This is a genomic window from Streptomyces sp. NPDC003247, from assembly GCF_042888135.1.
GTDB lineage: Bacteria > Actinomycetota > Actinomycetes > Streptomycetales > Streptomycetaceae > Streptomyces.
The window spans coordinates 681,238-736,648 of sequence record NZ_JBIAPF010000005.1 but is presented as its reverse complement, the minus strand read 5'-3'; the positions used below and the strand labels follow the sequence as shown (position 1 = coordinate 736,648).

53 protein-coding genes (1 of these 53 cut by a window edge) are annotated in these 55,411 nt (G+C 74.2%); 30 read left to right on the top strand and 23 right to left on the bottom strand.

Annotated elements, in window-relative coordinates; genetic code table 11:
• Positions 1-151: the final stretch of an NAD(P)/FAD-dependent oxidoreductase gene (locus ACFYWQ_RS20855; RefSeq protein WP_389518293.1), read on the top strand. It extends 1,229 nt beyond the left edge of the window; only the last 151 of its 1,380 coding nucleotides appear in the window; the start codon falls outside the window, past its left edge; its stop codon occupies positions 149-151.
• Positions 152-622: 471 nt separating this feature from the next.
• Entirely contained in the window at positions 623-2,833 is a 2,211-nt protein-coding gene (locus tag ACFYWQ_RS20850; protein WP_389518292.1) for an FUSC family protein, read from the top strand.
• Positions 2,834-3,060: 227 nt separating this feature from the next.
• Here ACFYWQ_RS20850 and ACFYWQ_RS20845 read toward each other — a convergent pair whose 3' ends face one another.
• The 5 genes from ACFYWQ_RS20845 to ACFYWQ_RS20825 form a co-directional block, all read right to left on the bottom strand.
• The gene (locus ACFYWQ_RS20845; RefSeq protein WP_389518291.1) at positions 3,061-3,492 is read right to left on the bottom strand and encodes a hypothetical protein; all 432 of its coding nucleotides are present in this window, start codon (positions 3,490-3,492) and stop codon (positions 3,061-3,063) included.
• Positions 3,493-3,520: 28 nt separating this feature from the next.
• A complete protein-coding gene (locus ACFYWQ_RS20840) occupies positions 3,521-4,360 on the bottom strand; it encodes a DUF1206 domain-containing protein (RefSeq protein ID WP_389518290.1) in 840 nt (279 codons plus the stop codon).
• A 109-nt stretch (positions 4,361-4,469) separates the two neighbouring features.
• Positions 4,470-4,712: a DUF5133 domain-containing protein gene (locus tag ACFYWQ_RS20835; RefSeq protein ID WP_389518289.1), complete on the bottom strand. Its 243-nt coding sequence runs from the start codon at positions 4,710-4,712 to the stop codon at positions 4,470-4,472.
• A gap of 56 nt (positions 4,713-4,768) precedes the next feature.
• Positions 4,769-5,605, bottom strand: a complete 837-nt coding sequence (locus ACFYWQ_RS20830; RefSeq protein ID WP_389518288.1) for a SigB/SigF/SigG family RNA polymerase sigma factor — start codon at positions 5,603-5,605, stop codon at positions 4,769-4,771.
• A gap of 823 nt (positions 5,606-6,428) precedes the next feature.
• Complete coding sequence (locus ACFYWQ_RS20825) at positions 6,429-6,872, bottom strand: ATP-binding protein (RefSeq protein ID WP_389518287.1); 444 nt, start codon at positions 6,870-6,872, stop codon at positions 6,429-6,431.
• A 303-nt stretch (positions 6,873-7,175) separates the two neighbouring features.
• On the opposite strand from ACFYWQ_RS20825, the gene ACFYWQ_RS20820 reads away from it, so the two are divergent.
• From ACFYWQ_RS20820 to ACFYWQ_RS20810, 3 genes are all read left to right on the top strand, one after another.
• A complete protein-coding gene (locus ACFYWQ_RS20820; RefSeq protein ID WP_389518286.1) occupies positions 7,176-7,397 on the top strand; it encodes a hypothetical protein in 222 nt (73 codons plus the stop codon).
• A 79-nt stretch (positions 7,398-7,476) separates the two neighbouring features.
• Positions 7,477-8,955: an aminotransferase class I/II-fold pyridoxal phosphate-dependent enzyme gene (locus tag ACFYWQ_RS20815; RefSeq protein WP_389518285.1), complete on the top strand. Its 1,479-nt coding sequence runs from the start codon at positions 7,477-7,479 to the stop codon at positions 8,953-8,955.
• Positions 8,956-9,288: 333 nt separating this feature from the next.
• Complete coding sequence (locus ACFYWQ_RS20810; protein WP_389518284.1) at positions 9,289-9,747, top strand: cyclic nucleotide-binding domain-containing protein; 459 nt, start codon at positions 9,289-9,291, stop codon at positions 9,745-9,747.
• A gap of 60 nt (positions 9,748-9,807) precedes the next feature.
• Here the strand turns inward: ACFYWQ_RS20810 and ACFYWQ_RS20805 are convergent, their stop codons facing one another.
• Together ACFYWQ_RS20805 and ACFYWQ_RS20800 are read right to left on the bottom strand one after the other, a co-directional pair.
• Positions 9,808-11,130 carry an MFS transporter gene (locus ACFYWQ_RS20805; protein WP_389518350.1) on the bottom strand — a complete coding sequence of 441 codons (1,323 nt, stop codon included), beginning with the start codon at positions 11,128-11,130 and terminating at the stop codon, positions 9,808-9,810.
• 243 nt (positions 11,131-11,373) lie between these two features.
• Positions 11,374-11,988, bottom strand: coding sequence for a LysE/ArgO family amino acid transporter (locus ACFYWQ_RS20800; RefSeq protein WP_389518283.1), 615 nt, complete (start codon positions 11,986-11,988; stop codon positions 11,374-11,376).
• Positions 11,989-12,057: 69 nt separating this feature from the next.
• Here ACFYWQ_RS20800 and ACFYWQ_RS20795 point away from each other — a divergent pair, with 69 nt between their 5' ends.
• A complete protein-coding gene (locus tag ACFYWQ_RS20795; RefSeq protein WP_389518282.1) occupies positions 12,058-12,957 on the top strand; it encodes a LysR family transcriptional regulator ArgP in 900 nt (299 codons plus the stop codon).
• Positions 12,958-13,151: 194 nt separating this feature from the next.
• Entirely contained in the window at positions 13,152-13,400 is a 249-nt protein-coding gene (locus tag ACFYWQ_RS20790) for a WhiB family transcriptional regulator (RefSeq protein WP_385075835.1), read from the top strand.
• A gap of 189 nt (positions 13,401-13,589) precedes the next feature.
• Here ACFYWQ_RS20790 and ACFYWQ_RS20785 read toward each other — a convergent pair whose 3' ends face one another.
• Together ACFYWQ_RS20785 and ACFYWQ_RS20780 are read right to left on the bottom strand one after the other, a co-directional pair.
• Positions 13,590-14,039 (bottom strand): DUF6098 family protein, encoded by a 450-nt coding sequence (locus tag ACFYWQ_RS20785; RefSeq protein ID WP_389518281.1) that lies wholly within the window; start codon positions 14,037-14,039, stop codon positions 13,590-13,592.
• An 81-nt stretch (positions 14,040-14,120) separates the two neighbouring features.
• Complete coding sequence (locus tag ACFYWQ_RS20780) at positions 14,121-15,518, bottom strand: M1 family metallopeptidase (protein WP_389518280.1); 1,398 nt, start codon at positions 15,516-15,518, stop codon at positions 14,121-14,123.
• A gap of 166 nt (positions 15,519-15,684) precedes the next feature.
• Here ACFYWQ_RS20780 and ACFYWQ_RS20775 point away from each other — a divergent pair, with 166 nt between their 5' ends.
• Positions 15,685-16,032 carry a DUF488 domain-containing protein gene (locus ACFYWQ_RS20775; protein WP_389518279.1) on the top strand — a complete coding sequence of 116 codons (348 nt, stop codon included), beginning with the start codon at positions 15,685-15,687 and terminating at the stop codon, positions 16,030-16,032.
• Positions 16,033-16,206: 174 nt separating this feature from the next.
• Here the strand turns inward: ACFYWQ_RS20775 and ACFYWQ_RS20770 are convergent, their stop codons facing one another.
• Together ACFYWQ_RS20770 and ACFYWQ_RS20765 are read right to left on the bottom strand one after the other, a co-directional pair.
• On the bottom strand, positions 16,207-17,880 hold the full coding sequence (locus ACFYWQ_RS20770; protein WP_389518278.1) for an FAD-binding dehydrogenase: 1,674 nt from the start codon (positions 17,878-17,880) through the stop codon (positions 16,207-16,209).
• A gap of 27 nt (positions 17,881-17,907) precedes the next feature.
• Positions 17,908-18,537, bottom strand: coding sequence for a TetR/AcrR family transcriptional regulator (locus ACFYWQ_RS20765; RefSeq protein ID WP_389518277.1), 630 nt, complete (start codon positions 18,535-18,537; stop codon positions 17,908-17,910).
• 146 nt (positions 18,538-18,683) lie between these two features.
• Here ACFYWQ_RS20765 and ACFYWQ_RS20760 point away from each other — a divergent pair, with 146 nt between their 5' ends.
• The 3 genes from ACFYWQ_RS20760 (at position 18,684) to ACFYWQ_RS20750 (ending at position 21,409) form a co-directional block, all read left to right on the top strand.
• Complete coding sequence (locus ACFYWQ_RS20760; protein ID WP_389518276.1) at positions 18,684-19,313, top strand: alpha-ketoglutarate-dependent dioxygenase AlkB; 630 nt, start codon at positions 18,684-18,686, stop codon at positions 19,311-19,313.
• Between the two features lie 101 nt (positions 19,314-19,414).
• A complete protein-coding gene (locus ACFYWQ_RS20755) occupies positions 19,415-20,164 on the top strand; it encodes an MBL fold metallo-hydrolase (RefSeq protein WP_389518275.1) in 750 nt (249 codons plus the stop codon).
• A 9-nt stretch (positions 20,165-20,173) separates the two neighbouring features.
• Positions 20,174-21,409, top strand: coding sequence for a DUF4032 domain-containing protein (locus ACFYWQ_RS20750; RefSeq protein ID WP_389518274.1), 1,236 nt, complete (start codon positions 20,174-20,176; stop codon positions 21,407-21,409).
• 49 nt (positions 21,410-21,458) lie between these two features.
• Here the strand turns inward: ACFYWQ_RS20750 and ACFYWQ_RS20745 are convergent, their stop codons facing one another.
• Complete coding sequence (locus tag ACFYWQ_RS20745; protein ID WP_389518273.1) at positions 21,459-22,331, bottom strand: universal stress protein; 873 nt, start codon at positions 22,329-22,331, stop codon at positions 21,459-21,461.
• A 71-nt stretch (positions 22,332-22,402) separates the two neighbouring features.
• Between ACFYWQ_RS20745 and ACFYWQ_RS20740 the strand changes: the two genes are divergently transcribed.
• The 10 genes from ACFYWQ_RS20740 (at position 22,403) to ACFYWQ_RS20695 (ending at position 34,564) form a co-directional block, all read left to right on the top strand.
• Positions 22,403-22,756, top strand: coding sequence for a VOC family protein (locus tag ACFYWQ_RS20740; protein ID WP_389518272.1), 354 nt, complete (start codon positions 22,403-22,405; stop codon positions 22,754-22,756).
• 156 nt (positions 22,757-22,912) lie between these two features.
• The gene (locus ACFYWQ_RS20735) at positions 22,913-24,589 is read left to right on the top strand and encodes an FAD-dependent oxidoreductase (protein ID WP_389518271.1); all 1,677 of its coding nucleotides are present in this window, start codon (positions 22,913-22,915) and stop codon (positions 24,587-24,589) included.
• An 11-nt stretch (positions 24,590-24,600) separates the two neighbouring features.
• Complete coding sequence (locus tag ACFYWQ_RS20730) at positions 24,601-26,097, top strand: ATP-binding protein (RefSeq protein WP_389518349.1); 1,497 nt, start codon at positions 24,601-24,603, stop codon at positions 26,095-26,097.
• The gene (locus tag ACFYWQ_RS20725; RefSeq protein ID WP_389518270.1) at positions 26,094-26,447 is read left to right on the top strand and encodes a UBP-type zinc finger domain-containing protein; all 354 of its coding nucleotides are present in this window, start codon (positions 26,094-26,096) and stop codon (positions 26,445-26,447) included. The genes ACFYWQ_RS20730 and ACFYWQ_RS20725 overlap by 4 nt, the downstream gene beginning before the upstream one ends.
• Before the next feature lie 297 nt (positions 26,448-26,744).
• The gene (locus ACFYWQ_RS20720; RefSeq protein WP_389518269.1) at positions 26,745-28,070 is read left to right on the top strand and encodes a serine hydrolase domain-containing protein; all 1,326 of its coding nucleotides are present in this window, start codon (positions 26,745-26,747) and stop codon (positions 28,068-28,070) included.
• A 149-nt stretch (positions 28,071-28,219) separates the two neighbouring features.
• Positions 28,220-29,650 carry a CAP domain-containing protein gene (locus tag ACFYWQ_RS20715; protein WP_389518268.1) on the top strand — a complete coding sequence of 477 codons (1,431 nt, stop codon included), beginning with the start codon at positions 28,220-28,222 and terminating at the stop codon, positions 29,648-29,650.
• 91 nt (positions 29,651-29,741) lie between these two features.
• On the top strand, positions 29,742-30,701 hold the full coding sequence (locus ACFYWQ_RS20710; RefSeq protein ID WP_389518267.1) for a pyridoxal-phosphate dependent enzyme: 960 nt from the start codon (positions 29,742-29,744) through the stop codon (positions 30,699-30,701).
• Positions 30,702-31,028: 327 nt separating this feature from the next.
• On the top strand, positions 31,029-32,675 hold the full coding sequence (locus ACFYWQ_RS20705; protein WP_389518266.1) for a serine/threonine protein kinase: 1,647 nt from the start codon (positions 31,029-31,031) through the stop codon (positions 32,673-32,675).
• Positions 32,676-32,749: 74 nt separating this feature from the next.
• A complete protein-coding gene (locus ACFYWQ_RS20700) occupies positions 32,750-33,721 on the top strand; it encodes an LLM class F420-dependent oxidoreductase (protein WP_389518265.1) in 972 nt (323 codons plus the stop codon).
• Positions 33,722-33,907: 186 nt separating this feature from the next.
• Positions 33,908-34,564: a DUF2238 domain-containing protein gene (locus ACFYWQ_RS20695; protein ID WP_389518348.1), complete on the top strand. Its 657-nt coding sequence runs from the start codon at positions 33,908-33,910 to the stop codon at positions 34,562-34,564.
• On the opposite strand, the gene ACFYWQ_RS20690 is transcribed toward ACFYWQ_RS20695, so the two are convergent.
• Both ACFYWQ_RS20690 and ACFYWQ_RS20685 read right to left on the bottom strand, forming a co-directional pair.
• On the bottom strand, positions 34,485-34,910 hold the full coding sequence (locus tag ACFYWQ_RS20690; RefSeq protein ID WP_389518347.1) for a DUF6328 family protein: 426 nt from the start codon (positions 34,908-34,910) through the stop codon (positions 34,485-34,487). The genes ACFYWQ_RS20695 and ACFYWQ_RS20690 overlap by 80 nt on opposite strands.
• A 161-nt stretch (positions 34,911-35,071) precedes the next feature.
• Positions 35,072-36,055 carry an aldo/keto reductase gene (locus tag ACFYWQ_RS20685; RefSeq protein ID WP_389518264.1) on the bottom strand — a complete coding sequence of 328 codons (984 nt, stop codon included), beginning with the start codon at positions 36,053-36,055 and terminating at the stop codon, positions 35,072-35,074.
• A gap of 136 nt (positions 36,056-36,191) precedes the next feature.
• On the opposite strand from ACFYWQ_RS20685, the gene ACFYWQ_RS20680 reads away from it, so the two are divergent.
• Positions 36,192-37,913: a cholesterol oxidase substrate-binding domain-containing protein gene (locus ACFYWQ_RS20680; protein ID WP_389518263.1), complete on the top strand. Its 1,722-nt coding sequence runs from the start codon at positions 36,192-36,194 to the stop codon at positions 37,911-37,913.
• Positions 37,914-37,931: 18 nt separating this feature from the next.
• On the opposite strand, the gene ACFYWQ_RS20675 is transcribed toward ACFYWQ_RS20680, so the two are convergent.
• From ACFYWQ_RS20675 to ACFYWQ_RS20665, 3 genes are all read right to left on the bottom strand, one after another.
• The gene (locus ACFYWQ_RS20675; RefSeq protein ID WP_389518346.1) at positions 37,932-38,546 is read right to left on the bottom strand and encodes a TetR family transcriptional regulator; all 615 of its coding nucleotides are present in this window, start codon (positions 38,544-38,546) and stop codon (positions 37,932-37,934) included.
• Between the two features lie 158 nt (positions 38,547-38,704).
• A complete protein-coding gene (locus ACFYWQ_RS20670; RefSeq protein ID WP_389518262.1) occupies positions 38,705-40,207 on the bottom strand; it encodes an MFS transporter in 1,503 nt (500 codons plus the stop codon).
• Positions 40,208-40,267: 60 nt separating this feature from the next.
• Complete coding sequence (locus ACFYWQ_RS20665) at positions 40,268-41,530, bottom strand: FAD-dependent monooxygenase (RefSeq protein WP_389518261.1); 1,263 nt, start codon at positions 41,528-41,530, stop codon at positions 40,268-40,270.
• A gap of 314 nt (positions 41,531-41,844) precedes the next feature.
• Between ACFYWQ_RS20665 and ACFYWQ_RS20660 the strand changes: the two genes are divergently transcribed.
• Positions 41,845-42,297: an SRPBCC family protein gene (locus ACFYWQ_RS20660; RefSeq protein ID WP_389518260.1), complete on the top strand. Its 453-nt coding sequence runs from the start codon at positions 41,845-41,847 to the stop codon at positions 42,295-42,297.
• A 15-nt stretch (positions 42,298-42,312) separates the two neighbouring features.
• On the opposite strand, the gene ACFYWQ_RS20655 is transcribed toward ACFYWQ_RS20660, so the two are convergent.
• Together ACFYWQ_RS20655 and ACFYWQ_RS20650 are read right to left on the bottom strand one after the other, a co-directional pair.
• Positions 42,313-43,023, bottom strand: a complete 711-nt coding sequence (locus ACFYWQ_RS20655) for a ribonuclease H (protein WP_389518345.1) — start codon at positions 43,021-43,023, stop codon at positions 42,313-42,315.
• A 77-nt stretch (positions 43,024-43,100) separates the two neighbouring features.
• On the bottom strand, positions 43,101-43,910 hold the full coding sequence (locus ACFYWQ_RS20650) for a VOC family protein (RefSeq protein ID WP_389518259.1): 810 nt from the start codon (positions 43,908-43,910) through the stop codon (positions 43,101-43,103).
• A 701-nt stretch (positions 43,911-44,611) separates the two neighbouring features.
• Between ACFYWQ_RS20650 and ACFYWQ_RS20645 the strand changes: the two genes are divergently transcribed.
• The 3 genes from ACFYWQ_RS20645 to ACFYWQ_RS20635 all read left to right on the top strand — a co-directional run bounded on the left by ACFYWQ_RS20645 (position 44,612) and on the right by ACFYWQ_RS20635 (position 48,069).
• Positions 44,612-46,051 (top strand): family 2B encapsulin nanocompartment shell protein, encoded by a 1,440-nt coding sequence (locus tag ACFYWQ_RS20645; protein ID WP_389518258.1) that lies wholly within the window; start codon positions 44,612-44,614, stop codon positions 46,049-46,051.
• Between the two features lie 16 nt (positions 46,052-46,067).
• Positions 46,068-47,120 carry a family 2 encapsulin nanocompartment cargo protein terpene cyclase gene (locus ACFYWQ_RS20640; RefSeq protein WP_389518257.1) on the top strand — a complete coding sequence of 351 codons (1,053 nt, stop codon included), beginning with the start codon at positions 46,068-46,070 and terminating at the stop codon, positions 47,118-47,120.
• A 70-nt stretch (positions 47,121-47,190) separates the two neighbouring features.
• A complete protein-coding gene (locus ACFYWQ_RS20635) occupies positions 47,191-48,069 on the top strand; it encodes a geranyl diphosphate 2-C-methyltransferase (RefSeq protein WP_389518256.1) in 879 nt (292 codons plus the stop codon).
• Positions 48,070-48,139: 70 nt separating this feature from the next.
• Here the strand turns inward: ACFYWQ_RS20635 and ACFYWQ_RS20630 are convergent, their stop codons facing one another.
• Positions 48,140-48,622 (bottom strand): VOC family protein, encoded by a 483-nt coding sequence (locus ACFYWQ_RS20630; RefSeq protein ID WP_389518255.1) that lies wholly within the window; start codon positions 48,620-48,622, stop codon positions 48,140-48,142.
• A gap of 263 nt (positions 48,623-48,885) precedes the next feature.
• On the opposite strand from ACFYWQ_RS20630, the gene ACFYWQ_RS20625 reads away from it, so the two are divergent.
• Positions 48,886-49,539 (top strand): ATP-dependent Clp protease proteolytic subunit, encoded by a 654-nt coding sequence (locus ACFYWQ_RS20625; protein WP_389518254.1) that lies wholly within the window; start codon positions 48,886-48,888, stop codon positions 49,537-49,539.
• Between the two features lie 2 nt (positions 49,540-49,541).
• On the top strand, positions 49,542-50,144 hold the full coding sequence (locus ACFYWQ_RS20620; protein WP_389518253.1) for a ClpP family protease: 603 nt from the start codon (positions 49,542-49,544) through the stop codon (positions 50,142-50,144).
• 21 nt (positions 50,145-50,165) lie between these two features.
• Here ACFYWQ_RS20620 and ACFYWQ_RS20615 read toward each other — a convergent pair whose 3' ends face one another.
• Positions 50,166-50,579 carry a helix-turn-helix domain-containing protein gene (locus tag ACFYWQ_RS20615; RefSeq protein WP_389518252.1) on the bottom strand — a complete coding sequence of 138 codons (414 nt, stop codon included), beginning with the start codon at positions 50,577-50,579 and terminating at the stop codon, positions 50,166-50,168.
• A 446-nt stretch (positions 50,580-51,025) separates the two neighbouring features.
• Here ACFYWQ_RS20615 and ACFYWQ_RS20610 point away from each other — a divergent pair, with 446 nt between their 5' ends.
• The gene (locus ACFYWQ_RS20610) at positions 51,026-51,913 is read left to right on the top strand and encodes an RNA polymerase sigma factor SigF (RefSeq protein ID WP_389518344.1); all 888 of its coding nucleotides are present in this window, start codon (positions 51,026-51,028) and stop codon (positions 51,911-51,913) included.
• 66 nt (positions 51,914-51,979) lie between these two features.
• On the opposite strand, the gene ACFYWQ_RS20605 is transcribed toward ACFYWQ_RS20610, so the two are convergent.
• Positions 51,980-52,435, bottom strand: a complete 456-nt coding sequence (locus ACFYWQ_RS20605; RefSeq protein WP_389518251.1) for an ATP-binding protein — start codon at positions 52,433-52,435, stop codon at positions 51,980-51,982.
• Between the two features lie 108 nt (positions 52,436-52,543).
• The gene (locus ACFYWQ_RS20600; RefSeq protein WP_389518250.1) at positions 52,544-53,788 is read right to left on the bottom strand and encodes a DUF6777 domain-containing protein; all 1,245 of its coding nucleotides are present in this window, start codon (positions 53,786-53,788) and stop codon (positions 52,544-52,546) included.
• Between the two features lie 155 nt (positions 53,789-53,943).
• Between ACFYWQ_RS20600 and ACFYWQ_RS20595 the strand changes: the two genes are divergently transcribed.
• Positions 53,944-55,281, top strand: coding sequence for a streptophobe family protein (locus ACFYWQ_RS20595; RefSeq protein ID WP_389518249.1), 1,338 nt, complete (start codon positions 53,944-53,946; stop codon positions 55,279-55,281).
• Positions 55,282-55,411 lie beyond the last annotated feature (130 nt).

The window sequence follows — 55,411 nt, the reverse complement described above, 5'->3', positions numbered from 1 at the left end:
CAACGCGATCGCGGGCGACGATTTCGTGCGCACCGGCTTCCAGGCGCGCCGGCCCGCCAAGCTGAAGGACTTCGAGTACACGGACAGCTATCTGACGCCGGAGCAGGTGCGGGCACACGTGGAGGGCACGCGGCCGCCCGGGGACGGGTGAGCCCGGGCGGGTGCGGGGGCGCCGGAGGACTCCGATAGGTTCGGTGGGGTCGTGAGGTCGCAGGTCTGCGGGTCTGCGGGTCTGCGGTCCTCGGGTCTGCGGGTCCTCGGGTCTGCGGGTCCTCGGGTCTGCGAGCCTGCGGGTCTGCGAGCCCGCGGGTCCTCGGGTCCTCGGGTCCTCGGGTCCTCGGGTCCTCGGGTCCGCGGGTCCGCGGGTCCTCGGGTCCGCGGGTCCGCGGGTCCTCGGGTCCGCGGGTCCTCGGGTCCGCGGGTCCGCGGGTCCGCGGGTCCGCGGGTCCGCGAGCCTGCGGGTCCGCGAGCCTGCGGGTCCGCGAGCCTGCGGGTCCACGGGTCCGCGGGTTCGAAAGATCCGGTGTTTCCGGGTGTGTGAGAGCCACCGGCCGGCAGGCGGGTGGGACGAGGCGGGAGAGAGTACGGCGGCGTGAAGGCGGCACGGTCGGTCGGGACGAGGGTGTGGGATCGGACCCTGGCGTCCGATCCGGGGCTGCTGCGGCTCGCGGCCGGGCTGCGGACGGTCGGCGCGATCGCCCTGACGCTGGCCGTGCTCGCCACGCTGGGCGCTGACGTGACGCACCTGGTGGCGGGCGCCATCGCGGCCATGGTCGCCACGTTCGCCATCCGGGAGAAGCAGCGCGGCGCCCAGGCCGTCACCCTGGCCCTGGGCCTGCCCGTGGCGCTCGCCTCGGTCTCCCTGGCGGCCCTGCTCAGCTCGCGGGTGGTGGCGGGCGACGTCTTCTTCGTCGTCCTCATCTTCTGCGCCGTCTACGGCCGCCGGTTCGGCGACCGGGGCACCGCGCTCGGCCTGATCGGCTTCCAGGTGTACTTCATGTCCCTGTTCGTCGGGGCCACCGGAGCGACCCTGCCCGGCCTGTGCGGGACGATCGTCGTCGCGTTCGGGTGCAGTGCGGTGGCGCGGTTCGGACTGGTGCCGCAGACGCCGACGGGGATCCTCGCACGGCTGCGGCACGCCTTCCGGGCGCGCCTGGCGCAGTTGCTGGACGCGCACCTGGACCTGCTCGACGCGGGTCCCGACGACGTGGAGAAGGTGCTGGCGCAGGTGCGCGAGGGCACCGCCCGGCTGCACGAGACGGCCATGATGATCCAGAGCCGGCTGGAGGAGGGCACCCCGGACGAGGCCACCGCCCGGCTGGTGCAGCGCCGCATCGCCGACGCGGAGATCGCCGCCGAACGGCTCGGCCTGCTGTTGCTCACGGCACGCAGCGCCGAGCGGACGCACACCCTGACCCTGCACCTGCCCGGCGCGCCGTTCCCCGCGAGCGGGCGGCTGCCGGTGCGGGACGAGGCGACCGACGTGCTCCGCCGCGACCTGGGCGCGCTGCGCCTGCTGGTACGGCATCCCGTCGCCGACGGCACCGGTCTGGCGCAGGTGCGCAACCGGCTGCTCGGCTACCGGGAGGAGGAGAACCTGCCGGTCGCCTCCCCGGCCGTGCAGGACGTCTTCCGGGGCGTCGGCGAGGCGGCCCGGGCCGTGCTCGGCCTGCGGATCGCGCTCGACGGGCCCCAGGACGAGTCCGACGACAGCCCCGAGACGGCCCGCTCCCGCGAGGAACTGGACGCCGAGGACGCGGCCATCGCCGGGGAGGACGCCGAGGCGGAGGCGGCGGAGGCCACGGGGCTGCGGAGGCCGACGACCCGGGCGGCCGTGCAGGTCGCCGTCGGCTCCTCACTGGCCATCGTCGGCGGCGAGCTGCTGTCGGCGAACCGCTGGTACTGGGCGGTGCTGACCTGCTGGATCGTGTTCATCAACACGGCCTCGACCGGGGAGATCCTGGTCAAGGGCTACCGGCGGCTGCTGGGGACCGTGCTGGGCGTGATCGCGGGCATCGGGCTCGCGGCGGCCGTGGGCCACCACACCGTGACGGCGTTCGCGGTGGTGCTGGTCTGCGTGTTCGCCATGTTCTACACGGCGCCGCTGTCGTACACCCTCATGTCGTTCTTCGTCACCGCGGCGCTCGGGGTGCTGTACACGCTGCTGCACACCTACAGCACGTCGGTGCTGGTGCTGCGGATCGAGGAGACGGCGCTGGGGGTGGTCTGCGGGGTGGTGGCGGCCGCGCTGGTGCTGCCGGTGCACACCGACCGGCGCACGAACGAACTGCTGACGACGGTGCTGGAGCGGCTGGCCGACGTCACCGAGGGCGCCGTCGACCAGCTCAGCGGGGGCCCTCCCGTCGATCTGCTGGACCGGGCCCGCGACCTGGACCAGGCGCTGGCCGACCTCCGGGCGGCCACCAAACCGCTGACCCATCCGGTCACCCCGCTGCGGACCCGCCGGGACACCGCACGGTACGTCGTCGCCCTGCTGGAGACCTGCGCCTACCACGCCCGGTCCCTCGCGGCGACGGCCGAGCTGCTGCCCACCCATCCGTCCATCGCCGCGGACCCGCGGCTGCGCACGGCCGGGCGGCGCAACCTGGACAACATCCGCACCCTCGCGGCGCACGTCGCGGAGCGAGGCGGCACCGCCGAGGTGCGGACCGGCCCGAGCATCGCCGCCCTCCTGGAGCCCGGCGGGCCCGCGACCCCCCGCTACGGCCGGGTCACCGACCGGGTCCTACGGCACCTGCAACGCCTGGACGAAGCCGTGGTCGGCCTGGCCCGGCCCCTGGGCGTCCCGGTGTCCCGTCCGCCGGAGCGGTGACCGGCGGGGCCCGCGTGCGGTCCGGGCGAGGACTGCCGGGACGGCATCGGCCGTTCAGCCCGTCGGCGTCCGGCCGGTCCGGCCGGTCACCGGTCTGCCGATCCGGTCCGGTCCCGCCGGACCGCGCCACGTCGGAGCGGCCCCGGCCGGGCCCGGCCGGGGCGGTGGCCCGGCGGTGGCCCGGCCGGGCGGGGCCGACGGTGAGGCCGACGGGTGGGGCCGGGCGGTCAGAAGTCCGTGGGCATGCCGCTGGCGGCGGCGATCCCGCGCAGTTCCTCGGTGTCGCTCTGACGGCGGCGGATGCAGCCGGCGATCTCGGCGAGCCGCTCCGGGTCGGACGCGGTGACGGCGTCGGTGACGACCCGCACCGGGCCGGTCCCGTCGACGTTGATCTCCACGAGCTGATTGTCCAGCCGGCCGGTGACGGCGGTGGCGATGACCAGGGCGGCCTCGTCGCGGATCTCCTGCGGCAGATCCTCGGTGTCCTGCGGGTCCAACGCGAAGTCGAGACTCTCGGGGGCTTGTTCGTCCAGGGCGCGCAACGCCGGCGCGACGACCTTGAGCAGCATCGCGTAGTCCTCGCTGTCCATGCGGACGCGGAGGAGGTCGAGGTACATGTCCACGGGTCGTCCGTCCGGCGGGAACTCGGATTCGTTCATCTCCCCCGGGTTCCCCGGCAGCCGGACGTCAGACCTTCCGCCAGCGGGCCATGGCGAACGAGAAGAGACCGAAGAGCACCAGACCGGCCGCGACGCAGGCCAGCAGCCCCGGCCCGGCCGGGGTGTCCGCGAAGGAACGCAGCGTGTCGTCGAGCCCCTTGGCCTCGTCGGGCTCGTAGTCGACCGCCGCCCGTACGGCGAAGGCGCCCGCGGCGGCGAACACCAGGCCGCGCGCCGCGCCGCCGGCCACGCCGGTGAAGTCCACCAGCCGTCGTACGCCCGGCGGCATCTGTCCCATCCGCATCTTGTCGCGGTAGGAACGCAGGACGGCGCGCCCGCCGATCCACAGACCCGCGACGACGACGCCGACGGCGGCCGCGCCCACCAGCCACTGCCCCGCGGGCCACTCCAGCACGCGGGCCGTGACGTCGCGGGACTGCTCGTCGCTGGAGCCGCCCCCGCCGCCCGAGCCCGCGGCGAACGCCAGGACGGAGGAGGCGACGAAGGCGTAGAAGACGCACCGGACGAGTGCCAGCAGCCGCTTCCCGGCCTTCCGCCCCTCGGGCCCGACCGAGCCGAAGACCAGCTCGGACAGCCGCCACAGCGCCATGCCGACCAGACCGGTGCCCAGCGCCCACAGCAGCACGGAGCCGAAGGGCCGGCCGGACAGTTCGGCGAGGGCTCCCTGCCGGTCGGCCTGGTGCCGCTCCTCGTGGCCGAAGGCGATCTGCAGGGCCAGCGCCCCCACCAGCAGATAGATCACGCCGCGCGCGGTCAGTCCCGCCCTGGCGGCCCACTTCGTGCCCGACCCCCGCGCCGCGCGCTCGGCGCTCGCCCTGCCGTTGCGCGCCAGGACACTCGCGTTCATTCTCGACCTCCCCTGAAGACTCGGAAGTCCGGATGCCCCGGCCCGGGCCCCGCACACGCGGGCGCCCCACCGCGGTGACGTACCGCGATGGGGCGCCCGGCCCGGCCGCTCACGCGTACACGTGAGGTCCGTCGTCGGTGTGCGGCCGCGTCGCCGCGTCCGCCTCGGCCGCCGCGGCGAGCCAGCGGCGGGCCGATTCCAGCGCGAGGGTGATGTCCCGCGTCCCGGTGGAGACGCACAGCGTGTAGGCGAGATCCTGTGCCCGTGGGTCCGTCTCGGCCGGACCGGTCGCCGTCACGGTCTCGTACTCGTCGACGAGCTTGCGCAGGACGGCCGGGTGGGGCATCAGCATCGGTGGGACTCCTTGTCCGTGGCGGAGGGATGGGTGCGCGGGTCGCCGGTGCGGGCTCAGCTCCGGCCGCCGGGGCGGCCGAGGGCCTCTTCCCGCACCTGGGCGCAGCTGCGGCTGATGAGGCGGGAGACGTGCATCTGGGAGATGCCGAGGCGGTCCGCGATGCGGCTCTGGGTCATGTCCTCGAAGAAGCGCATGTAGAGGATGGCCCGCTCGCGTTCCGGCAGGCGGCGCAGGCTCTCCTTGGCGGACTCGCGGTCGACCACGATGTCGTAGGAGGCGTCGGGTCCGCCCAGGGTGTCCGCGAGGCTGTAGCCGTCGTCGCCGGCGGGGAGCTCGGCGTCCAGCGACAGGGTGCTGAAGCTCTCCAGGGCCTCCAGGCCCGCGCCGACCTCTTCCTCGGTGAGCCCCGTGTGGGCGGCGATGTCGGCGACGGAGGGCTCGGGCGCGCCGGGGTGCTGGGCGAGTTCGCGGCGGGCCACGCGGACCTTGTTGCGCAGTTCCTGCACCCGGCGGGGGACGCGCAGCGCCCACATCCGGTCCCGGAAGTGCCGCTTGATCTCGCCGGTGATGGTCGGGACGGCGTAGCTCTCGAAGGCGCCGCGTTCCGGGTCGAAGCGGTCGACGGCCTTCACCAGGCCGAGCGCCGCCACCTGCCGGAGGTCCTCGAGGGACTCGCCCCGGTCGCGGAACCGTCCGGCGATCCGGTGGGCCATGGGCAGCCAGGCCGTGACGATCTCGTCGCGCACGGCGTCCCGCTCGGGTCCGTCCTCGAGGGAGATGAGGCGGAGGAAGAGACGGGCGGTGTCGGGAGCGTCGTCATGGGGTCGGCGTGACTGCGCGGTGGTCGTGGCAGGCGTAGCAGGTCGGCTTGTCGACATTTCGATGAGCATGCGGAATCGCTCCTGAACGGTCGTTTCAGGGTCTGACCACGGGAGTGAGGCTGTCGTCCGGGGCAAACGGAGCGCCCCGGAGCAGCTCTGCCACTCCCGTTGACGCGCCTCCGGTCCGAAGCACGAACCTCCGTCTGCCCTGCCCCCGGAGGAACAAACTCCGCAGACCGGGAAGCGCTCCGGGAAGCGGTCCGGATCGGGTGCGCGAGCCGTCGGCACAGGTGACGGACCGAAGCCCCGGACCCGCCGGGCGCGGGGCCGGGGCTGCCGACCTCAGGACGCGGGGTACCGGTGCGGGCCCCGTCCGCCGCCGGACGCCCGTCACGGCGTCAGCGGGGCGAGGTCGCCGGGCTTGGACGGGGGCTCCGGGCCATGAGCGCGGCGCCACGAGCGCGGGGTGCCGAACGCCAGGCCTGGCCGTGCGGCGCCGAACGCCCGTCAGGACGTCAGGGCGCGGGGCGCGCCGGGCCTGGGCGGGGACTCCGGGCCCGGGTACGGCGCCACGAGCGCTGGGTGCCGAACGCGTACGACGCCGGACACCCGTCACGACGTCACGGCGCGGGTCGCGAGTCGCCGGGCCTGGGCGGGGGCTCCGGGCCACGGGCGCGGCGCCACGAGCGCGGGGCACCGGACGCCAGGCCATGGCCGTGCGGCGCCGGGCGCCGGGCCCGGCTCGGCGCATGCCGCCGTCCACGGGAGGGCGGGCGCACGTGGCGCCGGCCGAGGGCGGTACGCAGGTCGGCGGCCCCCGTCGAGCGTCCTTCCGCCGTTCCCCCGGCGCGCCGCGCGGGGCGCGTACGCCCCGGGCGGCCGTCCGCGCGGCTCAGTGCACGGGCACGACGGCGGTGATGCGTTTGCCGCCGGACGGCAGGTCGGACACCCGGACGTCCCGGGCCAGCCGGCAGACGATCGGCCAGCCGCGGCCGCCGACGCGGCGCCGCCCCTGTTCGTCGAGGGGGTCGGAGACGACGGGCAGGCGGTCGCTGCGGTCGCTGACGGAGACCCGCACGGCCTGTCCGTCGACATCGACGTCGTAGCCGGTGACGCCACCTCCGTGGAGGATGGCGTTGGTGGTCAGTTCGGAGGCGACGAGGAGGGCGTCGGAGAGGGCTTCCTCGTCGTACGGCCGGCCCGTGGCAGCGCAGCGTCCGGCGGCCGCGCGTCGTACGGCGGTGCGGACGTCCGACGGTCGGCACGACGGCTGTCCGTCGCACCGGCGCGGGCCGTCCGGTGCGTCCGTGCCGTGGGTGATGTGGTGGGCACGCATCCTTTCGCTCCCCTGTGCTTGCGCGGTGGTCGATGGCCCGAGGGACCGGCCGGCCCCTGCGGGCTCCGGGACTCCGGGTCTCTCCGGCGGTCGGCCGCCGGGCCCCGGACGGTGTGGAGGAACCTGCCGCCGACACGGTCGGCGGAGGCGGTCGGTGCTCGCCCGACTCCGCGGCCGCCGCGGCCCTCTCCCTGCCGGGCGGCGCGGCCCTCTTGGTCCGGCTGCCCAGCCAGGGCCTTCCAAACCTGCCGTACGGTGTCCGGAACGGGTCATCGCCCAGCCCTTCGGGGGTACGCGGGTTCCATGACGGATGTCGTGGACTCGGACGAACTGCTGCGTCGGATCCAGCGCGCCAGGGCCTGCGCGCGCGAGGAGTTGCGCACCTGGCGGTCCCGGAGCGAGGAGCTCGGGCGGACCGACCCGGACGCGGCCCGCGACGCGCGTGTGCGGGCCCTGTCCTACGAGGCGGTACTCGACGTCATGAACGAGATCGTGACGCCGGGCCGCCGTTCCGTGGAACCCTGACCCGGGCCGGCGGGCGGGGGAACGGCGGCCCCGCGGCCCTGCCTCGATTGACGGCCGGGCTCCCGGGAACCCGGTGCGCATGAGCGTCGATCACACCCGCGCACCCGTTCTGGAAGCCCTCGTCGACTACCACCGCCAGGGGCGGCTGGCGTTCTCACCGCCGGGGCACAAGCAGGCCCGCGGCGCCGACCCCGACGTGCGGGCCGTCCTGGGGGACGCGGTCTTCCTGGGCGACGTGCTGGCGTCGGGCGGGCTGGACGACCGGCTGACGCAGGGGCGGGTCCTGGAACGCGCCGAGCACCTCATGGCGGAAGCGGTCCACGCCGACCACACGTTCTTCTCGACGTGCGGCAGTTCCCTGTCGGTCAAGGCCGCGATGCTGTCCGTGGCCGGTCCCCACGAGAAACTGCTGATCGGGCGGGACGCGCACAAGTCGGTGGTGTCGGGCCTGATCCTCTCCGGCATCGAGCCGGTCTGGGTCGAGCCGCGGTGGGACGCCGAGCGGCACCTGGCCCATCCGCCGTCCGCCGAGGCGTTCGAGAAGGCCTTCGAGATCCATCCCGACGCCAAGGGCGCCCTGGTCACCAGTCCGACGCCGTACGGCGCCTGCGCGGACCTGCGGGCCATCGCCGAGGTCTGCCACCGCCGTGGGGTCCCGCTCGTGGTGGACGAGGCCTGGGGAGCGCACCTGCCCTTCCACCCGGCGCTGCCGTCGTGGGCGATGGACGCGGGCGCCGACATCTGTGTGACCAGCATCCACAAGATGGGCAGCGGCCTGGAGCAGGGCTCGGTCTTCCACCTCCAGGGCGACCTCGTCCCCAAGGAGTTGTTGCAGACGCGCTCGGACTTGCTGAGCACGACCAGCCCCTCGGTCCTGCTGTACGCCGGGCTCGACGGCTGGCGGCGTCAGATGTGCCTGCACGGCGAGGAGCTGATGGGCGGGGCGCTGGGGCTGGCGGCCGAGGTGCGGGCCGCGATCGAGGAGATCGGCGGGATGCACGTCAACGACCGGGACGACTTCTGCGGCCCGGGGCTGGCCGACGACTTCGACCCGCTGCCGGTCATCATCGACCTCGAGGAGCTGGGCATCTCGGGGTTCCAGGCCGCCGACTGGCTGCACGAGCACCGGTCCCTGGACATGCACCTGACCGACCACCGCCGCATCGGCGCCCAGATCACCCACGCCGACGACCGGGAGACGGTGGGCGAGCTGCTCGCCGCCCTCAAGGAACTCGCCAACGCCGCCCCGGACCTGGGGTCCGCGCCGAGGACGGAGGTGCCGGACCCGGCCGGACTGCGGCTGGCTCAGGCGCTGCTGCCGCGGGACGCGTTCTTCGGGCCGGCCGAGCACGTGCCGCTGTCCGAGGCGGCCGGCCGGGTCGCCGCCGAGATGATCACCCCGTACCCGCCCGGGATCCCTGCGGTGCTCCCCGGCGAACGGCTGACCGAGCCCGTGCTGCGGTACCTGCGCACCGGCAAGGAGGCGGGCATGAACCTGCCCGACCCGACCGACCCGGAGTTCGGGACGGTCAGGGTCGTCACCCGGGACGCCGAGTGAAACAGGTCACGTAACCCGGTTTCTGTTGCGCAGAACCTCCACGAGTGGTTTACGGTTCATTCATACGTGGTGCGGGGTCGAGGACACTCCCCCGGACGCCACCCCTGACCGCCCTGGCTGGCTTCCCCCGTCCAGCCAGGGCTTTTTCCTGCCCTCGCACCGCCCTCGCACCGTCCCCGGCGCCGCCCCCGCGCCGCTCTGTCGCCGCCGTCGGGACGAGTTCCGTACGCCGAGGTGCCCGGGGCGTCCGCAGCGGCTGAAATGGGTGGGAGGGGAACCCGGGTCGCGCCGTCCGACGGATCCGGAACCCCATGCCGGCGAGGAGCCCGCGCCATGACCAAAGCGACGAAACTGCTGACCGCCCTGCCCCCGCCCCAGCGCCGGCGCCTGGTCTCCCTCGCCCGGGAGGTGTCCTTCCCGGAGGACGCGCGGATCTTCGAGGCGGGCGGCACGGCCGACCGCTTCTGGGTCATCCGCTCCGGCGCCGTCTCGCTGACCCAGCAGGTCACCTCCGTGCAGCGGGTGACGGTCGCCGGTCTCGGCGCCGGCGACCTGCTCGGCTGGTCCTGGCTCTTCCCGCCGTACCAGTGGGACTTCGGCGCGGAGGCCTTCAGCCCCGTGCGCGCCTACGAGTTCGAGGCGCAGCCGGTGCTCAAGCTGTGCGAGGAGGATCCGGCGCTCGGGCTGTCGCTGGTACGGATCGTCGCCGAGATCCTCGCCCACCGGCTGGAGACGACCCGGGTCAGGCTGATGGAGCAGTACGGGACGCAGTACCGGCGCCGGACCCTCTAGGCCCTCGTGATCCAGCCGGCCAGGCGTCCCCTGCCGCGTCCCGTGCCCGGACGTCCCCGCTCAGATGCGGTAGCGGCGCAGCGCCGGTACCGCCGCGGCGAGCCCCAGCATCACGGCGACGACGAGCAGGCCGCCGCCCGCGACGGCCGCGCGCGGGCCGAAGGCCGCGCCGGCGGTGCCGTGCAGGACGTCGGCCAGGCGCGGGCCGCCCGCGACGACGACGGTGAAGACGCCCTGCATCCGGCCGCGCATCTCGTCGGTGGCGGCGGAGAGCAGGATCGCCCCGCGGAAGACCATGGAGACCATGTCGGCGATCCCGGCGACGGCGAGCAGGACGACGGCGAGCCACAGACTGGCGCTCAGTCCGACACCCGTGATCGCCAGGCCCCAGGCGACGACCGCCCCGATGACCATCCAGCCGTGTCTGCGGGCCCGGGAGAAGGTGCCCGAGAAGAGCCCGCCCAGCACCGCGCCGATGGGTATCGCCGCGAACAGCAGGCCCAGCGCGAGGCCCTCGCCGTAGGGCGCGTAGGTCTCGGCGGCCAGCTGCGGGAACAGGGCGCGGGGCATGCCGAAGACCATGGCGATGACGTCGGCGAGGAAGGACAGCAGCAGGACCTTGTGGCGGGAGATGTAACGGAAGCCCTCCGCGATCTCCCGGATCCCGGCGCGCCGGGCGGCCGGGCCGGCGAGCGGTGGCAGGGCGGGCAGCCGGAAGACCGCCCACAGCGTCACGCACAGGGCGACCGCGTCGAGGAGGTACAGCTCGGGCAGGCCGACGACCGGGATGAGGGCCCCGGCCAGCAGCGGTCCGGCGACCAGGCCGGTCTGCATGACGGTGGAGCCGAGGGCGTTGGCCGCGGCCAGCTCGTGGGCCGGCACCAGGCGGGCGATGGAGGCGTTGCGGGCGGGCGAGTTGAGGCCGAAGAACGCCTGCTGCGCGGCGAGCAGCACCATCAGCACCGCCACCGAGTCCAGTCCCACGAGGGCCTGCACCCAGAACAGCACCGAGGTGACGGCGATGCCGGAGTTGGTGATCAGCAGCAGTCTGCGGCGGTCCATGGTGTCGGCGACCGCCCCGCCCCAGAGCGCGAACAGCACCATCGGCAACAGGCCGGCGAGGCTGGCGTACCCGACCCAGGCGGAGGACCCGGTGATGTCGTAGATCTGCTTGGGGACGGCGACGGCGGTCAGCTGGCTGCCGACGGCCGTGACGATCGTGGAGGACCACAGGCGGCGGTAGGCGGGCCGGCGCAGGGGGCGGGTGTCCATCGCCCAGCGGCGCCAGCCGCCACGGGCACGCTCCCGCGGCCCCGGGTCGGCCTCGGTCCCGGCCTCGGTCCCGGCCTCGGTCCCGGCCTCGGTCCCGTTCCCGGTTCCGATCCCGGACACGGTCCCGGTCCCGGACACGGTCCCGGTCTCGGTTGTGGTTCCGGCCGCGGCCCCGGCCTTGGGATCGGCCTCGGTGTCGCCTCCGGTCTCGGGCGGGGTGCTGCTCTCGCTCGTGTCCACGGACTTCCTGGTTGCTCGGTACATCTTTCTTGTCGGGGATCACTATCGCAGCACTGGCTGTGCCGACGCGTCCGCCGCGGACGGACCGTCTCGCGATCCGGACGGAGCGGGGCCTCAGGCTCCCACGACGAGCGTCACGCCGAGGGCGATCATCGTGGCCGCGACCAGGCCGTCCAGGACGCGCCAGGCGGACGGCCGGGACAGGTGCCGGCCGAGCAGCCGGGCACCGAAGCCGAGCGCGGCGAACCAGCAGAGGCTGGCGGCCGCGGCACCCAGCCCGAAGGTCCAGCGCAGTGGACCCCGGTCGGCGGCGACCGAGCCGAGCAGGAAGACGGTGTCGAGGTAGACGTGCGGGTTGAGCCAGGTCATCGCCAGACAGGTGAGCACCGCCCGCCGGCGCGAGCCGGTCGCCTCGCCCTCCGTGCGCAGGGCGCCGCCCGGCCTGAGCACCCGGCGGGCGGCGAGGGCGCCGTAGCAGAGCAGGAACGCGCCGCCGACCCAGGCGACGGCGGTCAGCGCACCGGGCCAGGCCACCACGAGCGCGCCCACGCCGGCCACCCCGAGCGTGATGAGGACGGCGTCGGACAGGGCGCAGATGCCGACGACGGCGAGGACGGCCTCCCGGCGGATGCCCTGGCGCAGGACGAAGGCGTTCTGGGCACCGATGGCGACGATCAGGGAGAGGCCGGTGCCGAATCCGGCGGCGGCTGCGGTGAGTGCGGGGGTCATGGCGTCCACGCTACGGAGCCGATCACCTTGGGTACAGCTAAAGATTCTTACGTATCATTAGCGATCGTGATGACAGATCTTCCCCTGGACCAGGTGCGCACCCTGCTCGCGGTCGTCGACGAGGGCACCTTCGACGCGGCGGCGGCCGCCCTGCACGTGACGCCGTCGGCGGTCAGTCAGCGGGTCAAGGCGCTGGAGCAGCGCACCGGCCGGGTCCTGCTGCTGCGCACCAAGCCGGTGCGGCCGACGGAGTCGGGGGAGATCGTCGTGCGGTTCGCCCGCCAGCTGGCCCGGTTGGAGCGCGACACGCGGTCCGAGCTGGGCATGAGCGGCGACGGCGAGCCGACACGCGTGACGGTCGCCGTGAACGCGGACTCGCTCGCCACCTGGTTCCTGCCGGCGCTGAGCCGGGTGCGGCAGGAGCCGCCGGTCTGTTTCGAACTGCACCGCGAGGACGAGACGCGCACCGCGGAGCTGCTCCGCGAGGGGCTGGTCATGGCCGCGGTGACCTCCTCGCCCGAGCCCGTGACCGGGTGCTCGGTGCGCGCCCTGGGCCGGATGCGCTACCTGGCGGCGGCGAGCCCCGGGTTCGCCGCCCGGCACCTCGACGGCCGGCCCCTGCCCGAGGCCCTCGCCGAGGCGCCCGTGGTGACCTTCGACCGCAGCAACGAACTCCAGGACGGGTTCGTGCGCGGACTGCGCCGCGCGGCCCCGGGCGCGAGCCCGGTCCGGCACGCCGTGCCGACCTCGGAGGGTTTCGTGGACGCCGTCGCCGCCGGACTCGGGTGGGGGATGGTCCCGGAGACGCAGAGCGGCCGCCTGCTGGCCGGCGGGCGCCTCGTGTCCCTGGCGCCCGACCGGCCCCTGGACGTCCCCCTGTACTGGCAGCAGTGGAAGCTCGACTCGCCGGCGCTCGCGTCCGTCGCCGACGCCGTCGCCCGGACGGCGGCGGAGGTACTGCGCCGCTGAGCGTCCCGGTCGTGCCGCCCACCCGCCCGCGCGCCGGCGGCTCCCGCGCCGCCCGGCTCGCCCGCCCCGTACGAACGCGGCGCACACGATACGCCCGACGCGGTTTCACCGCCCGTCGACCGGTGACCCGACCGGGAGCCGTTCACGGCAACCATCCGCAACAGCACGGACGACTCGGATCACAGGTGATTTCGATGGACGACTGGCGAGAGCATGCCGCGTGCCGCGACGAGGACCCGGACCTCTTCTTTCCGATCGGTACCTCGGGCCCGGCCCTGCTCCAGACGGAACAGGCCAAGGCGGTGTGCCGGCGCTGCCCGGCACGGGAACCGTGCCTGGAGTGGGCGCTGGAGACGGACCAGACCCTCGGGGTCTGGGGCGGGACCAGCGAGACGGAACGCCGCGCCCTCAGGCGGCGCATCAAGGCGCGCCGCAGTTCGTGACGCGCGGCCGGCCCCGGCGGCCGGTGCCGATCAGCACACGGGCGGTGCGGTTCAGCATCCCGGTGCCGATCAGCACACGGGCGGTGCGGTTTCCGGCATCCCGGTGCCGACCCGCACCGGCCCCCGGGGCCAGTCTTCCGCACGGTGTGATCACGTCCTCACCGGCCACCGCACAGCGGTGACGCCCCCTCACCGCTGCGATCTGCGCAGCGACCCCCACTCCGCCTCCTGCCGGGCCACCTCGGTCCGCGCCTCCTCGATGACCTCGGCGGCGATCCAGCACAGGGGCCGTACGTCGGCCACGAGGGGCTCGTTGTCGGGACCCCGGCCCGTCTCCCGGCCGGTCAGGATCCAGGGGCGGACGCCGGGGCCCTTGTCGTGGGGCAGATGGGCGTAGTCGTGCAGGCGCCGGGCGACCCACAGGGTGCGGGAGCGGTCCTCCCACCACTGCTCGACGTCGAGGGGGTTGGCGGACAGGCCGGGCATCCGCACACCGGTGAGGTCGTCCTTGCTGGACACCGCGCCGAGGTCGGTCGCGGGGCCGCGCGACCAGCGCACGTACAGTCCCGGCTCCCGCTCGGTGAGGCCGGCCAGTTCTGCCAGGGTGTGTACGACCGGCAGGTCGTCCGACGGGCTCATGGCATGACCTCCCTCTTCACCGTCAGGGCAACGGGGTACCCCGCTCCGCCCGAGCGGAATCAGTCCCTCCCGCCACAGCCGTCAGGGCCGCTCCGGCTTCCCCGCGGTGTACAGCCAGGCCCGGAACAGTGCGCTGAGCTCCTCACCGGACTCCCGCTCCGCCAGGCGCTCGAACTGGGCGGTGGTGCCGTTGCCGTGGCGGTGCGCGCGGGCCCAGGCGCGCAGGACGCGGAAGAAGTCCCGGTCGCCGACGGCGGTGCGCAGGGCGTGCAGGGCCATGGCGCCGCGGGCGTAGACGGGGGTGTCGAAGAGGTGCGCGCCGCTGCCGGGGTCGCCGGGCGGGAACGCCCACAGCTCGTCGCCGGCCGGGCGGGCGTACAGGGCGTCGAAGGCGGCCTGGGCGCTGTCGCCGCCGTGCTGCTCGGCGTACAGCCACTCGGCGTAGGTGGCGAAGCCCTCGTTGAGCCAGATGTCCTTCCAGGAGGTGAGGGAGACGGAGTCGCCGAACCACTGGTGGGCGGTCTCGTGGACGAGGGTGCTCAGGTCGGGGGCGCTGTCGTACAGGGGCCGGGTCTGGGTCTCCAGCGCGTACCCGGCCTGCGGGGCCTGGTCGACGATCGCCCCGGCCGCGCGGTACGGGTAGCGGCCGAACAGGTCCTCGCACCACTCCAGCACCGACGGCAGCTCGGCGAGGACGGGGGCCGCGGCGGTCGCCTCGCGGGGGTCGACGGCGTTGTAGACCTCGACGCCGTCGCGGGTCGTGGACCGCTCGGTCCGGAACGTCCCGACGGTGGCGGTGGCGAGGTAGGCGGCCATGGGCTCCGTCTGGCGCCAGCGGAAGGTCGTCCTGCCCTGTGCGGTGCGCCGGCCGAGGAGGACGCCGTTGGCGACCGCCGTGCGGCCCTCGGGGACGGTGAGGGTGAAGTCGAAGGAGGCCTTGTCCGTCGGATGGTTGTTGGCGGGGAACCAGGTCATGGCGCCCTGCGGCTGCCCGGCGACGAAGGCGCCGTCGTCGGTGGGGATCCAGCCGTCCAGGGAGCCGTCGGGGTCGGTGACCGGACCGGGGGTGCCGGAGTAGGTGACGGTGACGCGGAACCGCTCGTCCTTCCGCAGGGCGCGGGCCGGGGTGACGACGAGTTCCTGGCCGTCGCGCCGGTGCTCGGCCTTGACGTGGTCGACGGTGAGGCCGGTGACCTTCAGCCCGTACAGGTCGAGGTCGAAGCGGGTGAGGCGCTGGGTGGCGCGGGCGGTGAGGACGGCGCGGCCGGTGAGGTGACGGCTGCCCGGGTCGTAGCCGAGGGTCAGGTCGTAGTGGTCGACGTCGTAGCCGCCGTTGCCGGCGAGCGGGAAGAAGGGGTCGCCGACGCCGGAGGCGCCCACCGGTCCGGCCGACAGGGCGGGGTCGGCCGCCGTGAGCAGCGCCGCCACGGCGACCGGCACGGTCGCGAGGAGGGCGGGGCGTCTGCGGAGGTGCGTCACGAGCGCTCCTTGGGGGATGGCGTGTGAACGGTCCCGATCAGACTAGGTGGCGGCCGGTGCGGATCGCCCCTCGATCAGGTCGTGGCCGGCCGCGTCGCCCACCGTTCGGGGGCACCGGCGGCAGTACGCTCCCGGCACCACCCGCCGCCTCGAGGAAGGCCCGCCCGTGAGCGTCCGCGTACGCCGTGTCCACGAACCCGCCGAGCCCGACGACGGGGTCCGCGTCCTGGTCGACCGGCTGTGGCCGCGGGGGCTGTCCAAGGAGGCGGCGCGGGTCGACGAGTGGCCCAAGGCCCTCACCCCGTCGACCGAGCTGCGCCGCTGGTACCACGCGGGCGAGGGCCCGTACGAGGAGTTCGCCCGCCGCTACGAGGCGGAGCTGGCCGCCCCGGAGGCGGCGGGGGAACTGGAGCGGGTCCGCGCGCTGACCCGTGAGGGGCCGGTGACGCTCCTGACGGCCGTGAAGGCGCCCGAGCACAGCCACGCGGCCGTGCTGGCGCGCCTGCTGGCGTGACCACTCGGCGCGCCCACCGGCCTGACCACCCAGCGCGCCCACCGGCCTGCCCCAGGGAGCCCGCCGGCCGCCCGACCGCTCAGCCCGCCGGCCTGCCCCCCCAGGGAGCCCGCCGGCCGCCCGACCGCTCAGCCCGCCGGCCTGCCTCCCCAGGGCGCCCGCCGGCCCGACCGCTCAGCCCGTCTGCCGGGCCGCCGCCCGTCCGGCCGCGCGGCCGGAGAAGAGGCAGCCGCCGAGGAAGGTGCCTTCGAGGGCGTTGTAGCCGTGGACGCCTCCGCCGCCGAAGCCGGCGACCTCGCCCGCCGCGTACAGGCCCTCGACGGGCCGGCCGTCGGTGCCCAGGGCGCGCGAGTCGAGGTCGGTCTGGATGCCGCCGAGGGTCTTGCGGGTGAGGACGTGCAGCTTGACGGCGACCAGGGGCCCGGCCGCGGGGTCGAGGATGCCGTGCGGGGTGGCGACGCGGCCGAGGCGGTCGCCGATGTAGCGGCGGGCGTTGCGGATGCCCTGCACCTGGGCGTCCTTGGTGTAGGGGTTGGCGAGCTGGAGGTCGCGGGCCTGGATCTGGCGGCGCAGGCCGTCCGCGTCGAGGAGGGGTTTCCCGGTCAGCGCGTTCATCTTCGCCACGAGCCGGTCGAGGGTGCCGGCGACGACGAAGTCCGCGCCGTGGTCGAGGAACGCCCGTACGGGGGCGGGCGCGCCCTTGCCGAGGAGCCGGTCGCGCAGGACGGCCTTGCGGTCCTTCGCGGTGATGTCGGGGTTCTGCTCGGAGCCGGAGAGCGCGAACTCCTTCTCGACGATCTTCCGGGTGAGCACGAACCAGGAGTGGTCGTGGCCGGCGATGTCCTCGGTGGTGCGCAGGTGCCGGAGCGTGCCGAGGGTGTCGTAGCCCGGCAGGCAGGGGTCGGGCAGGCGGCGGCCGAGGGCGTCGAACCACATCGAGGAGGGGCCGGGCAGGATGCGGATGCCGTGGCCGGGCCAGACGGGGTCCCAGTTGCGGACGCCCTCGGTGTAGTGCCACATGCGGTCGCGGTTGACCAGCCGGACGCCTGCCCCGGCGCTGATGTCGAGCATGCGGCCGTCGACGTAGGCGGGGACGCCGGTGACCATCTCGGCGGGCGGTGTGCCGAGCCGCTCGGGCCAGTGGCGGCGGACCATCTCGTGGTTGGCGCCGATGCCGCCGCTGGTGACGATCACGGCCTGGGCGGTGAGTTCGAAGTCGCCGGCGCGGTCACGGTTGGAGGCGACACCGCGCGGGGAGTCGTCGGGCGCGAGAAGTGTGCCCCGTACGCCCCGGGCGGCGCCGTCCTCGACGACCAGTTCGTCGACCCGGTGGCGGTGGTGGAAGGTCAGCAGCCCGTCGCGCGCGGCCTGCTCGGCGTACCGGACGAAGGGGTCGACGACGCCGGTGCCGGTGCCCCAGGCGATGTGGAAGCGGGGGACGGAGTTGCCGTGCCCGTCGGCGCGCAGGTCACCGCGCTCGGCCCAGCCGACCGTGGGCAGCAGCGTGATGCCGTGCCCCGCCAGCCAGGACCGCTTCTCCCCCGCCGCGAACTCGACGTAGGCCCGCGCCCAGCGCACCGCCCAGGAGTCCTCGTCGTCGGTGCGGTCGAACTGCGCGCTGCCCTGCCAGTCGCTCCAGGCGAGGTCGAGGGAGTCCTTGACGCCGAGGCGGCGCTGTTCGGGCGAGTCGACGAGGAACAGCCCGCCGAAGGACCAGAACGCCTGGCCGCCGAGGTCGGCGGCGTTCTCCTGGTCGACCAGGGCGACCCGTCGGCCCCTGCTGGTGAGTTCGTGCGCCGCGACCAGACCGGCGAGGCCCGCTCCGACGACGATGACGTCCGCGTCCATGGCGACCGTGCCCTCTCTCTGAAGGTGTCAGCTGTCCGTACGGGGTCCGCCGCCGGTCAGCAGCGCGGTGAGCAGCTGCTTGAGCCAGGCGCGGGCGCCGTCCACGTCCTTGTCGAGCAGCAGTTGGGTGGTGACGCCGTCGTACGCGGCGACGACCGCGCGGGCGGCGGCGTCGGTGTCGCCGAGCACGGCGGGCAGCGCGCGGCGGCCGCCGGCGCGGGCGAGCCGGTCGGCGACGGCGCCGCGCAGTGTGGCGCGGTGCTCCAGCAGCGCACGGGCGACGGCCGGGTCGCGGGCGGCGTGCACCAGGAAGTCCGTCTTCACCAGCAGCCAGTCCAGGTCGAGGAGGAGCACCTCGGTGACGCGGTCCACGGAGGCGGGCACGTCGAGGTCGGGTCCGTCCCCGGCGAGCGCGTCGGCGACCTGCCGGGCGATCAGGTCCGCGCGCTGCCGGTAGAGCGCGAAGAACAGCTCGTCCAGGCTGCCGAAGTTGGAGTAGAAGGCGCCCCTGCTGTAGCCGGCCGCCTCGCAGACCTCCTCGATGGAGACCCGTCCGAAGCCCTTGGCGGCGAACACCGCGAAGGCGGCGTCGAGCAGCTCGGCGCGCGTGCGTGCGCGGCGCCGGGTGGGGCGCCGGGCTGTCCGCTCCTCCGCCATGCCGGACCTCCGTTCGATACGGGAATGTATCCGATACACCGGTGTATCGAAAGGTGCGGGGAACGGGCGCGCGGGATGTCACGCGGACACACCTCCCTTCGCCCCCTTTGGGAACACATTTTCGATTACCGAGTTACTCTGGAGCCATGACCAGGCACCACCTCCAGGCCTCCCTCTTCGACCAGACCGACGAACCGCGCCTCGGCCCCCTCGACGGGGTCCGCCGGACCGTGCTGGGCCTGGGCGCCTGGATCGACGTGCTGCCGGGCTGGCTCACCGGCTCGGACCAGCTGTTCGAACGGCTGGCGGCCGACGTGCCGTGGCGCGCGGAACGCCGGCAGATGTACGACCACGTGGTGGCCGTGCCCCGGCTGCTGGCCTTCTACGGGCCGGACCACCCCCTGCCCCACCCGGTGCTGGAGGACGCCCGCGACGCCCTCACCGCGCACTACGCCGACGAGCTGGGCGAGCCCTTCGTCACCGCCGGGCTGTGCCACTACCGCGACGGCCGCGACAGCGTCGCCTGGCACGGCGACCGGATCGGCCGGGGCGCCCGCGAGGACACGATGGTCGCCATCCTCTCCGTGGGCGCGCCCCGCGACCTGCTGCTGCGCCCCGCGCGCGGCGGCGACACGGTACGGCGTCCCCTGGGGCACGGCGACCTGATCGTGATGGGCGGGTCCTGCCAGCGGACCTGGGAGCACTGCATCCCCAAGTCGACGCGCGCGTCGGGCCCGCGCATCAGCGTCCAGTTCCGGCCGCGCGGCGTGCAATAGGAGGCGCGCAGGAGGAGACGTCCCGCCCCGCCGTCGGCGCGAACCCCCTGATCTGCTTTGCTGTCCCCCGTCGGGCACGGACCTCACCCCACGGGACGGACATGCGGGCAGACGTACGGCAAGTGGCGGACGGCACCTACCTGGTGCACGGCAGCAACACCAACTGGGTGATCCTCACCGAGGGGGACGCCGTCACCCTCATCGACACCGGCTACCCCGGCGACCGGCAGCAGGTCCTGGACTCCCTCGCGGCGGTGGGCGGTTCACCGGAGGCGGTGACGGCCGTGCTGATCACCCACGCCCACAACGACCACCTGGGCTCCGCCGAGCACCTGCGGGCCGCGTACGGCACGCCCGTGTTCCTGCACCCGGCCGAAGTCCCGCACGCCCGCCGCGAGTTCCTCCAGCAGGTCTCCGTCGGCCAGGTGCTCGCCAACGCCTGGCGCCCCGGTGTGCTGCCGTGGATGGTGCACGCGCTGCGCTCCGGCGGCACCGAGCAGCACCCGGTCACCGCGCCGGAGGCCTTCCCGGCCGCCACCGGCCCGCTGGACCTGCCCGGCCGGCCCGTGCCGGTGCACACCCCCGGGCACACCGACGGCCACACCGTCTTCCACCTGCCGGACGCCGGCGTCGTCGTCTCCGGTGACGCGCTCGTCAGCGGACACCCGACCTCCCGGATCGAGGGGCCGCAGCTGCTGCCCGACATGTTCCACCACGAGCGCGCCCGCGCCGTGGCGTCCCTGGACCTGATCGAGGACCTCGCGGCGGACGTCCTGCTGCCCGGGCACGGGCCGGTGCACCGGGGCTCCGTACGGGAGGCGGCGCAGCGGGCACGGGAACGGGCCGTCTAAGGTCGGGCCATGGCTTTGCAGATCAGCGCCACCAACCCGGAACACCCGGCCCTCCTGCTGGAACTGCCCTGGCACCTCCCCCTGGAGGAGTGGCCCGAGGAGGTCCTCGTACCGCTGCCCCGCGGCATCTCCCGGCACGTGGTGCGCTACGCCCGCGCCGGCGAGGAGGTCATCGCCGTCAAGGAACTGGCCGAGCGCCCGGCGCTGCGCGAGTACGAGCTGCTGCGCGACCTCGACCGGCTGGGCATCCCGGCCGTCGACCCGCTGGCCGTGGTCACCGGGCGCGCCGACGGTGCGGGCGGTCCGCTGGAGCCGGTGCTGGTGACCCGGCACCTGGGCGGTTCCCTGCCGTACCGGTCGATGTTCGAGACGACCATGCGGCCGGCGACCATGCACCGGCTGATGGACGCCCTCGCGGTGCTGCTGGTGCGGCTGCACCTCGCCGGGTTCGCGTGGGGCGACTGCTCGCTGTCCAACACGCTCTTCCGGCGCGACGCGGGCGCGTACGCCGCCTACCTCGTCGACGCCGAGACGGGCGACCTGCACGCGCAGCTGAGCAACGGTCAGCGCGACTACGACCTCGACCTCGCCCGCGTGAACATCAGCGGCGAGCTGCTCGACCTGGAGGCGTCGGGTGCGCTGCACCCCTCCGTGGACGCGATCGAGTTCGGCATGGAGATCTGCGCCCGGTACCACCGCCTGTGGGAGGAGCTGACCCGCACCTCGGTCTACCCGGCGGGCAAGTACCACTACATAGAGCGGCGGATCCGCCGCCTCAACGACCTCGGGTTCGACGTCGCCGAGATGCAGATCGAGCACTCCTCCACCGGCGACACGGTCACCTTCGTGCCGAAGGTCGTCGACGCCGGTCACCACCAGCGGCAGTTGCTGCGGCTGACCGGCCTGGACACCGAGGAGAACCAGGCCAGACGGCTGCTGAACGACCTGGAGAGCTGGATGGCGACCCAGGACGACTACGCGCCCGGCGACCCCCTGGCCGCCCGCCCCGAGGTGCTCGCGCACCGGTGGGTGCGGGACGTGTTCCGGCCCACCGTGCGGGCCGTGCCGGTGGAGCTGCGCGGCTCCATGGACCCGGCGGAGATCTACCACGAACTCCTCGAACACCGCTGGTACCTGTCGGAGCGGGCGCAGCACGACATCGGGCTGGACACGGCGGTCGCGGACTACATCGAGAAGATCCTGCCCAAGGCACGGGAGACGCTGGAGCCGACGACACCGGAGTGACGACGACACCGGAGTGTCCCGGTCGCCCGGGTCACCCGGGTCACCCGGGTCACCCGTGGGGAACGACCGCGACGGGGCAGTCGGCGTGGTGCAGGACGCCGTGCGCCACCGAGCCGATGCGGGCGCCGACCGCGGTGCGATGGGCGCGCCGGCCCACGACCGTCAGCTGGGCCCGCCCCGACACCGACAGCAGCACCTGCCCGGCGCTGCCGATCTCCACGTGCTCGACGACCGGCACGTCGGGGAAGCGCTCCCGCCACGGCGCAAGCGCCGCGGCCAGCGCCTTCCTCTCGTACGGCTCCAGTCCGCCGGCGTCGTCGAGGAGCTTGAGCGAGGAGGGGCTGTAGGAGAACACCGGGGGCAGGGTCCAGGCGCGCACGGCACGGACGGTGGCGCCGCGGGCGGCGGCCGTCTCGAAGGCGAACCGCAGCACGGGGGCGCTGTCCTCGGGCGCGCCGTGCTGGCCGACGACGATCTCGTGCCCGGCCACCTCGGTGCTGGGCCGGTCCCCCGCACGGACCAGGACGACGGGGCGCGTCGCCTCGGCGATCACCTGCTGGCCGACGGAGCCCAGCAGGAACCCGACGACCCGGCCGTGCCCCCGCGAGCCCAGCACGAGCGTCTCCGCCTCCGCGCCGGCCGCGGCCAGCGTCTCCACCGGGTCGCCCTCCACCACGTCGGCCGTCACCGGCAGGCCCGGGTGCCGTTCGGTGACCTCCGCGACCGCCCGCTCGACGCCGTCGCGCACCCACCGCTCCTGCGCGTCCCGGTCCGCCACCTCGGCCGCCGCGGCCGACTGGAAGCGCCAGGCGTGCACCACGCGCAGCGCCAGGTCCCGCCGTACGGCCTCCCGCGCCGCCCAGGCGAGCGCCGCCAGGCTCTCGTCCGTCCCGTCGACCCCTGCCGTGATCGGGCCCGTCATCCCGCCGCCTCCCTTGCGTCGTGCAAAAAAATACCGGTCCGTCGGTCCCAGTCTTCACTACGCTGCCCGGCATGACCTTGGAATGGGAACAAGTGATCGTCGACGCGGCCGATCCGGTGGCGCTGGGCCGCTGGTGGGCCGAGGCGCTCGGCTGGGTCACCGTCGCCGACGCTCCCGAGGAGTACGAGATCCGGCCGGCCCCGGACCGGATGCCGGGCCTGCTGTTCGTACCGGTGCCGGAGCGCAAGACGGTCAAGAACCGGCTCCACCTGGACTTCCGCCCGGTCGACCAGGAGGCGGAGGTCGAACGCCTGCTGGCCCTGGGGGCCCGGCGGGCGGACGTGGGGCAGGGCGACCAGACCTGGGTGACGCTGGCCGACCCCGAGGGCAACGAGTTCTGCGTGCTGGGGGCGCGGCGGGGCTGACGTCCGGCGCCGCTTGCCTCCCGGCGCACAGGCGTGTGCCGGGAGCGCACGCCCCGCGGCCCCCCACAGCGGACCCGGACGATCACGCATACGATGGCGGGAGCCGGCGCGGGCCTCGCCGTGCCGCACGTCGTGACCACTCGGGGTGGGAGACACATGGCACAGGCCGCCGAGACAGCGCGGACCGTCATCCTGACCGTGGACGACGACCCGGGAGTCTCCCGCGCCGTCGCCCGTGACCTTCGGCGCCGCTACGGCGCCTCGTACCGGATCGTGCGCGCGGAGTCCGGCGAGTCCGCGCTGGAGGCGCTGCGCGAGCTGAAACTCCGCGGCGACCCGGTGGCCGTGATCCTCGCCGACTACCGCATGCCGCGGATGAACGGCATCGAGTTCCTCGAACAGGCCCTGGACGTCCACCCGGGCGCGCGGCGCGTGCTGCTGACCGCCTACGCGGACACCAACGCGGCCATCGACGCGATCAACGTGGTCGACCTGGACCACTACCTGCTCAAGCCGTGGGACCCTCCCGAGGAGAAGCTCTACCCGGTCCTGGACGACCTGCTGGCGGCCTGGCGGGCGAGCGACCACCGGCCGGTGCCCAGCACGAAGGTGGTCGGACACCGCTGGTCGGCGCGCTCCTCGGAGGTACGGGAGTTCCTGGCCCGCAACCAGGTGCCGTACCGCTGGTACTCCTCCGACGAGCCCGAGGGGCGGCGGCTGCTGGCCGCCGCCGGGGCGGACGGGCGGCGGCTGCCGCTGGTGATCACCCCGGAGGGCACCCCGCTGGTCGAGCCGGACGCGCCCGAACTGGCCGCCCGGGTCGGGCTGGCGACGACGCCGACGGCCGACTTCTACGACCTCGTGGTCATCGGCGGCGGACCGGCCGGGCTCGGCGCGGCCGTGTACGGGGCGTCCGAGGGGCTGCGCACGGTGCTCGTGGAGCGGTCGGCGACCGGCGGGCAGGCCGGGCAGAGCTCCCGGATCGAGAACTACCTCGGGTTCCCCGACGGCGTGTCCGGCTCCCAGCTCACCGACCGGGCGCGCCGGCAGGCCACCAAGTTCGGCGCCGAGATCCTCACCGCGCGCGAGGTCACGGGACTGGAGGTGAACGGCGCCGCCCGCGTCGTACGGTTCTCCGACGGCTCGGCGGTCGCCGCGCACAGCGTGATCCTCGCGACCGGGGTGTCGTACCGGCAGCTGCGGGCGCCGGGCACCGAGGACCTGACCGGCTGCGGGGTGTTCTACGGTTCCGCGCTCACCGAGGCGCCCTCCTGCCAGGGCCACGACGTGTACATCGTGGGCGGCGCCAACTCCGCGGGGCAGGCGGCGATGTACCTGTCCCGGGGCGCCAAGTCGGTGACGCTGCTGGTGCGCGGGCCGGACCTGTCGGCGTCGATGTCGCACTACCTGATCCAGCAGATCGACGAGGCGCCCAACATCGTGGTGCGTCCGAGGACGGTCGTCGACGCCGCGCACGGGGACGGCCACCTGGAGCAGCTGACGCTGCGCGACACCGAGAGCGGGCACACCGAACTCGTCGACGCGCAGTGGCTGTTCGTCTTCATCGGCGCGGCCCCGCTGACCGACTGGCTCGACGGGACGGTGCTGCGGGACGACGACGGGTTCATCCTCGCCGGGCCCGACCTCACCTCCGACGGGCGGCCGCCCGCGGACTGGGAGCTGGACCGGCCGCCGTACCACCTGGAGACCAACGTGCCGGGCGTGTTCGTGGCGGGCGACGCGCGCGCCGAGTCCGCCAAGCGCGTCGCGTCGGCCGTCGGAGAGGGAGCCATGGCCGTGATGCTCGTCCACCGGTACCTGGAGCAGTCGTGAGCGGGCGGACGATGCCGTGCAGCCCGCAGGAGATCGGCTCCCTGTTCCTGTTCGAGAAGCTCTCCCCCGAGCAGCTCGGACGGCTGTGCCGCGAGGGGCGGGTGGAGCGGTTCGAGGCCGGGCCCGTGTACGCCGAGGGCACTCCGGCGACCTGCTTCTACGTGATGATCGAGGGCACGGTCGTGCTCTCCCGCCGGGTCGGCGGCGACGACGTCGAGGTCAGCCGCACCTCGCAGCGCGGGGTGTACTCGGGGGCCATGCAGGCGTACCTCGGGGACCGGGTGCCGCAGGTCTACACCAACTCGATGCGGGTGACCGAGCCGACCCGCTTCTTCGTGCTGCCCGCCCGGTCGTTCGCGGACGTCATGCAGGAGTGGTTCCCGATGGCCGCCCACCTGCTGGAGGGGCTGTTCTTCGGGTCGAAGAACACCCAGCGCGCGATCGGGCAGCGCGAACGGCTGCTGGCGCTGGGCTCGTTGTCGGCGGGGCTCACCCATGAGCTCAACAACCCCGCGGCGGCGGCCGTACGGGCCACCGCCACGCTGCGCGAGCGGGTGGCGAAGATGCGGCGCAAGCTGGCCGTGATCGCCCAGGGCCCGTACTCGCGCGAGGCCCTCGCCGAACTGATCGACATCCAGGAGCGCACGGCCGAACGCGTCGCCAAGGCACCCGTGTTGAGCCCGCTGGAGGCCTCCGACCGGGAGGACGAGCTCACCGACTGGCTCGACGACCACGGCATCGAGGAGGGCTGGCGCATCGCGCCGGTCTTCGTGCAGGCCGGACTGGACGTGGAGTGGCTGGAGCAGGTCGCGGCGGCCGTGGACGAGGACATCCTGCCGGGCGCGGTCGGGTGGCTGAACTACACCGTCGAGACCGAGCTGCTGATGGACGAGATCGACGACTCCACCACCCGGATCTCCCACCTCGTCGACGCCGCCAAGCAGTACTCCCAGCTCGACCGCGCCCCCCACCGGGTCGTGGACGTCCACGAACTCCTCGACAGCACGCTGCTGATGCTGTCCGGCAAGATCGGGCGGCGCATCCGGGTCGTCAAGGACTACGACCGCACGGTGCCGGACGTCCCGGCGTACCCGGCGGAGCTCAACCAGGTGTGGACCAACCTGGTCGACAACGCCGTCTTCGCCATCGACAGCGCCGGCGGAGAGGGCACGCTGACGGTGCGCACCGCCCGGGAGGGCGACCGGCTGCTGGTGGAGTTCCGCGACACCGGACCGGGTGTGCCGGCGGACATCCGCAGCCGCATCTTCGACCCGTTCTTCACCACCAAGCCGGTCGGCGAGGGCACCGGGCTGGGCCTGGACATCTCCTGGCGGATCGTCGTCGACAAGCACCACGGCAGCCTCCAGGTCGAGTCGGTGCCGGGCGACACCCGCTTCCAGGTCCTGCTGCCGCTGACCGCCCTGCGGCCCGGGACCGCCACCGACCCCGGGACCGCCACCGGTCCCGGTACCGATGCCGACCCCGAGACCACCGAGGAGCCCGTATGACCGACACCGACGCGCTGGACCCGAGCGTCCCGCCCAGCGGCACCGGCTGCGTCGAGTGCGACGCCACCGGCGGCTGGTGGTTCCACCTGCGGCGCTGCGCGGCCTGCGGCCACGTCGGCTGCTGTGACTCCTCCCCCTCCCAGCACGCCACCGCCCACTGGAAGGCCACCGGGCACCCGCTCGTGCGCAGCTTCGAACCGGGCGAGGAGTGGTTCTGGGACTACGACGGCGACGAGCTGTACGAGTCCGGCCCGGAGCTGGCGGGACCGGCCTCCCACCCGGTGGACCAGCCGGCACCGGGCCCGGCGGGGCGCGTGCCCGCGGACTGGGCGGAGTCGCTGCACGGCTGACCGCCCCGCGCGCCCCGCGAACCGGCTCCCCACCCCGACGAACCTGACGGCCCCGACGGCCCCGCCGCCCCGATGACAGCGGGACGGCGGGGCCGTCTCTCGTGTGCGCCCCGGCCCCCCGCCGAGTCCGGGCGCACCGCCTGTTGAGCAACACCCACCAAAGAGGCATGTCCACGTAAAGCCGACATCGTCGCTTTTGATCTCTTCTGCGGCCATACTTGGCCGACCGCACCGCACGGTGATCGCCGAACGGTCAACTGTGCGCCGGTCGAGGAGATGTGACGGAACGGAAGAAGGATGCCTCGCATGCATGTGACCGATGCCGCGTCAGCGACTCCCGCGTCGGCGACGGACCCGCGCGGACGGCGGGCCGGGAGGGGCGCGCGGGCGCTGCGGGGAGGGACGGCGCTCGGGGTGGCGCTGCTGTCCCTCCTGGCGGCCCCGGCGCCCGCCGTGTCCGCGCAGCCACGGCCCACGGCGCCTCCCGCCGCGGCCGCCGGGGTGCCGCAGCCGGACCTCGCCGGTCTGCGCGACGTCCTGCGCACGGCGACGGAGCAGGGGGCGCCCGGCGCCATGGCACGGCTCGACGACGGCGGCACCGCCCACTGGTACACCGTGGGCGTCGCCGACCGGAGCGCGGGCCGGGCGCTCGGCGCCGGCGACCGCTTCCGGATCGGCAGCGTCACCAAGACCTTCTCCGCCGTCGTCCTGCTGCAACTCGTCGACGAGGGCAAGCTCTCCCTGGACGCACCGGTCAACCGTCATCTCCCGGGGCTGCTGCCCGACGACCGCATCACGGTCCGTCACCTGCTGAGCCACCGCAGCGGCCTGTACGACTACACCAACGACCTGTTCGCCCAGACCGTGTCGGGCTTCGAGGCGGTCCGCACCAAGGTCTTCACCTACCGTCAGCTGGTCGACCTCTCGCTGCGCCACGCGCGCACGACCGACCCGGGCGGCGCCTACTCCTACTCCAACACCAACTTCGTGGTCGCCGGGATGCTCATCGAGAAGCTCACCGGACACCCCGTGGGCACCGAGTACCAGCGACGGATCATCGAGCCGCTGAAGCTGCGCGACACCTTCTACGTCCACCCGGACACCGCGATCCCCGGCACCCACGCGCGCGGCTACCTCACCCCCGACGCCCCCGCCACCGCCCTGGTCGACGCCACCCGGCAGACCGTGTCCTGGGCGCAGAGCGCGGGCGCGCTCGTCTCCAGCACCCATGACCTCAACACCTTCCTCTCGGCCGTGCTGCGCGGGCAGCTCACCTCGGCCGAGGGACTGGAGCAGATGCGGCGCTGGGTCCCGGCGGGCACCGGGCAGGCGTACGGGCTGGGACTGCGGCGCCGCGACCTGTCCTGCGGGGTGTCGGTGTACGGGCACACGGGCGCCGTACAGGGCTACTACACGTACGCGTTCGCGTCGGCGGACGGGCGGCGCAGCCTGAGCGCGCTCGCCAACACGTCCAACAGCGCGCGCGTGCACGCCACGATGCTGCGCACCCTGGACTCCGCGTTCTGCGGAACGGGGGCCGGGACCGGCACGAAGGCGCGCAAGGGGGTGGCAGCGCCGCACGAGCGGGCGGAGGACACCGCCCCGGCGACCGTGCGCGAGTGACCCGGTGCGCGGCGACCTGCGCGAGTGACCCGGTGCGCGGCGGGCGGAGGCGGGGGCGGGGCCCGATGGTGCCGGGAACCCGCCGGCCCCGCCGGCCGTTCTGCGGGCAGGGCCCCACGGGGGCCGGACGACGACACCAGGGCGGCGGGATGAGCGAGTTGGTCCCCGGGGGCAACGTGCCCCTCCCGGGCGGTGCCCTGGCCGTGCGGGTGCCCGGCCCCTTCGACGTCAGCGCGCTGGTCACGGACGACAGCGGCAGGGTCGGCGGCGACGGCGACTTCGTCTTCTACAACCAGCCGACGGCCCCGGGGGCCCGCCTGCGCGGCGACACGCTCACCCTGGACCCGGCCGGGCTGCGGGCCGGCGCCACCCGGGTCACGGTGGTCGTCAGCGCCGCCGACCCGGGCGCGCCACTGGCCCGTCTGCCCCTTCCCACGCTCCACGTCACCGGCCCGGGCGGCCGCCCGCTCGCCCGGTTCGTGCCGCCGCCCCCACGGCAGGAGACGGTCCTGCTGCTCGCGGAGGTCTACCGGCGGGGCACGGGGTGGAAACTGCGGGCGCTCGGACAGGGGTACGCCGACGGGCTGGCGGGCCTCGCACGGGACTTCGGCGTGGACGTCACCGAGGACGAGCCGGCGCCCGCGCCGCCGACCGCCCGCACGCCTCAGCCGACCGCCCGCACAGCTCCGCCGACCGCCCGCACGCCTCAGCCGACCGCCCGCACAGCTCCGCCGACCGCCCGCACGCCTCAGCCGTCGCCCGCCCCCACGTCCCGGCGGCCGTCCGCTCCCCCTCCCCCGGCGGACCCCGACGGCTTCCTCGCCCTGGTCAACCCGGCCCGCGCCGCGGCCGGTTCCCCCGCCGTGTCGCTGGACGCCCGGCTGGTCTCCGCGGCCCGGGGCCATGCCGCCGCCATGGCCGCCGCCGGACGCCTCGGCGTCGAGGGCCCGGACGGCGTCTCGGTCCACCAACGGGTCACGGCCACCGGATACCGGTACCTCACCGTGGGCGAGCACCTGGTCTCCGGGCCCCGCACGCCCGCCGAGTTCGTGACGTACTGCCTGGGTACCGACCGCACCCGGCGCACCCTGCACGACCCGGCGTTCACGCACACCGGACTGGCGTACGTCCAGGACGCGCGGACCGGCGACGTCTTCTGGACCGCCCTGTGGGCGCGCCCGTGCACACCGGCCGGTCTGGCCCGGACCGAGGCGGACGTCGTCGGCCTCACCAACCGCGAGCGGGCGCGCGCCGGGCTGCCGCCCCTCGCCCCCGATCCGCTGCTCGCCGCCGCCGCGCGGGCGCACAGCGTGGACATGGTGGCGCGCTGCTTCTACTCCCACACCTCGCCCGAGGGCACCCAGCCGTGGGACCGGGCGGCAGCGGCGGGGTCCGCCCGGCGGACGATCGGGGAGAACATCGCCTGCGGCCAGCGCTCCCCCGCCGAGGTCGTGGAGGACTGGATGAACAGCCCCGGTCACCGCGCCAACATCCTCAAGCCCGCCTTCACCCACATAGGCGTCGGCTTCGCGGGCGGCGGCCCCTCGGGCACGTACTGGACGCAGCTCTTCGGCGCCTGACCTCCCGCCGGCTCCGGTTGACCTCGTCCGTCGCGCGCGCCAGGGTGCTCTGGGGCGTGCCCGGACCGGCGCGCCGGAAAGGTGGTCATCCTTGATCGGCATCACGGACATCGAAGCCACGGCGGAGCGGATCGCCGGGCACGTGGTCCGCACCCCGACCCTGTCCAGCCCCGGCCTGTCGGCGCTGCTCGGCGTCCCGGTCACGGTCAAGCTGGAGCTGTTGCAGCGCACCGGGTCCTTCAAGGCGCGCGGGGCGACGGCGAAACTGCTCTCGCTCGGTGCGGCGGAGCGGGCGGCCGGGGTGGTGGCGGTCAGCGGCGGGAACCACGGGATCGCGGTGGCGGTGATGGCCGCCGCCCTCGACGTCAAGGCCACCGTGGTCATGCCGCGGTCGGCGCCCGCCCGGGCCGTCGCGATCGCCGAGGAGGCGGGCGCGTCGGTGCGGCTGACGGACGGCATGGCCGAGGCGTTCTCCCTCGTGGACCGGTTGCGGGACGAAGGGCTGACGCTGGTCCACCCGTTCGACGACCCGGTGGTCGTCGCCGGTCAGGGCACGGTCGGGCTGGAGTTCGCCGACGACGCCGACGAGCTGACGGACGTGCTGGTCAGCGTGGGGGGCGGCGGGCTGGTCGCCGGTGTCGCGGCGGCGCTGCGGGCCCGCCGCCCGGACGTACGGATCTGGGGTGTGGAGACCGAGGGCGCGGAGGCGATGTCCGCCGCGCTGGCGGCGGGCGGGCCGGTGCCGGTGGAGCTGTCGTCCCTCGTCTCCACCCTCAGCGCGCCCACCGTCGCGCCGCTGACGTACGACCTCGTCTCCGCCCTGGTGACCGATGTGCTCGTGGTGCCGGACCGGGAGGCCCTGCGGGGCTGTCAGGAGCTGGCCGAGCACGCCAAGGTGTGGACCGAGCCGGCCGCCGGATGCCTCCTCCCGGCCGCCCGGCGGGTCCTGCGGCGGGTGGGGGACGGTGCCCGGCTGGGCCTGGTGGTCTGCGGGGGCAACGCGACGGTGTCGGACATGGCGTCCTGGGCGGAGCGGCACGGATTGCGCTGAGCGCCGGTCCGGACTTCGCGCCGGGGCGGGCAATTCCCTCGGCGGCATTGCGGCGGGTATCACGGCGGGCATCACGATTGGAATGGACCAAGCGCCGTCGCGGGCTCGGCGGGCGGGTACCCGGTGAACGTCCCAAGACGTTCACCGGCGGCTGCGCCGCTGGTCGGGCCGCCGGACCGGGCGAGGTGACGCCGTTATTCCGGCGCATCCGCCCGGCCTTTTTTGAATGAAAGACAGGAATCGCGGCCGCTTGGCGTCCTTTTTGAACGGATGCCCCGTCGTCCGCCGTACCAGTGGGAAAGGAGCTTTCCGGGGACCCAGCGAGGGATGACCATGGTCAAGGCGCACGTCTCCAGACACGAGCTGGTCGCCGGACGGTACCGGCTCCTCGACGTCGTCCAGCGGGAGACGAACCGTGTCAGCTGGTACGGGGAGTACGCCGAGGCGGGTGCGGGCGCCCGGCCGTGCCTGGTGACCCGGATCGGACTGCCCGCCGGCCAGGACGCCCAGGGGGCGGAGCAGGCCGCCGACCGCGTGGTGCGCATGTCGCGGACGATGGCCCGGGTCTGTCCCGGCCGGGTCGCCGCGGTCCTCGACGCCGTCGCGGAGGGGGGCTCCCTGTGGACGGTCACCGAGTGGATCGACGGGCAGCCGCTGGGGCAGCTCCTGGAGCAGCGGGGGGCGTTCGGCCCGCTGTGGGCGGCCGCGCTCGGGCTGGAGCTGCTCGACGTGCTGGAGGCCGCCCACGGGGAGGGCATCACCCATGGCGAGCTGAGCCCCGGCCAGGTGTTCGTCCGGGCGGACGGGCCGGTCGTCGTGACGGGATTCGGCCTGGCCGGCGCGACGCTCGCGCCCCGGCTCGCGGCGCCCTCGTACGCCTCGCCCGAGCAGGCGCGGGACGAGCGGATCGGACCGGCCGCCGACCTCTGGGCGCTGGGCGCGATCCTCTACACGGCCGTCGAGGGACGGCCGCCGTACCGGGACCGGGACCAGCCCGGGACGACGTTGCGGAGCGTGGACCGGCTGCCGTTGCGGACACCGCTGCGGGCCGGTGCCCTCGGCCCGACCGTGCAGGGGCTGCTGCGCAAGGACTCCCGGGAGCGGCTGACCCGGCCGGTGGCGCGCCAGGCCCTCACCCGCGTCCTCGACGAGCGTCCGCACCCGGTGCCCGCGCCCCGGCCGCGGCGGGCGTACCCCGTCACCCGGATCCTCGGCCCGCGGTGGAGCGGCCGGGCCATGGCCGCCGGGACGGCGCTGGCCGTGGTCACGGTGGCGGTCGCCGCCCTCGCCGCGACGGGCCGGCTGCCGGTCGGGGGCGAGGCGACGGCCGGCGGTGCGCAGGCGCCTCCGTCCACGTCCCCCGCCCCGTCCGGCGGCGACGACGTGGGCGACAGAGCCCCGACCACCGCGGCACCCGAGCCGACCGCGTCCGCGTCGGCGTCCGCGTCCGCCCCGCCGTCGCCCACGGCGTCGCCGACTCCGTCCGCCCCGGCCTCCACCGGCGCGGTGCCGGCCGGCTACCGCCTCTACCGGGCGCCGGAGGGGTTCTCCGTCGCCCTGCCCGACGGCTGGGAACGGCTGGACACCTCCCGCACCGCCGACGCCTCCTACCGCGTCACCTTCGGCGCGGCGGGCGACCCGCGCACCCTCGCGGTGACCTACAGCGAACGCGTCGGCCCCGACCCGGTCGCCGTCTGGCGCGACACCGTCGAGCCCGGTCTGCGGCGGGCGGACGGCTTCCGGCGCGTCGGCACGATCGAGGCGACGACGTACCACGGGTACGCGGCCGCCGACATGGAGTGGCTGGTCGACGTCGACGGCACCCCGGTGCGCACCTTCGGGCGCGGGTTCCTCCTCGGCGGGCACCGCGGCTTCTCGCTCCGCTGGACGACGCCCGCCGCCGACTGGGAGCAGACCGGGAACCGGCGGGCCCTGGACACCTTCCTGCGCACCTTCCGGCCCGTCGCGGGCTGACGCGTTCCGGGCGAGGGCACTCCCCGGCCGCCCGTGGCCCGTTTCCCCGCCGTCCCGCCGGGGACCCGGGACGCATGGTGCGAATCGGATACACGATGATGACCGAGCAGGCCGGCCCTCGTGACCTGGTCGACCACCTGGTACGGGCCGAGGAGGCGGGCTTCGACTTCTCGGTGACGTCGGACCACTACTTTCCGTGGCTGCGCGCGCAGGGTCACGCGCCGTACGCCTGGAGCGTGCTGGGCGCCGCCGCGCAGGCGACGTCCCGCATCCCGCTGATGACGTACGTGACCTGTCCGACCATGCGCTACCACCCGGCGGTGGTCGCCCAGAAGGCGGCGACGATGCAACTGCTGTCCGGGGGCCGGTTCCGGCTGGGGCTGGGCTCCGGGGAGAACCTCAACGAGCACGTGGTGGGCGGCGGATGGCCCTCCGTGGACGTACGGCACGAGATGCTCGAGGAGGCGGTGGACATCATCCGCGCGCTGTTCGAGGGCGGGCACGTGACGCGGCACGGCACGCACTTCGACGTGGAGTCGGCGCGGCTGTGGGACCTGCCGGACGAGCCGACGCCCCTCGGCATCGCCGTCTCCGGGGAGCAGTCGTGCCGGCTCGCGGGCCGGTTGGCCGATCTGGTGATCGCCACCGAGCCGAAGTCCGGGCTGCTGGAGGCGTTCGACCGGCACGGCGGCGCCGGCAAGCCGCGGGTGGGCCAGTTGCCGGTGTGCCACGACCCGGACCGAGAGACGGCGGTGAAGCGGGCGCACGCGCAGTTCCGCTGGTTCGGCAGCGGCTGGAAGGTGAACTCCGAACTGCCGCACCCGGACTCCTTCGAGGCGGCGACCCGGTTCGTGACACCGGACGACGTCGCTTCCTCGATCCCCTGCGGCGACGACCCGGACGACTTCGTGGAGGCCGTACGCCCGTACGCCGAGGCCGGTTTCACCGAGATCGCCCTGGTGCAGATCGGCGGCGACTCCCAGCCGGCGTTCCTGGAGTGGTCGGAGAAGACGCTGCTGCCCGCGCTGCGGGACGCCTTCGGCTGACGGGGGCGTGCCCAGGGCGGCCTTGAGTAGCCGTACTCATGCCGTCGCCCCGGCGGTGTTCCACGATGGGGCTCCACCGACAAGGAGCCTTCCGTGAACCCTGCGCCCGCCCTGACACCCGTGCCCGCCCCGGCGCCCGCGCCCGTCGCCCCGCGCCGCACCCTTCCCGTCGTGGCGGCCGGGGTGGTGGTCGCGGGGCTGGCGCTGTCCGCCTGGCACCCCCACGACCGCACCACCTGGTTCCTGGAGACGGTGTGGATCCTCGTGGGGCTGCCGGTGGTGGTGCTGGCCTGGCGGCGGTTCCCGCTCACCGGGCTGCTGTGCGGTCTTCTCGCGGCCCACGCCCTGGTGCTCGCGCTGGGCGGCCACTACACCTACGCGCAGGTCCCGCTGGGCGACTGGGCGCGCGACGCCCTCCACCTGGACCGCAACCCGTACGACAGGTTCGGCCACCTCATGCAGGGGTTCGTGCCCGCGATCCTGGTGCGCGAGCTGCTGAGCCGTACCTCGCCGCTGCGCGGCAGCCGCTGGCTGGCGCCGCTGACGGTGTGCGCGTGCCTGGCCTTCAGCGCCGTCTTCGAGATGTTCGAGTGGGCGGCGGCCGTGATCGGCGGGCAGGCGGCGGACGCCTTCCTCGCCACGCAGGGCGACGTGTGGGACACGCAGTGGGACATGTTCTGCGCGCTGATCGGGGCCACGCTGTCGCTCCTGCTGCTGAGCAGGGTGCACGACCGCGCGCTGCGGCGGCTTCAGGCGCCGCGCGTCACCGCGACGTATAGCGGCGACGGGTCCACATCGGCACCGCGAACCAGCACAGCGCGTACCACAGCACCACTGCGCTGACCAGCCAGGGCACGAAGCCGCCGTCGGTCGCCACCCGCAGGATCAGCAGCAGTGCCGCGGTCATCGTGGCGAGCAGCAGCACCAGTCCGACGAAGGTCATCCGGGAGGCCCACTGGACGGCCTGCGGCTTCACGCGTCGCCCGGCGACCAGCCGGTGCAGGGAGACCGGGCCGATCAGGGCGCCGGTCGCGCAGGCGCCCAGGACGACGGTCACGATGTAGATGCCCCGGTCGACGTCCGTCAGCTCCAGGTAGCGCGGGGTGAACACGACCGTGAGCAGGAAGCCGAAGAGGATCTGGACGCCCGTCTGGGCGACGCGGACCTCCTGGATCAGCTCCCCCCACATCCGGTCCGCCCGCTCCTCCTCCGTCTCGTTGCGCCCTCTGCGCCGCTCGGCCTCCGCCGCGGTGTCGGTCACCTGGTCCTCCCCGGGTCGCTCGACTGTTCGGTCGTCTCCCCGGCGAGTACCCCCTGGGCGGCGCTTTCCTCGGTCCGCCGCCCGGGCCGCTACCAGCGGCCCTCGACCTGCTCCTTGATCCGCCGCTCGTACAGGTCCCCGATCGCGGCCAGGGTCGTCTCCGGGAGGGCGGGCAGCCTGGCGGCGGCCGCGTTGGCGCGGGCCTGCTCGGGCGAGCGGGCCCCGGGGATCACGGTGGTGACGCCGGGCTGCTGCACGATCCAGCGCAGCGCCAGCTGGGCCGGGGTGTACCCCTCGGGGGCGAGGGCGGCGAACTCGGCGGCGGCCTCGACGCCGGTGGCGTAGTCGACGCCGGAGAAGGTCTCGCCCTGGTCGAAGGACTCGCCGTGCCGGTTGTAGGTGCGGTGGTCGTTCTCCGGGAAGACGGTGTCCTTGGTGTACTTGCCCGACAGCAGGCCGGAGGCGAGCGGGACGCGGGCGATGATGCCGACGCCGGCCTCCCGGGCCGCGGGGAGCACCTCGCGCAGGGGCTTCATACGGAAGGCGTTCAGGATGATCTGCACGCTCGCCACGCCCGGCCGGGCGATCGCCGTGAGGGCCTCGGCGCAGGTCTCCACGCTGACGCCGTAGTGGGCGATGCGCTCCTCCTCCACCAGGGTGTCGAGGGCGTCGAAGACCTCGTCGGAGGAGTAGACGGAGGTGGGCGGGCAGTGCAGCTGCACCAGGTCGATGCGGTCGACGCCGAGGTTGCGCCGGGAGCGGTCGTTCCAGGCGCGGAAGTTGTCCAGGACGTAGTTCTCCGGGATCTGGTCCACGCGCCGGCCCATCTTCGTGGCGACCAGCACGTGCAGGTCGGGGCGGCTGCTCAGGAAGGTGGCGATGGTCTGCTCGCTGCGCCCGTCGCCGTAGACGTCGGCGGTGTCGAAGAAGGTGACCCCCGACTCGGCCGCCGCCTCCAGGACCGCCAGGGCCTCCTTGTCGTCGACGTCTCCCCAGTCGGCGCCCAGTTGCCAGGTGCCGAGGCCGACGACGGATGCGTGCTGACCAGACCTACCGAATTCGCGCTCGTCCATGGCGTCAGTCTGTCATCCGTCCCGGACTTGCGGTGAACCGGCCGTTCCGGCCCGCCACCTGTGAATCTTTCACCCGCACGAGTGATGATGTTCGACGGTCGGGCCCTCCGCGCGGACGGACCCCTAGCGTGAGCCCGTGACTGATCGTTCACTGAGCAACCATCAGCCGGGAGACACGTCCTGGACCCGCCGCGGCCTGCTGCGCGCCGCGACCGCCCTGGCCGCCGGGCCATGTCTGATCGCGGCGGACCCGGCCGCCGCGGCGGCGGAACTGCCCGGCTTCCCGGCGGGCGTGGCCCTCTCCCGCACGGCGTACCGCAACTGGGACGGCGAGATCACCGCCGTCGGACTGTGGGCCTGCGCGCCCGACGGTCCCGCGCAGGCGGTCGCCGTCGTCAACTGGGCGTGGCGGCAGGGCTGGACGGTGCGGGCCCGGGGCGCCTCGCACGGCTGGTCGCCGCTGACGGTCGCGGAGGGCACGCCGTCGGACGCGCGGGTCCTGCTCGTCGACACCGCCCCGCACTTCGACGGCCTGGCCCTGGAGTCGGCCGACGAGGTCCGTGCCGGTACCGGGGTCACGCTGGAGGCCCTGCTCACCTTCCTCGAAGGACACGGCCTCGGCGTCACCGCGTCGCCCGCGCCCGGGGACCTGACGCTGGGCGGCGCCCTGGCCGTCGGCGCCCACGGCACCGCCGTGCCCGCGCGGGGCGAGCGGCGGCTGCCCGGACACACCTACGGGTCGCTCAGCAACCTCGTGCTCTCCCTCACCGCCGTGGTGTGGGACCCGGCCGACGGCGCGTACGCGCTGCGCACGTTCACCCGGGACGAGGCGGACTGCGCCGCGCTCCTCACCCACCTGGGGCGTTCCCTGGTGACGGAGGTGACCCTGCGGGTGGGGCCCGACACCCGGCTGCGCTGCGTCAGCCGTACGGACATCCCGGCGGGCGAGCTGTTCGCGGCGCCCGGCTCCGACGGGCGGACCCTGGAGAGCTTCCTGGAGTCGGACGGGCGGGCGGAGGCGATCTGGTTCGCGTTCACCGAGTTCCCGTGGCTGAAGGTGTGGTCGGTGGAGCCGGTCAAGCCGCTCACCTCACGGCGGGTGACGTCCCCGTACAACTATCCGTTCTCCGACAGCGTCCCGACGCCGGTGGCGGACCTGGTCGGGCGGATGGTGTCGGGCGCGGCCTGGTACCTGGCGCCGGTACTGGGCAACGCGCAGTTCGACGCGGCCGCGCTGGGGCTGGTGGCGACGGTGTCGGCGGACATCTGGGGGCCGTCGAAGAACACGCTGCTGTACCTGAGGCCGACCACCCTGCGGGTGCACGCCAACGGATACGCGGTGCTCACCCGCCGGGACCGGGTGCAGCGGGTGGTCGCGGAGTTCACCGCGTTCTACCGGGAGCGGCTCGACGCGTACGCCGCCGCCGGGCGGTTCCCCGTCAACGGCGCGGTGGAGATCCGCGTCACCGGGCTCGACGACCCGTCGGACACCGGGCGGGCGGGAGCGCGGGCGCCGTCGCTGTCGGCGCTGCGGCCCGACGCGGACCACCCGGAGTGGGACACGGCGGTCTGGCTGGACGTGCTGACGCTGCCCGGCACCCCGCACGCCGAGGCGTTCTACCGCGAGCTGGAGGCGTTCCTGCTGACGACGTACGACGGCACGCACGCCCTGACCCGGGTCGAGTGGTCCAAGGGCTGGGGGTACACCGGCACGTCCGCGTGGAGCGACGAGGACGTGCTGGGCACGGCCGTGCCGTCCTCCTTCGGCCCGGTGTGGACCGGGGCGGCGGACACCCTGGAACGGCTGGACCCGCACCGGGTCTTCCGTGCCCCGCTGCACACGCGGCTGTTCGGGTAGGCCTTGTGCGCCTGGGGGCTACGGCGTGAGGTGGGCCTGGACGGTCGGTCCGTAGCGGTCGGCGATCTCGTCGGCCGGGGCCGCCCGCAGCTCCGGGCCGCAGGCGATGCCGAACATCACCCCGAGGCCGAGCAGGGTGGCCACGGCCAGCTCGGCGCGCAGACCGGCGTCGGGGCCCGGGAGGCGGGCCGCGAGACGGGCGGTGACCTGGGCCCCGAAGTTGGCGCGCAGCACGTCGCCGTGGTCGCCGTGCAGCGGGGCGAACGCGATGCGCAGCAGCGGGTCGGCGCCGCGCTCGCGCTGGCTCACCACCACGTGCCGGACCATGTGGCGGCCGAGCCGCTCCAGAGGGGCGTCCAGCAGGGCGTCGGCGTCCTCCTCGAAGGACATCACGCGCGCGACAAGGGCCTCCTTGTTGCCGAAGTACTTCACGACCAGCGGCGCGCTCACCCCGGCGCGTTCCCCGACGGCCTTGAGGGTGATGTCGGCGGGCGCGTGACGGGCGAGGAGGTGCCGGGCGGCGCGCAGGATGGCCGCCTTGGTCGACTCGGCGTCGCGCCGGGCGGGACCGGTGTCGCGCCGGGCGGCGGGACGGGCCGGGGCGTTCCGCGCGGGGGTGCCGTCCCCGGGCACGCCGTCCGCGGGCGGGCCTGCGGCCGGCGTGCCGCGCGGGTCCGTGCCGCGCGGGTCCGTGCCGCGCGGGTCCGTGCCGTGCGGGTCCGTGCCGTGCGGGTCCGCGTCGGCTGCCGCGGTCCGGGGCGGGTCGGTTCCGGGTGGAGTGCTCACGGCGGTCATGTTCCCTCCATCGCCCCGTCCGCCACGGACCGGGTCCGGCCCGGTTCCGCGCCCGCGAGGCCCGGCTCGGCGTCGGGACCGCCGGGGACGGTCAGCGCCACCGCGCACGCGGCGAGCGCGACGGTGCCCGCGGCACCGAACGTCAGCAGGTAACCGTGGAGCGTCGGTACCGGCAGCCCGCCGACCGGGCTGGTGTGGTGCACCAGGATCGCGGCGACGACGGCGCTGGAACCGGCCTGGCCGATCGTGCGCATCAGGACGTTGACCCCGTTGGCGGAGGCGGTCTGGTCGGCCGGGACCGCGCGCAGGATCAGCGCCGGGAGGGCCGAGTAGGCGAGGGTGGTGCCCATGGCCACCACCGTGGCCCCCAGCATGATCATCCAGAGGTCGCGGCTGTCGGCGATGCGCACCCCGTACCCCGCGGCGATCACGGCCGCCCCGAGGGCGAGCGTGACGCGCGGGCCCCGGGACGCGGAGACGCGGGCGGCGACCGGGGAGAGGAGCAGCATGCTGAGGCCGCCGGGCAGCAGGCACAGGCCCGTCTGGACGATGGACAGCCCGAGTCCGTAGCCGCTGGCCTCGGGCGCCTGTACCAGTTGGGCCGTCACCAGCGTGTTGGCGTAGAACGCGAAGCCCGTGAGGAGGGCCGCCACGTGCGGGAGGCCGACCCGGGGACGGGACACCAGCCGCAGGTCCACCAGGGGCGCGGGGGTGCGCAGCTGCTGCCGCCACCACAGGCCCAGTACGACGACGGCGCCGAGGAACAGGCTCAGGACCGGGGCGCTGCCCCAGCCCCACTGACCGCCCTGGGACACGGCGAGGAGCAGGCAGATCAGCCCGGCGGCCAGGCCCAGCGCGCCCGTGACGTCGAACCGTCCGGGCCGGCGCACCGGCGACGGCGGCACGGCCCACCCGATCAGCGCGACGCCGGTCGCCCCGAGGGCGGCGGTCACCCAGAACATCACGTGCCAGTCGGCGTACTGCACGACCACCGCGGCGGCCGGCAGACCCAGCGCGGCGCCGATGCCGACGGTGGCGCTCATCAGCGCCACGGCGGAGTCCCGGCGCTGCGGCGGGAGTTCGTCGCGCAGGACGCTGATCGACAGCGGTACGACGGCGGCGGCGGCGCCCTGGAGGACGCGGGCCGCGATCAGCACGCCGATCTCCGACGTCAGGGCGCAGATCACCGACCCGGTGGTCATCAGCGCGAACGACAGGAGCAGCACCCGCCGCTTGCCGTACATGTCGCCCGCGCGGCCGAGGACCGGGGTGAGGACGGCGCCGGACAGCAGGGACGCCGTCACCGTCCACGAGACCGCCCCCGCCGAGGCACCGGTGAGGCGGGGCAGGTCGGGCAGCAGCGGCACGACGACGGTCTGCATGACGGCCATGAGGGTGCCGCAGTACGCGAGGACCGGGACGGTGAGGCGGGCCCGCAGACCGTCGGGGCGTCGGCCCGCGGCGGTCGGGGAGGCGGGTATCGGACCGGGCGACGCCATGGGCACTCCCTGGACGGAGGGAACTGACAGAAGGAACCCGGAATACGGGTGAATGGCGATTCACCCTAGTGGTGAATCGCCATTCACCCAAGCCGGGAGAGCCTCTCCGTGCCCTGCGCGCCAGGCCGACGCCCGCCCGTGCGCGGTCCGGGCGAGCCTCGGGCCCAGCCAGCGCTTGAACCGGCGCAGCGCCTCCAGCTGCCCGGCGGCCCGGTCGAGTCGGTAGTAGAGCCGGGGCGGGACGTACGGGAGCAGGGGTGAGTGGCGCTGGCCGAGCAGGGCGAACATCTGCTCCGGGGGGAGGTCGATGTAGCGGGTCAGGCTCTCGTACCACTGGGCGCTGTGCCGGGCGGCGCTCTGCGCGGGGAGCAGGGCGGCCTTGCGTTCGTGTTCGTAGCGGGCGAGGGCCTGCGGGAGGTCGGCGCACTCCCGCAGGGCGTCGGCCAGCGCGAAGGCGTCCTCCAGGGCGAGGGTGGTGCCCGCTCCGGTGGAGTAGTGGGTGGTGTGGGCGGCGTCGCCGAGGAGGACGAGGTTGCCGCGGTACCAGGCGCGGTTGGTGAGGGTGCGGAAGGTCAGCCACCGGGCGCGGCCGCCGGCGGGGGCGCGGCCGATGAGGGGGTGGCCGTCGAGGACGTGCGCGAAGAGCCGTTCCAGCAGGGCCAGTCCGTCGGCCTCGCTCGCCCGGTCCAGGCCCAGTCCGGTCCAGGTCCGGGGGCCGCACTCGATCACGCAGGTGCTCCGCCCGGCGCCGCAGGGATAGCCGTAGCACCAGATCCACCCGTGGCCGGTCTCCACGAAGGCGAAGGTGAAGGAGTCGAAGACGCGGGTGGTGCCGAGCCAGAGGTAGGGGTTGCGGCCCATGGTGAGGTCCGTGCCGAAGTGGTCGGCGTGGCGGGTGCGCAGGGCGCTGTGGACGCCGTCGGCGGCGACGAGGAGGTCGGCCTCCGGCGGGTCGTCGGCCGTGATCTCGTGCTCGAACTCCAGCTGGACGCCGAGGTTCCGGGCGCGGTCGGCGAGGATCTCCAGCAGCCGGTGGCGGCCGATGCCGTGGCCCACGTCTCCGGGCTGACGGATCGTCAGGCCGCGGACGTCGGCGACGCCCTGGTTCCAGCGGACGGAGCCGTTTTCGAGGGCGCGGGCCGATTCGGGGTCGCGGGCGTGGAGTTCGTTGAGGAGGGCCTGCCAGTAGGTGACTCCCCAGCCGTAGGTCGAGCCCTCGGGGCCGCGCTCGTACACGGTGATGCGATGGGACGGGTCCTGCCGCTTGAGCAGGATCGAGAGATACAGGCCCGCGGGCCCACCGCCGACACAGGCGACCTTCACACACACCTCTTGGCATGGACGGAACGCGGCCGGACGGACTGACCGTGGCCGATTGACGACGCAGAGTAGCAGTCGGCTTGTAGGACTCGCTGCCCCATTCGGCCGATTCCGCCTTGTTTTTCATGTATGTCACACCGCCGACCCGACGGGCCCGGTGTGAAAATCACCGGAAGGATCGTTTCCACGGAAAGGAATTGCCTCTTCCGGGTTCCGGCGCGCACCACCCCGCGGGCCCGGTCGGCCGACGGGGTTCGGGGCGCGGGCCAGGGGTACCCGGGGCTGCGTACCCGAAGAGAGTGAAGGAGGAGACGACCGTGACGCAGGTCGAGGAATCCATCGAGGTCGGTGTCCCCGTGCACACGGCCTACAACCAGTGGACGCAGTTCGAGACGTTCCCCGAGTTCATGAGCGGGGTGGAGCGCATCGAACAGCGCACCGACACGCTCACCCACTGGGTCACGGACGTGAACGGCGTGCACCGCGAGTTCGACGCCGAGATCACCGAGCAGATCCCGGACGAGCGGGTCGCCTGGACGACGGTCGGCGGGGAGTCCCGGCAGGCCGGCGTGGTGACCTTCCACCGTCTCGACGCGGACCACACCAAGGTCATGCTCCAGATGGACTTCGAGCCGGAAGGCATTGCGGAGACCATCGCGGACAAGCTGGGGTTCGTGAAGCGGCAGACGAAGGGAGACCTCAAGCGCTTCAAGGAGTTCATCGAGGAGCGCGGCCACGAGACCGGGGGCTGGCGCGGCGTGGTCACCTGACCGACGCCGGCCCGGTCACCCGGCGGCGGACGCCGTGCGGCACTCCGGGTGGCCCCAGCCCTGGTCGTTCTTGGCGATCGGTTCCCCCGCCGCGTAGGACCGTCCGCACGCACAGCGGCCGGGGAACTTTGCCTTGATCGTGCGGGACGACGAACCACCGGACCGCCGGGGTGCCTTGCCCCCGGCGGTCCGGCGTCGTGCGCCCGTGGCCGGCGGGGTGTCGGGCGAGGGCGGCGGCTCGGGCGAGCCGAGGGCGCTGCCCGCGGGCTGCTGGACGACCGCCGCCTGGCTGGCCGCCCGGTCGGCGAAGTCGTTGAGCGGGTCGCCGTCGACCTGGTGGGCGGGCACGTAGCGGAAGTCGACGGTGCGGCCGTCGAGCAGTTCGTCGATGCGCACCACCAGGTCCTGGTTGGCGACCGGCTTCCCGGCGGACGTCTTCCAGCCGTTGCGCTTCCAGCCGGGCAGCCAGGTGGTGACGGCCTTCATCGCGTACTGCGAGTCCATCCGGATCTCCAGCGGCACGTCCGGGTCGACGGCGGCCAGCAGGCGCTCCAGCGCGGTCAGTTCGGCGACGTTGTTGGTGGCCTTGCCGAGCGGGCCGGCCTCCCAGCGGGCCGGGCCCTCACTGGCGTCGGAGATCACCCAGGCCCAGCCGGCGGGTCCCGGGTTCCCCTTCGAAGCCCCGTCGCACGCGGCCACCACACGTTCACGCATGTGCACGATGATGCCACGGTCGGGCGGGGTGTCCGGCCACCGGGGGGCGGGCCGCGAGGGACCCGGCCGCGGGGGCGGCCCGGCCGCCGCTAGACCCTGTCGTCGGAGACTTCCGTGATCTTCGGCAGGTCGCCCTCGGTGGTGGTGACGTCGATCACCGAGAAGTTCGCGCCCTGCGGGTCGGTGAGGGCGGCGAACCGGCCGAACGGCGTGCCCATCGGACCGGACCGCAGGGTGGCGCCGAGCCCGGTGGCCGTGGCGACGGCGCCCTCGCAGTCGGGGACGGCGAAGTAGACGTTGACGTAAGACGGGACCTCGGGCGGGAAGTCGTCCCCCATTCGCATCCGGCCGAGGAGGGGTCGTTCGCCGAGGTCGTAGAGGCGGAAGTCGATCGCCTCGCCCTCCATCCGCTTCTGGCCGTAGCCGAAGACGGCGGAGAAGAAGGCGTCCGCCGCCGCGGGCTCGCGGGTGAAGACCTCGGCCCAGGCGTAGGCGCCGGGGGTGCCCATCGTCGCGAAGCCCTCGTGGGTGCCCGCCTGCCACACGCCGAACACGGCGCCGCTGGGCTCCCGGGCCAGGCACATCGTGCCGAACTCACCGACCTGCGTCGGCTCCATCAGCACCTCGCCGCCGTTCTCGCGGATCTTCGCGGCGGTCGCGGCGGCGTCCCGGGAGGCCAGGTACAGGCACCACTGGGACGGGCCCTCCTGGCCGGGCATGGGCGGGACGACGGCGGCGACCGTCCGGCCGTCGGCGAAGGCCTGGGTGTAGTAGCCGTACTGGGGCGAGGACACGCCGAAGGTCCAGCCGAGGACCTCGCCGTAGAAGCTCTTCGCCCCGTCGAGGTCACCGAACATCGCGTCGGCCCAGCACGGGGCTCCCTCAGGTTGCACGGCCATGGCGGCGGCCCTTCCGTCGTGACGGGTTGCCCGGCGCGGCGGGTCCGCCGGTACGCCCGGCGGTCCGGCGGTACGTCCGGCGGTCCGGCGGTACGTCCGGCGGTCCGGCGGTACGTCCGGCGGTCCGGCGGTACGTCCGGCGGTCCGGCGGTCCGTCCGCCGGTCCGGCGGTCCGTCCGCCGGTCCGTTCGTCCGCCGGCCCTTCGTCGGCCGGTCTGTCCGGCGGTCCGGGTCCGGCGGCCGTTCCTCCGCCGGCCTGTCCGTCGGTCTGTCCGTCGGTCCGTTCCTCCGCCGGCCTGTCCGTCGGTCCGTTCGTCCGGCGGTCTGTTCGTCCGGTCGTTCATCCGTCCGGGCGGGTTCGTTCGTTCCCTCACGCTAGTCACCCGCGCGTCGCTCCGCGCGCCAAGCGTCCCGCGCCTTGCCGGACCGCGCCTCCCCACCCCCCGGGGGCGACGGAACGTCACCGCCTGCCCCGCTTCCCCGGCCGTCCCACAGGCGTGCGGGAGCACACCGGAGCGGCCGTCTTCCCCGGGGAGCGCTCCTCGCCCCGTCCGGCGGGTTTGCGCGTCCCCGTGACGCGAAGCAACCCCTCACGCGCCGTACCACCGGCGTCACACAGGGTGCTTGGCTGGTCGGGCGCACCTCCGAGACGACCCGTCCCGGCCTCTCCGCCCGTCCCGTCCGTCTCCCCTGGAGGCAATGTGTCCACACCGGAAAGCGTCACCGACCCCACGACCGGGGAACCGGCGCCCGATCCCGCCGGCCGTCCGCTCACCAGTCTCGGCACCGAGGCGGCACGCCGGCTCGCCACCACCACCAAGACCGAGCCCCAGATGCAGGCCATCAGCTCGCGCTGGCTGCTCAGGATGCTGCCCTGGGTGGACGTCAAGGGCGGCACCTACCGCGTCAACCGGCGACTCCAGCTCCGGGTCGGCCGGGGCCGGGTGCAGTTCGTGCACAACGGCGCGGACGACGTCCGGGTCGTGCCGGAGACCCTCACCGAGCTGCCGATCCTGCGCGGCTACGGCGACACCGGCGTCCTGCGGGAGCTCGCCGGCCGCTTCCAGACGCGGGAGGTCCGGGCCGGGCAGGTGCTCTTCGAGGCCGGTCAGCCGGTCACGGAGGCGTACCTCGTCGTCCACGGCCGGTTCACCCGCTTCACCTCCGGCAAGTACGGCGAGGAGGAGATCATCGGAGTCGTCTCCGGCGGGGACCAGCTCGGCGACGAGGCCGTGGGCCAGGACGACCCGCTGTGGCTGGCCTCGGTGCGCGCGGAGACCTCCGGCGTCGTGCTGGCGCTCCCCTGGGACGTGGTGCGCGAGTTCATCGGGCGGGTGCCGTCCCTCGCCGCGCACCTGGACGCCCATGTCCGGCGGCAGCGGCTGCCGATGAACCGCAAGGGCGAGGCGGAGCTGCCGGTGCAGGCCGGCCACTCGGGCGAGCCGACGGTGTCGGGCGGCTTCGTCGACTACGACCTCGCGCCGCGCGAGTACGAGCTGTCCCTCACCCAGACCGTGCTGCGCGTCCACACCCGGGTCGCCGACCTCTACAACCACCCGATGGACCAGACCGAGCAGCAACTCCGGCTGACGGTCGAGGAGATCCGCGAACGGCAGGAGTGGGAACTGGTCAACAACCGGGAGTTCGGGCTGCTGCACAACGCCGACCACGGGCAGCGGGTGAGCACCTTCACCGGTCCGCCGACCCCGGACGACATGGACGAGCTGCTGTCGATGCGGCGCGGGACCAAGCTGTTCCTCGCCCACCCCAAGGCGATCGCGGCGTTCTTCCGGCAGTGCAACCGGCGTGGTCTGGTGCCGGGCACGGCCACCGTCCAGGGGCACGAGGTCCCGGCCTGGCGCGGGGTACCGGTCTTCCCCTGCAACAAGATCCCGATCAGCGCGCAGCACACCAGCAGCATCCTCGCGCTGCGTACCGGCGAGGCCGACCAGGGGGTCGTCGGCCTGTACCAGACGGGCATCCCCGAGGAGTTCCAGCCCGGCCTGAACGTGCGGTTCATGGGCATCGACGCCAACTCGATCATCCGCTACCTGGTGACCGCCTACTACTCGCTGGCCGTCCTCGTCCCGGACGCGGCCGGAATCCTGGAGAACGTACAGATCGGCCGGACGGCCGAGTGACCGCCCGGAGCTCACGATGAACACGCCGTCGCGCACCGGGAGTGCGCTGCCCGGCCCGCCGAACCTCGCCGCCCGGGTGCGGGCCCGGCGCGGCGGGGCGATCCCCGGCCTGCGGTACCGGCAGGTGGCCCCCGCCGACCCCGCCAAGGCCGCGGAGGTCGACCGCCGGCTGGAGGAGTGGGCCCGCCGCCTGGACCTGTTCCCGGCGGCCTGGAACGGGGACTTCGCGGGGTTCCAGTTCGGCCGCGCCGTGGTGCTCCAGCATCCGGGCGCGGCCGACATGGAACGCCTCACCGTGGCCGGCAAGCTGCTGCTCGCCGAGAACATCGTCGACAACTGCTACTGCGAGGAGGACGAGGACAAGGGCGGCTCGCGCAGCGGACTGGGCGGACGGCTGATCCTGGCCCAGTCCGCGCTGGACCCCTACCACGGCCCGCCCGGCCTCCAGGCGGAGTGGGCGCGGGGCATGCAGGCCGACGGGCCGCTGCGCTCGTACCACTGGGCGCTCAAGGACTACGCGGTCCTGGCCACACCCGGCCAGACCAACCGGTTCGTGCACGACATCGCCCGGCTGCACCTGGGCTACCTCGCCGAAGCGGCCTGGGGCGAGGCACGGTACGCGCCGCGGGTGTGGGAGTACCTGGTGATGCGGCAGTTCAACAACTTCCGCCCGTGCCTGTCGATCGTCGACGCCGTCGACGGCTACGAGCTGCCCGACCAGCTCTACGCCCGCCCCGAGATCCAGCGGGTCACCGCGCTCGCGGCCAACGCGACCACCCTCGTCAACGACCTGTACTCCTTCACCAAGGAGCTGGCGGCCGACCCCAGCCACCTCAATCTGCCGCAGGTCGTCGCCGCCAACGACCGCCGCGGGCTGAAGGCGGCGTACCTGAGGTCGGTCGAGATCCACAACCAGATCATGGAGGCGTTCGAGGAGGAGGCCGCCCTGCTCGCCGCGACCTCCCCCCTGGTCGAGCGCTACACCCGGGGCCTGTCCGACTGGGTGGCCGGCAACCACGAGTGGCACGCCACCAACACCCACCGCTACCACCTCCCCGACTACTGGTGAGCGCCGGCCCTTCGACCGCCCGCTCTGCTCAGCCCTGTTCAGCTCTGCCCAGCACGACGAGGAGCCACCGTTGACCACAGCCCACGACGCCCGCCCCACGACCGCGCCGGTGCCGACCCAGTCCACGTACCAGAACCGCGTCGCGGACTACTGGAACACCGAGGAGAACCCGGTCAACCTGGAACTCGGCAGGATCGACGACCTCTACCACCACCACTACGGCATCGGGGAGGCCGACCGGTCGGTGCTCGACGAGGCCGACTCCGCTCTGCGCCGGGAGCTCGTCACCGCGGAGCTGCACCGGCTGGAACACGCCCAGGCCGAACTCCTCGCCGCCCGGCTCGGCCCGCTCGCCCCGTCCGACCGCGTCTTCGACGCCGGATGCGGGCGAGGGGGCGGCAGCGTGGTGGCGCACCTGCGCTACGGCTGCCACGCGGACGGCGTGACGATCTCCGCGAAGCAGGCCGAGTTCGCGGGTGAGCAGGCCCGCAAGCGGGGCATCGCCGACAAGGTCCGCTACCACCACCGCAACATGCTCGACACCGGTCTGCCGACCGGCGCGTACGCGGCCTCCTGGAACAACGAGTCCACCATGTACGTCGAGCTGGACCTGCTGTTCGCCGAACACGCCCGGCTGCTGCGCCGCGGCGGACGGTACGTGGTGATCACCGGCTGCTACAACGACACGTACGGGCAGGCCTCGCGCGAGGTGTCGCTCATCAACGCCCACTACATCTGCGACATCCATCCGCGCTCCGCCTACTTCCGGGCGCTGGCCCGCAACCGGCTCGTCCCGGTGCACGTGGAGGACCTCACCGAGGCGGCGCTGCCCTACTGGGAGTTGCGCAGCCGGGCCGAGCACCTGGTGACGGGCATCGAGGAGACGTTCCTGTCCGCGTACCGCAACGGCAGCTTCCAGTACCTGCTGATCGCGGCCGACCGGGTCTGACGGCGGAGCGGGGGCACCGGCCGGTGACCGGGGGATCCCGGCCGGTGCCCGCGGTGACGGACGGGGGGCGCTACCGTCCGTCGTAGGCCTTGCGGAGGGCGGCGATGTCGAACTTGCCCATCGAGAGCATGGCCCGGGTGGCGCGGGCGGCCTTCTCCCGGTCGGGGTCGGTGATCATCTCCAGGAGCACGGTGGGGACGACCTGCCAGGACACCCCGTACTTGTCCTTGAGCCAGCCGCAGGGGCCGGGCTCGCCACCGCCCTCGATGAGCCGGTCCCAGTAGTGGTCGACCTCCTCCTGGTCGGCGCAGTCGATCTGGAAGGAGATCGCCTCGTTGAAGCGGAACTGCGGGCCGCCGTTGAGCGCGACGAACTTCTGGCCGTTCGCGGTGAACTCCACGGTGACCACGGCCCCGGGGACGCCCGGCCCGGCCTCGGTGTAGCGGGTGACGTTCCCGACGCCGGAGTTCTTGAAGATCGACACGTAGTGGTGGGCGGCCTCCTCGGCCTGGCCGTCGAACCAGAGACACGTGGTGAATCCGTCGGTGGTCATGCGGTCCTCCTGGTGCGGTGACGGAACGCGGAGCGCGCTCGTCGGTGTGGACCGGTGGGCGCCCCGGAACTCATCGCCCGCGCCGGAACTCGTCACCCGTCCGGGAACGGGCCCGCGCGGCGGACGCGACGGACCCGCGCGGCGGGCGCTCTGCCCTCGGCGAATCTGCCGAGGGCAGGGAAATCCGCCGTAGGGCCGTGCCCGCCCCGAGGGTGGGGGGAGCGCGGCGACCGGTGCCGCGCCCGTCCCGACGAGGAGCGTCCATGTCCCCACTCGCCTCCGGTCCCGCACCGGCCCGCTCGCCCCGGGCCGAGGAGGGCGACACCCCTCCCTCCCGCTTCGACGACCAGCTCGCCGCCCACCTGCTCGGGCAGCGCATCGTGTTGCTCGGCACCCAGGTCGACGAGGTGTCCGCGAACCGGGTCTGCGCGCAGTTGCTGATCCTGTCCGCGGAGGACCCGCGCACCGACATCAGCCTGTACGTCAACAGCCCGGGCGGATCGGTCCACGCGGGCCTGGCCATCTACGACACGATGCGGCTCGTCCCGAACGACGTCTCCACGCTCGCCGTCGGATTCGCGGCCAGCATGGGCCAGTTCCTGCTCAGCGTCGGCGCGCCCGGCAAGCGGTACGCCCTGCCGAACGCGCGGATCATGATGCACCAGCCGTCGGCGGGGATCGGCGGCACCACCGCCGACATCGAGATCCAGGCGGAGAACCTGGAGTTCACCAAGCGGACCATCGAGCGCATCACCGCCGAGCACACCGGCCAGAGCCTGGAGACCATCTCCCGGGACGGTGACCGCGACCGCTGGTTCACGGCCGAGGAGGCCCGGGAGTACGGCATGGTGGACCGCGTCGTGGAGTCGCTCGCCGACATCCGCCCGGCCGCCTCGAAGCGGCGGACGGGGCTGTAGGCATGGGGACGTACACGATTCCGAACGTCGTCGAGCGGACCCCGCTGGGCGAGCGGTCCTACGACGTGTTCAGCCGGCTGCTGTCGGAGCGGATCATCTTCCTCGGCACCGAGATCGACGACGGGGTCGCCAACGTGGTCATCGCGCAACTCCTCCATCTGGAGTCGTCGGCGCCGGAGCGCGAGATCGCGGTCTACATCAACTCGCCCGGCGGCTCGTTCACCTCGCTGATGGCCATCTACGACACGATGACCTTCGTGCAGGCGCCGGTCTCGACGTTCTGCGTCGGGCAGGCGGCCTCGACGGCGGCCGTGCTGCTGGCCGGCGGCGATCCCGGCCGGCGGTTCGTGCTGGAGCACGCGCGCGTGCTGCTCGGGCAGCCGGCCAGCGGGGGCAGCCGGGGCACCGTCTCCGACCTCGCCCTCCAGGCCCGGGAGATGGTCCGCATCCGCGCCCAGGTGGAGGAGGTGCTGGCCCGGCACACCCACCACGACGTCACCACCCTGCGGGCGGACATGGACCGCGACAAGGTGTTCACCGCACCGGAGGCCGTGGCGTACGGCCTGGCCGACGAGGTGCTGAGCCGGCGTCTGCCGCACATGTGAGACGCCGGCCCACACGGTCCCTCAGGCGGCCAGGCAGAGCCCGTCGTACGACGAGGAAGCCGGCGTGCGCCGGGCTCCGGCGCGCCGGCCGGCCGCCCGGACGAGTTCGCCCCGGGCACGCTCCAGCAGGTCGCCGAGGGTCAGGCCGAGGGCGTGGGCGGCGGCCGCGAGGACCTCCGAGGAGGCCTCCTTGCGGCCGCGCTCCACCTCGGACAGGTACGGCATGGAGATACGGGCGGTGTCGGCGACGTCCTGCAACGTCCGCTCCTGCGCCTGGCGTTCGCGGCGCAGGACGTCACCGACGAGGTCGCGCCAGAGGGGCTCCCTGGGGGCGGGCGGAGGGTCGGCGACGTGGGCGGTCCCCTGGCGCCCGGCCGGTGGGCGCAGCGGGATGACGCGGGCTTGGTTCGGCGCTCGGTTCGCTCGGTTGCTCACCCTCACAGCCTAGGAGCGGGAGCCGGGACGGGAAGGGCGCGGCATTCCGCCCTCAGGGGAATCGCCCGCCCCTCACGGGCCTCCCACCGGCCTACGCCCGCGAGGAGCGGCGCACGCGGCGCGTCCGGTCCGCGTCGCCGCGCGGGTCGTCCCCGTCACCCGCCAAGTCCGCGTCGCCGCGCGGGGCGTCCCCCGGACGGACGAACATGTCCCACCGTCCGCGGCACCCGCCGGACCACCGGTACGCCCGGCCTTCCGCACCGCGTCGCCACCGGGCCGTCGGCGCTTTCCCCGCCGGCGTCCCCGCCGCGGCGCGACGGATCCGCATACGCTCGGCATGGGTCGGCCGACTCGGGGTATCCGCCCGATGAGCGGACCTGCGGCACCCGGTCCGCTCACGGGCCGGGAACAGCAGACGTCGTACCGTGACTGACGTGGGAGAGGGAATGCACACCGCCGTGATCGGGTCGGAGGCTCAGGTCGTCGAGGACAGCGCCGGGACCGGCACGGGTGGCACGCCGCTGCCGGGAGTCGAGGACCCGAGCAGCGTGGCCCCCCGCGACGCGCGGGAGCTCTCCCGTCAGTTCTTCCAGCGGCTGACGGAACTCGAGGAGGGCACGCACGAGTACCAGTACGCGCGCAACACCCTCATCGAGATGAACATGTCGCTGGTGCGGTTCGCGGCCGGGCGGTTCCGGGGCCGCGGCGACGACATGGAGGACATCGTCCAGACCGGCATGATCGGTCTGATCAAGGCCATCGACCGGTTCGAGATCGCGCGCGAGGTGGAGTTCACGTCGTTCGCGCTGCCCTACATCGTCGGTGAGATCAAGCGCTTCTTCCGCGACACGACCTGGGCGGTGCACGTGCCGCGCCGGCTCCAGGAACTCCGCGTCGAACTGGCCAAGGCCCGCGACGAGCTCGCCAGCCGGCTGGACCGGGAGCCGACGGTCGCGGAGCTGGCCACGCTGATGAACCTGTCCGAGGCCGAGGTCGTCGAGGCGCAGATCGCCGCCAACGGCTACAACTCCTCCTCGCTCGACGCCGCGCTCACCGGGGACGGCCCGGAGCACGGCGAGGCGGTGCTGGCCGACTTCATCGGCGTGGAGGAGTACGGGCTGCGGCTCGTCGAGGACTTCCACTCGCTCGCGCCGCTGATGGCCCAGCTCAGTGAGCGCGACCGGCAGATCCTGCATCTGCGGTTCGTGGAGGAGGCCACCCAGGCGGAGATCGGTGAGCGGCTCGGCTGCTCCCAGATGCACGTCTCCCGCCTGATCAAGAGGATCATCACGCGGCTGCGCCAGGGAATGCTGGGCGAGCTGGGCTGCGCCTGACCCCCGACGCCGTGGCCCCCCGCCCCACGGCTCGCCGCCCGCGGCGCGCCGTAGGAGCGGGCCCGGTCACCGCCGTGCGAGTCCGACCACGGCGCGGACGCGCTTGCCGACCGGGATGCGCTCGGCGGTGACCTCGGCGGCGAGGGCGTGCACGATCTCCAGACCGTGCCGGCCGATGCGCTGGGGGTCCTTGGGGAAGCGCAGGGGCAGCGCGTCGCTGCTGTCGTAGACCCCCACCGTGACCGAGGCCTCGGTGCCCTCCAGTTCCAGGATGTAGGGGCCGTTGCTGTGCCGGTCGGCGTTGGTGACCAGTTCGCTGACGACCAGGAGGACGTCCCCCAGGGCCCGTTCGTCGACGGTGGCGCACCACTCCGTCCTCAGCTGGTCGACGAAGTGGGCGGCGAAGGCACGGGCCTCGGCGATCGAACCGGGTTCACCGGTGTAGTGCGCCGCTCGCCGCAGCGGTTCCACGGGTACGTCGAAACCAGTCGGTATCACTGCCCCGTCCAGGTGTTCGGTCATGCTGTTCTCTCTCGGAGGCCGGACTGGCCGGACGCTACTGCACCTGGTCTCGTACCCCGTGCCGGGCGGCGCAGTCCCCCGCTTCGCGCCCCGCGCGCATGGGCTGGCTCACAGGGCGGGTGGGCTTCCGGCAGGCCGCGGGGAGTCCTCGTGACCGGGCTCGCTCGACGGCCCGGGGGGCGGCGCGCTGGGAGACTGCGGGGTGGGCGGCTGCGGTGAGGGCGACTCCGGCTCCGGGGAGGGCGGCGGGGGTGAGGCGGGCGACTGCGGCGGCGGGGAGGGGCCGGCCGACGTCGGCGGACACGTCCCGGGGCCGGGAGTGCCGGCGGGGGGCGAGGGGCACGGCGCTCCGGTGCCCGACGGCGAGGCCGGCGGGGGGAAGCTCCCGGACGGCTCGGGCGGGTTCTCCGGCGCTTCGGCGGGACGGTCCTCGCGCCCGGTGTCGCCCCTCTCCCGCGCGAACCAGCCGCCGCCGTCGCCGTCGTGGAGCACGAAGACGTCGATCACGGCCGACGAGGGGACGACCACGACGACGTTCGACGGCCGGTACGACGGCCAGGAGTCGCCGGTGGGCCTCGGTGCGGTCCTCTGGGCGATGGGCCGGGTGAGCGGGTTGCCGCAGGCGCAGCGGACGCGGGGTTCGCCGCGGGCGTCGACGAGGACGGCCGTGCCGGCCTGGAGGACGGCCTGGTAGCCGATGGCGTCGCCGTCGCTGTATCCGTGGTTGGTGAGCCGGGTGTCCAGGCGCAGTTGGACGGGGGTCAGGGAGCGCAGGTACGCGGGGACCTGGGCGGGGTCGACGCGGACGACGGAGGCGAACGCCCGGTTCCTCGCCGGCTCGGCCCGCAGGAAGGCGATCTGCCGCTCGACGTCGCAGGCGGCCACGTCGCGGGTGCCGCCGTACAGTCCGGCGGTTCCGCCGTCGACGGCCCGGACGACGTCGGTGGCGCTCTCCCCGGTCGCCGGGGCGGTGGAGGTGGGCGGGGCGGACGTGGCGGTGGCGGTGTTGTCGGTGAAGGGGTGGGGGCCGGTCCCGCCCGCGGCCTGGAGGAAGACCTCCCCCTGGCCCGCGGGGGTGGTGCCGCCGCCGTCGGTGCGGGCCAGCACGACCGCGACGGCCGCCACGGCCACGACCGCGGCGGTGAGCAGGGCGAGGAACGGCGCGGACCTCCACCACGGTCCGCGGGGCTCGGGCGTGCCGCCCGGGGGCGGTCCGCCGGGGGGCGGGGACGGCGGGCGGGGAGGCCGGGTGGGCGGGCCGGAGGGAGGCAGCGCGTGCGGGCCGGGGGCGCCCGAGAGGGGGCCGGGGGGCGGTCCCGTGGGGCGGCCTGACGACGGCGGTTCGACGCTCACGGGCACTCCCGAGGTGGTTCTCCGCGGCGTTCCTGTCCTGTGCGCCACTCGTCCCGGACCTCACCATTGTGTGCTCCGTCCGGGCGCCGCCCGCAAGCGCACGCGGACGGCCCTCCCGGCAGGCGCGCCGCCCGGGCGCTGCTTAGCGTGGCAGGGTGAGCCCACGCATCCCGTCCGACCGGGCGGACGGCGTCCCGGCCGGCCCGGCGGTCGCCCGGCACGGCTGGACGCAGGCGGCCGGTACGGTCCTGGCCGGGGTCGTCGCCATGGGCGTGACGGCCGCGCTGGGGCTGGGGGCGGCCGGAGCGGCGGACCTGCCCGACGGCGCGTTCCCGCGGGTGGTGGCGGCGACCGTCGTCACGGCCGTCGGCGGCGCGGTGGAGCTCTCCGGGGACGCCGGGGGGCTGGCCGGCACCCACGCCGGGCTGGCCGTGCTCCCGTTGTCCGTCACGCTGGTCGGGGTGCTCGTGCTGGCGGCCGGGTTCCTGCGGCCGCTGCGGCACCGGGCGGTCGCCGGGGCGGCCGAACTGGCCGGCTGGGCGGGCCGTGTCGCCGTGCTGTGGCTGCTCGCGCTGCTCGGCCTCGCCCTCGGGGCCCGGCAGACGTTCGCGGTCTCCCTGGGCGACGGCACGCTCAGCGACCTCGGGGACCTGTTCGGCATCAGCCCGACCCTCGGGTTCACCACCGACGTGCCGCTCACGCTCGGCTTCGGGCTGCTGTGGCTGGCCGGCGTGCTGGCGCTGGCGCTGCTGGTCTCGCGCGGGGCTCCGCTGCCGGCCCGGCTGCTGCGCTTCCAGGAGTCGGTGCGGCCTGCCGCGTACGCCATGGTGGTGCTGCTCCTCGCCTGCGTAGCGCTGGGGGTCCTCGTCGCCCTGTGGTCGGCGGTGACGCGCGGCCGGGCGGCCGAGACCCTCGCGGTGGTGCTGCTGGGTCTGCCCAATCTGGCGTGGCTCGCGTTCACCGTCGGCCTGGGCGCCACCTGGGAGGGCCGGGTCGACGGCCCCTTCGGGCTGCCGATGCCGCCGGTGCTGGACGAGGTGCTGCGCGGCTCGGACACCGCCACGCTGAACCTGCGCACCCTCGCGGAGCACGACGGCCGCGTGGGGTGGCTGGTCGCCGTGGACGCGGTGCTGCTGGTGGCGGCGGCCTTCGTCATGGCGGCCCCTTCGCCGGCCGGGACGCCCCTGTGGCGGCACGCGGTGCGCATGGCGGTCGCCCTGGTCCTCACCGTGCTGACGATCTGCCTCGTCGGCCGGGTCTCCGCCCACTACGGCCTGTCCGTGCTGGGCATCACCGACCTGGGCGGTCTCGGGCTGTCGGGGACGCTGTTCCTCCGGCCCGAGACGTGGACGGCGCTGGGTCTCGCGGCGCTGTGGGGGGTGGCCACCGGGTTCCTGGGCGGTCTGGCGGCGCGGCGGACGACGGGACACGGCCGGATGGACACCCCGTCGGCGGGACGGCGGGGCGGGGCGGTCCGGGGCCCGCCGTACTGAGGCCGCCCGGGGGGGCGGTTCGAGGCCCGCCGTACTGAAGCCGCCCGGGGGGGGCGATCCGAGGCCCGCCGTACTGAAGCCGCCCGGGGGGGCGATCCGAGGCCCGCCGTACTGAAGCCGCCCGGGGGGA

Bases quoted from the DNA above. Each gene is read 5' to 3' on its own strand.
- ACFYWQ_RS20845 (WP_389518291.1), bottom strand. From the start codon at position 3,492: ATGAACGAATCCGAGTTCCCGCCGGACGGACGACCCGTGGACATGTAC.
- ACFYWQ_RS20840 (WP_389518290.1), bottom strand. From the start codon at position 4,360: ATGAACGCGAGTGTCCTGGCGCGCAACGGCAGGGCGAGCGCCGAGCGC.
- ACFYWQ_RS20835 (WP_389518289.1), bottom strand. From the start codon at position 4,712: ATGCTGATGCCCCACCCGGCCGTCCTGCGCAAGCTCGTCGACGAGTAC.
- ACFYWQ_RS20830 (WP_389518288.1), bottom strand. From the start codon at position 5,605: ATGCTCATCGAAATGTCGACAAGCCGACCTGCTACGCCTGCCACGACC.
- ACFYWQ_RS20825 (WP_389518287.1), bottom strand. From the start codon at position 6,872: ATGCGTGCCCACCACATCACCCACGGCACGGACGCACCGGACGGCCCG.
- ACFYWQ_RS20820 (WP_389518286.1), top strand. From the start codon at position 7,176: ATGACGGATGTCGTGGACTCGGACGAACTGCTGCGTCGGATCCAGCGC.
- ACFYWQ_RS20815 (WP_389518285.1), top strand. From the start codon at position 7,477: ATGAGCGTCGATCACACCCGCGCACCCGTTCTGGAAGCCCTCGTCGAC.
- ACFYWQ_RS20810 (WP_389518284.1), top strand. From the start codon at position 9,289: ATGACCAAAGCGACGAAACTGCTGACCGCCCTGCCCCCGCCCCAGCGC.
- ACFYWQ_RS20800 (WP_389518283.1), bottom strand. From the start codon at position 11,988: ATGACCCCCGCACTCACCGCAGCCGCCGCCGGATTCGGCACCGGCCTC.
- ACFYWQ_RS20795 (WP_389518282.1), top strand. From the start codon at position 12,058: ATGACAGATCTTCCCCTGGACCAGGTGCGCACCCTGCTCGCGGTCGTC.
- ACFYWQ_RS20790 (WP_385075835.1), top strand. From the start codon at position 13,152: ATGGACGACTGGCGAGAGCATGCCGCGTGCCGCGACGAGGACCCGGAC.
- ACFYWQ_RS20785 (WP_389518281.1), bottom strand. From the start codon at position 14,039: ATGAGCCCGTCGGACGACCTGCCGGTCGTACACACCCTGGCAGAACTG.
- ACFYWQ_RS20770 (WP_389518278.1), bottom strand. From the start codon at position 17,880: ATGGACGCGGACGTCATCGTCGTCGGAGCGGGCCTCGCCGGTCTGGTC.
- ACFYWQ_RS20765 (WP_389518277.1), bottom strand. From the start codon at position 18,537: ATGGCGGAGGAGCGGACAGCCCGGCGCCCCACCCGGCGCCGCGCACGC.
- ACFYWQ_RS20760 (WP_389518276.1), top strand. From the start codon at position 18,684: ATGACCAGGCACCACCTCCAGGCCTCCCTCTTCGACCAGACCGACGAA.
- ACFYWQ_RS20755 (WP_389518275.1), top strand. From the start codon at position 19,415: ATGCGGGCAGACGTACGGCAAGTGGCGGACGGCACCTACCTGGTGCAC.
- ACFYWQ_RS20750 (WP_389518274.1), top strand. From the start codon at position 20,174: ATGGCTTTGCAGATCAGCGCCACCAACCCGGAACACCCGGCCCTCCTG.
- ACFYWQ_RS20745 (WP_389518273.1), bottom strand. From the start codon at position 22,331: ATGACGGGCCCGATCACGGCAGGGGTCGACGGGACGGACGAGAGCCTG.
- ACFYWQ_RS20740 (WP_389518272.1), top strand. From the start codon at position 22,403: ATGACCTTGGAATGGGAACAAGTGATCGTCGACGCGGCCGATCCGGTG.
- ACFYWQ_RS20735 (WP_389518271.1), top strand. From the start codon at position 22,913: ATGGCACAGGCCGCCGAGACAGCGCGGACCGTCATCCTGACCGTGGAC.
- ACFYWQ_RS20730 (WP_389518349.1), top strand. From the start codon at position 24,601: ATGCCGTGCAGCCCGCAGGAGATCGGCTCCCTGTTCCTGTTCGAGAAG.
- ACFYWQ_RS20725 (WP_389518270.1), top strand. From the start codon at position 26,094: ATGACCGACACCGACGCGCTGGACCCGAGCGTCCCGCCCAGCGGCACC.
- ACFYWQ_RS20720 (WP_389518269.1), top strand. From the start codon at position 26,745: ATGCCTCGCATGCATGTGACCGATGCCGCGTCAGCGACTCCCGCGTCG.
- ACFYWQ_RS20715 (WP_389518268.1), top strand. From the start codon at position 28,220: ATGAGCGAGTTGGTCCCCGGGGGCAACGTGCCCCTCCCGGGCGGTGCC.
- ACFYWQ_RS20705 (WP_389518266.1), top strand. From the start codon at position 31,029: ATGACCATGGTCAAGGCGCACGTCTCCAGACACGAGCTGGTCGCCGGA.
- ACFYWQ_RS20700 (WP_389518265.1), top strand. From the start codon at position 32,750: ATGGTGCGAATCGGATACACGATGATGACCGAGCAGGCCGGCCCTCGT.
- ACFYWQ_RS20690 (WP_389518347.1), bottom strand. From the start codon at position 34,910: ATGTGGGGGGAGCTGATCCAGGAGGTCCGCGTCGCCCAGACGGGCGTC.
- ACFYWQ_RS20685 (WP_389518264.1), bottom strand. From the start codon at position 36,055: ATGGACGAGCGCGAATTCGGTAGGTCTGGTCAGCACGCATCCGTCGTC.
- ACFYWQ_RS20670 (WP_389518262.1), bottom strand. From the start codon at position 40,207: ATGGCGTCGCCCGGTCCGATACCCGCCTCCCCGACCGCCGCGGGCCGA.
- ACFYWQ_RS20650 (WP_389518259.1), bottom strand. From the start codon at position 43,910: ATGGCCGTGCAACCTGAGGGAGCCCCGTGCTGGGCCGACGCGATGTTC.
- ACFYWQ_RS20640 (WP_389518257.1), top strand. From the start codon at position 46,068: ATGAACACGCCGTCGCGCACCGGGAGTGCGCTGCCCGGCCCGCCGAAC.
- ACFYWQ_RS20630 (WP_389518255.1), bottom strand. From the start codon at position 48,622: ATGACCACCGACGGATTCACCACGTGTCTCTGGTTCGACGGCCAGGCC.
- ACFYWQ_RS20625 (WP_389518254.1), top strand. From the start codon at position 48,886: ATGTCCCCACTCGCCTCCGGTCCCGCACCGGCCCGCTCGCCCCGGGCC.
- ACFYWQ_RS20620 (WP_389518253.1), top strand. From the start codon at position 49,542: ATGGGGACGTACACGATTCCGAACGTCGTCGAGCGGACCCCGCTGGGC.
- ACFYWQ_RS20610 (WP_389518344.1), top strand. From the start codon at position 51,026: ATGCACACCGCCGTGATCGGGTCGGAGGCTCAGGTCGTCGAGGACAGC.
- ACFYWQ_RS20605 (WP_389518251.1), bottom strand. From the start codon at position 52,435: ATGACCGAACACCTGGACGGGGCAGTGATACCGACTGGTTTCGACGTA.